The sequence below is a fragment of the Rhodococcus sp. JCM 9793 genome (genome assembly GCF_055380405.1).
The window spans coordinates 3,095,115-3,152,166 of sequence record NZ_AP043721.1 but is presented as its reverse complement, the minus strand read 5'-3'; the positions used below and the strand labels follow the sequence as shown (position 1 = coordinate 3,152,166).

53 protein-coding genes, 1 tRNA gene and 1 other RNA gene (2 of these 55 only partly in view) are annotated in these 57,052 nt (G+C 66.1%); 29 read left to right on the top strand and 26 right to left on the bottom strand.

What is annotated here, in order from left to right; translation table 11 throughout:
• A protein-coding gene (gcvT, locus tag ACZ46K_RS16655) for a glycine cleavage system aminomethyltransferase GcvT (RefSeq protein WP_464743677.1) crosses the window boundary here: on the bottom strand, window positions 1–1,087 show its 5' portion. The gene continues 14 nt to the left of window position 1, outside the view; the window shows 1,087 of its 1,101 coding nt (coding positions 1–1,087); its start codon is at window positions 1,085–1,087; the stop codon falls past the left edge of the window.
• Window positions 1,088–1,217: 130 nt separating this feature from the next.
• On the opposite strand from gcvT, the gene ACZ46K_RS16650 reads away from it, so the two are divergent.
• The 5 genes from ACZ46K_RS16650 to ACZ46K_RS16630 all read left to right on the top strand — a co-directional run bounded on the left by ACZ46K_RS16650 (window position 1,218) and on the right by ACZ46K_RS16630 (window position 7,847).
• Window positions 1,218–2,729 carry a leucyl aminopeptidase gene (locus ACZ46K_RS16650; protein ID WP_464743675.1) on the top strand — a complete coding sequence of 504 codons (1,512 nt, stop codon included), beginning with the start codon at window positions 1,218–1,220 and terminating at the stop codon, window positions 2,727–2,729.
• A gap of 310 nt (window positions 2,730–3,039) precedes the next feature.
• On the top strand, window positions 3,040–5,091 hold the full coding sequence (sucB, locus tag ACZ46K_RS16645; RefSeq protein ID WP_464743673.1) for a 2-oxoglutarate dehydrogenase, E2 component, dihydrolipoamide succinyltransferase: 2,052 nt from the start codon (window positions 3,040–3,042) through the stop codon (window positions 5,089–5,091).
• A 110-nt stretch (window positions 5,092–5,201) separates the two neighbouring features.
• The gene (gene lipB, locus ACZ46K_RS16640; RefSeq protein WP_464743671.1) at window positions 5,202–5,981 is read left to right on the top strand and encodes a lipoyl(octanoyl) transferase LipB; all 780 of its coding nucleotides are present in this window, start codon (window positions 5,202–5,204) and stop codon (window positions 5,979–5,981) included.
• A gap of 54 nt (window positions 5,982–6,035) precedes the next feature.
• Window positions 6,036–7,046: a lipoyl synthase gene (gene lipA / locus ACZ46K_RS16635; protein WP_054807648.1), complete on the top strand. Its 1,011-nt coding sequence runs from the start codon at window positions 6,036–6,038 to the stop codon at window positions 7,044–7,046.
• Window positions 7,047–7,106: 60 nt separating this feature from the next.
• Window positions 7,107–7,847: a DUF4191 domain-containing protein gene (locus tag ACZ46K_RS16630; protein ID WP_054810804.1), complete on the top strand. Its 741-nt coding sequence runs from the start codon at window positions 7,107–7,109 to the stop codon at window positions 7,845–7,847.
• Window positions 7,848–7,935: 88 nt separating this feature from the next.
• Here ACZ46K_RS16630 and ACZ46K_RS16625 read toward each other — a convergent pair whose 3' ends face one another.
• Window positions 7,936–8,412 (bottom strand): RDD family protein, encoded by a 477-nt coding sequence (locus ACZ46K_RS16625; RefSeq protein WP_054807418.1) that lies wholly within the window; start codon window positions 8,410–8,412, stop codon window positions 7,936–7,938.
• Between the two features lie 213 nt (window positions 8,413–8,625).
• Between ACZ46K_RS16625 and glnA the strand changes: the two genes are divergently transcribed.
• Window positions 8,626–10,062, top strand: a complete 1,437-nt coding sequence (gene glnA / locus ACZ46K_RS16620) for a type I glutamate--ammonia ligase (protein ID WP_054807417.1) — start codon at window positions 8,626–8,628, stop codon at window positions 10,060–10,062.
• A gap of 371 nt (window positions 10,063–10,433) precedes the next feature.
• Here glnA and ACZ46K_RS16615 read toward each other — a convergent pair whose 3' ends face one another.
• Entirely contained in the window at window positions 10,434–10,574 is a 141-nt protein-coding gene (locus ACZ46K_RS16615) for a hypothetical protein (RefSeq protein ID WP_464743668.1), read from the bottom strand.
• A 249-nt stretch (window positions 10,575–10,823) separates the two neighbouring features.
• Between ACZ46K_RS16615 and ACZ46K_RS16610 the strand changes: the two genes are divergently transcribed.
• From ACZ46K_RS16610 to ACZ46K_RS16600, 3 genes are all read left to right on the top strand, one after another.
• Window positions 10,824–11,252 carry an FUSC family protein gene (locus ACZ46K_RS16610; RefSeq protein WP_054807416.1) on the top strand — a complete coding sequence of 143 codons (429 nt, stop codon included), beginning with the start codon at window positions 10,824–10,826 and terminating at the stop codon, window positions 11,250–11,252.
• 193 nt (window positions 11,253–11,445) lie between these two features.
• The gene (locus tag ACZ46K_RS16605; protein ID WP_464743666.1) at window positions 11,446–12,762 is read left to right on the top strand and encodes a ClC family H(+)/Cl(-) exchange transporter; all 1,317 of its coding nucleotides are present in this window, start codon (window positions 11,446–11,448) and stop codon (window positions 12,760–12,762) included.
• Window positions 12,763–13,435: 673 nt separating this feature from the next.
• Window positions 13,436–14,281 carry a DUF222 domain-containing protein gene (locus tag ACZ46K_RS16600; protein WP_464743664.1) on the top strand — a complete coding sequence of 282 codons (846 nt, stop codon included), beginning with the start codon at window positions 13,436–13,438 and terminating at the stop codon, window positions 14,279–14,281.
• A gap of 370 nt (window positions 14,282–14,651) precedes the next feature.
• Here ACZ46K_RS16600 and ACZ46K_RS16595 read toward each other — a convergent pair whose 3' ends face one another.
• Window positions 14,652–15,593, bottom strand: a complete 942-nt coding sequence (locus ACZ46K_RS16595; protein ID WP_464743662.1) for a GlxA family transcriptional regulator — start codon at window positions 15,591–15,593, stop codon at window positions 14,652–14,654.
• A gap of 107 nt (window positions 15,594–15,700) precedes the next feature.
• Here ACZ46K_RS16595 and ACZ46K_RS16590 point away from each other — a divergent pair, with 107 nt between their 5' ends.
• Window positions 15,701–16,012, top strand: coding sequence for a putative quinol monooxygenase (locus tag ACZ46K_RS16590; protein ID WP_003941073.1), 312 nt, complete (start codon window positions 15,701–15,703; stop codon window positions 16,010–16,012).
• Between the two features lie 291 nt (window positions 16,013–16,303).
• Here ACZ46K_RS16590 and ACZ46K_RS16585 read toward each other — a convergent pair whose 3' ends face one another.
• Entirely contained in the window at window positions 16,304–16,468 is a 165-nt protein-coding gene (locus tag ACZ46K_RS16585) for a hypothetical protein (RefSeq protein ID WP_156888995.1), read from the bottom strand.
• A gap of 176 nt (window positions 16,469–16,644) precedes the next feature.
• Between ACZ46K_RS16585 and ACZ46K_RS16580 the strand changes: the two genes are divergently transcribed.
• The 3 genes from ACZ46K_RS16580 to ACZ46K_RS16570 all read left to right on the top strand — a co-directional run bounded on the left by ACZ46K_RS16580 (window position 16,645) and on the right by ACZ46K_RS16570 (window position 19,368).
• Window positions 16,645–17,970, top strand: coding sequence for an ISL3-like element ISPfr2 family transposase (locus tag ACZ46K_RS16580; RefSeq protein ID WP_464743660.1), 1,326 nt, complete (start codon window positions 16,645–16,647; stop codon window positions 17,968–17,970).
• Between the two features lie 128 nt (window positions 17,971–18,098).
• A complete protein-coding gene (locus tag ACZ46K_RS16575) occupies window positions 18,099–18,524 on the top strand; it encodes an HNH endonuclease signature motif containing protein (RefSeq protein ID WP_464743658.1) in 426 nt (141 codons plus the stop codon).
• Window positions 18,525–18,861: 337 nt separating this feature from the next.
• Window positions 18,862–19,368: an Lrp/AsnC family transcriptional regulator gene (locus ACZ46K_RS16570; protein ID WP_054807189.1), complete on the top strand. Its 507-nt coding sequence runs from the start codon at window positions 18,862–18,864 to the stop codon at window positions 19,366–19,368.
• Window positions 19,369–19,479: 111 nt separating this feature from the next.
• Here the strand turns inward: ACZ46K_RS16570 and ACZ46K_RS16565 are convergent, their stop codons facing one another.
• The gene (locus ACZ46K_RS16565) at window positions 19,480–19,623 is read right to left on the bottom strand and encodes a hypothetical protein (protein WP_464743656.1); all 144 of its coding nucleotides are present in this window, start codon (window positions 19,621–19,623) and stop codon (window positions 19,480–19,482) included.
• A gap of 50 nt (window positions 19,624–19,673) precedes the next feature.
• Window positions 19,674–23,135: an indolepyruvate ferredoxin oxidoreductase family protein gene (locus ACZ46K_RS16560; RefSeq protein WP_464743654.1), complete on the bottom strand. Its 3,462-nt coding sequence runs from the start codon at window positions 23,133–23,135 to the stop codon at window positions 19,674–19,676.
• 480 nt (window positions 23,136–23,615) lie between these two features.
• On the opposite strand from ACZ46K_RS16560, the gene ACZ46K_RS16555 reads away from it, so the two are divergent.
• The gene (locus ACZ46K_RS16555) at window positions 23,616–23,945 is read left to right on the top strand and encodes a hypothetical protein (protein WP_464743652.1); all 330 of its coding nucleotides are present in this window, start codon (window positions 23,616–23,618) and stop codon (window positions 23,943–23,945) included.
• A 42-nt stretch (window positions 23,946–23,987) separates the two neighbouring features.
• Here ACZ46K_RS16555 and ACZ46K_RS16550 read toward each other — a convergent pair whose 3' ends face one another.
• The 3 genes from ACZ46K_RS16550 to ACZ46K_RS16540 all read right to left on the bottom strand — a co-directional run bounded on the left by ACZ46K_RS16550 (window position 23,988) and on the right by ACZ46K_RS16540 (window position 26,936).
• Entirely contained in the window at window positions 23,988–25,097 is a 1,110-nt protein-coding gene (locus tag ACZ46K_RS16550) for an LLM class flavin-dependent oxidoreductase (protein ID WP_464743650.1), read from the bottom strand.
• Entirely contained in the window at window positions 25,097–25,951 is an 855-nt protein-coding gene (gene thiM / locus ACZ46K_RS16545; RefSeq protein ID WP_464743648.1) for a hydroxyethylthiazole kinase, read from the bottom strand. The genes ACZ46K_RS16550 and thiM overlap by 1 nt, the downstream gene beginning before the upstream one ends.
• Window positions 25,952–26,024: 73 nt before the next feature.
• Window positions 26,025–26,936, bottom strand: a complete 912-nt coding sequence (locus ACZ46K_RS16540) for a sulfurtransferase (RefSeq protein ID WP_054806711.1) — start codon at window positions 26,934–26,936, stop codon at window positions 26,025–26,027.
• A gap of 97 nt (window positions 26,937–27,033) precedes the next feature.
• On the opposite strand from ACZ46K_RS16540, the gene ACZ46K_RS16535 reads away from it, so the two are divergent.
• The gene (locus ACZ46K_RS16535; protein ID WP_054806712.1) at window positions 27,034–27,723 is read left to right on the top strand and encodes a GntR family transcriptional regulator; all 690 of its coding nucleotides are present in this window, start codon (window positions 27,034–27,036) and stop codon (window positions 27,721–27,723) included.
• 17 nt (window positions 27,724–27,740) lie between these two features.
• Here the strand turns inward: ACZ46K_RS16535 and ACZ46K_RS16530 are convergent, their stop codons facing one another.
• From ACZ46K_RS16530 to ACZ46K_RS16520, 3 genes are all read right to left on the bottom strand, one after another.
• A complete protein-coding gene (locus ACZ46K_RS16530; RefSeq protein ID WP_464743646.1) occupies window positions 27,741–30,770 on the bottom strand; it encodes a bifunctional [glutamine synthetase] adenylyltransferase/[glutamine synthetase]-adenylyl-L-tyrosine phosphorylase in 3,030 nt (1,009 codons plus the stop codon).
• 5 nt (window positions 30,771–30,775) lie between these two features.
• Window positions 30,776–32,113, bottom strand: a complete 1,338-nt coding sequence (locus ACZ46K_RS16525) for a glutamine synthetase family protein (RefSeq protein ID WP_464743644.1) — start codon at window positions 32,111–32,113, stop codon at window positions 30,776–30,778.
• An 84-nt stretch (window positions 32,114–32,197) separates the two neighbouring features.
• Window positions 32,198–33,748 (bottom strand): alpha/beta hydrolase, encoded by a 1,551-nt coding sequence (locus ACZ46K_RS16520; RefSeq protein WP_464743642.1) that lies wholly within the window; start codon window positions 33,746–33,748, stop codon window positions 32,198–32,200.
• 175 nt (window positions 33,749–33,923) lie between these two features.
• Here ACZ46K_RS16520 and panB point away from each other — a divergent pair, with 175 nt between their 5' ends.
• Complete coding sequence (gene panB, locus ACZ46K_RS16515; protein ID WP_054810282.1) at window positions 33,924–34,775, top strand: 3-methyl-2-oxobutanoate hydroxymethyltransferase; 852 nt, start codon at window positions 33,924–33,926, stop codon at window positions 34,773–34,775.
• A 136-nt stretch (window positions 34,776–34,911) separates the two neighbouring features.
• Here panB and ACZ46K_RS16510 read toward each other — a convergent pair whose 3' ends face one another.
• A complete protein-coding gene (locus tag ACZ46K_RS16510; RefSeq protein ID WP_464743640.1) occupies window positions 34,912–36,186 on the bottom strand; it encodes a hemolysin family protein in 1,275 nt (424 codons plus the stop codon).
• A 170-nt stretch (window positions 36,187–36,356) separates the two neighbouring features.
• Between ACZ46K_RS16510 and ACZ46K_RS16505 the strand changes: the two genes are divergently transcribed.
• Both ACZ46K_RS16505 and pip read left to right on the top strand, forming a co-directional pair.
• Window positions 36,357–36,776, top strand: a complete 420-nt coding sequence (locus tag ACZ46K_RS16505; RefSeq protein WP_464743638.1) for a hypothetical protein — start codon at window positions 36,357–36,359, stop codon at window positions 36,774–36,776.
• Between the two features lie 3 nt (window positions 36,777–36,779).
• A complete protein-coding gene (gene pip, locus ACZ46K_RS16500) occupies window positions 36,780–37,742 on the top strand; it encodes a prolyl aminopeptidase (RefSeq protein WP_054807831.1) in 963 nt (320 codons plus the stop codon).
• Between the two features lie 25 nt (window positions 37,743–37,767).
• Here the strand turns inward: pip and ACZ46K_RS16495 are convergent, their stop codons facing one another.
• The 4 genes from ACZ46K_RS16495 to rnpB form a co-directional block, all read right to left on the bottom strand.
• Entirely contained in the window at window positions 37,768–38,325 is a 558-nt protein-coding gene (locus ACZ46K_RS16495; protein ID WP_054807832.1) for a CHAP domain-containing protein, read from the bottom strand.
• A 44-nt stretch (window positions 38,326–38,369) separates the two neighbouring features.
• On the bottom strand, window positions 38,370–39,788 hold the full coding sequence (locus tag ACZ46K_RS16490) for an RNB domain-containing ribonuclease (RefSeq protein WP_464743636.1): 1,419 nt from the start codon (window positions 39,786–39,788) through the stop codon (window positions 38,370–38,372).
• Window positions 39,789–39,816: 28 nt separating this feature from the next.
• Window positions 39,817–39,996: a hypothetical protein gene (locus ACZ46K_RS16485; RefSeq protein WP_054807486.1), complete on the bottom strand. Its 180-nt coding sequence runs from the start codon at window positions 39,994–39,996 to the stop codon at window positions 39,817–39,819.
• Window positions 39,997–40,239: 243 nt separating this feature from the next.
• Window positions 40,240–40,661: RNase P RNA component class A (gene rnpB, locus ACZ46K_RS16480), an RNA gene on the bottom strand.
• Window positions 40,662–40,718: 57 nt separating this feature from the next.
• On the opposite strand from rnpB, the gene ACZ46K_RS16475 reads away from it, so the two are divergent.
• Window positions 40,719–41,240, top strand: coding sequence for a DUF1697 domain-containing protein (locus ACZ46K_RS16475; protein ID WP_054810842.1), 522 nt, complete (start codon window positions 40,719–40,721; stop codon window positions 41,238–41,240).
• Window positions 41,241–41,250: 10 nt separating this feature from the next.
• On the opposite strand, the gene ACZ46K_RS16470 is transcribed toward ACZ46K_RS16475, so the two are convergent.
• From ACZ46K_RS16470 to ACZ46K_RS16455, 4 genes are all read right to left on the bottom strand, one after another.
• The gene (locus ACZ46K_RS16470; protein WP_464743634.1) at window positions 41,251–41,727 is read right to left on the bottom strand and encodes a hypothetical protein; all 477 of its coding nucleotides are present in this window, start codon (window positions 41,725–41,727) and stop codon (window positions 41,251–41,253) included.
• 218 nt (window positions 41,728–41,945) lie between these two features.
• Entirely contained in the window at window positions 41,946–43,064 is a 1,119-nt protein-coding gene (locus tag ACZ46K_RS16465; protein ID WP_464743632.1) for a bifunctional RNase H/acid phosphatase, read from the bottom strand.
• A complete protein-coding gene (locus ACZ46K_RS16460) occupies window positions 43,022–43,759 on the bottom strand; it encodes a zinc ribbon domain-containing protein (RefSeq protein ID WP_054807483.1) in 738 nt (245 codons plus the stop codon). Before ACZ46K_RS16460 ends, ACZ46K_RS16465 begins: the two co-directional genes overlap by 43 nt.
• A 93-nt stretch (window positions 43,760–43,852) precedes the next feature.
• Window positions 43,853–44,992 carry a Nif3-like dinuclear metal center hexameric protein gene (locus tag ACZ46K_RS16455; RefSeq protein WP_464743630.1) on the bottom strand — a complete coding sequence of 380 codons (1,140 nt, stop codon included), beginning with the start codon at window positions 44,990–44,992 and terminating at the stop codon, window positions 43,853–43,855.
• 93 nt (window positions 44,993–45,085) lie between these two features.
• On the opposite strand from ACZ46K_RS16455, the gene ACZ46K_RS16450 reads away from it, so the two are divergent.
• Genes ACZ46K_RS16450 through ACZ46K_RS16435 form a run of 4 tightly spaced genes read left to right on the top strand, consistent with a single transcriptional unit; the run spans window position 45,086 to window position 47,646 of the window.
• The gene (locus tag ACZ46K_RS16450; RefSeq protein WP_054806942.1) at window positions 45,086–45,805 is read left to right on the top strand and encodes an HAD hydrolase-like protein; all 720 of its coding nucleotides are present in this window, start codon (window positions 45,086–45,088) and stop codon (window positions 45,803–45,805) included.
• Window positions 45,802–46,302 (top strand): low molecular weight protein-tyrosine-phosphatase, encoded by a 501-nt coding sequence (locus ACZ46K_RS16445; protein WP_464743628.1) that lies wholly within the window; start codon window positions 45,802–45,804, stop codon window positions 46,300–46,302. Before ACZ46K_RS16450 ends, ACZ46K_RS16445 begins: the two co-directional genes overlap by 4 nt.
• A gap of 28 nt (window positions 46,303–46,330) precedes the next feature.
• Window positions 46,331–47,215 carry an SURF1 family cytochrome oxidase biogenesis protein gene (locus tag ACZ46K_RS16440; protein ID WP_464743626.1) on the top strand — a complete coding sequence of 295 codons (885 nt, stop codon included), beginning with the start codon at window positions 46,331–46,333 and terminating at the stop codon, window positions 47,213–47,215.
• 53 nt (window positions 47,216–47,268) lie between these two features.
• Window positions 47,269–47,646, top strand: coding sequence for a DUF5655 domain-containing protein (locus tag ACZ46K_RS16435; RefSeq protein ID WP_464743624.1), 378 nt, complete (start codon window positions 47,269–47,271; stop codon window positions 47,644–47,646).
• A gap of 31 nt (window positions 47,647–47,677) precedes the next feature.
• Here ACZ46K_RS16435 and ACZ46K_RS16430 read toward each other — a convergent pair whose 3' ends face one another.
• From ACZ46K_RS16430 to ACZ46K_RS16415, 4 genes are all read right to left on the bottom strand, one after another.
• Window positions 47,678–47,812, bottom strand: a complete 135-nt coding sequence (locus ACZ46K_RS16430; protein ID WP_464743622.1) for a hypothetical protein — start codon at window positions 47,810–47,812, stop codon at window positions 47,678–47,680.
• 160 nt (window positions 47,813–47,972) lie between these two features.
• Window positions 47,973–48,047, bottom strand: a tRNA-Val gene (locus ACZ46K_RS16425).
• Window positions 48,048–48,082: 35 nt separating this feature from the next.
• On the bottom strand, window positions 48,083–48,547 hold the full coding sequence (locus ACZ46K_RS16420) for a peroxiredoxin (RefSeq protein ID WP_054810365.1): 465 nt from the start codon (window positions 48,545–48,547) through the stop codon (window positions 48,083–48,085).
• Between the two features lie 38 nt (window positions 48,548–48,585).
• A complete protein-coding gene (locus ACZ46K_RS16415) occupies window positions 48,586–49,008 on the bottom strand; it encodes a DUF3052 domain-containing protein (RefSeq protein WP_054806940.1) in 423 nt (140 codons plus the stop codon).
• Window positions 49,009–49,343: 335 nt separating this feature from the next.
• Here ACZ46K_RS16415 and aceE point away from each other — a divergent pair, with 335 nt between their 5' ends.
• From aceE to ACZ46K_RS16385, 6 genes are all read left to right on the top strand, one after another.
• Complete coding sequence (gene aceE / locus ACZ46K_RS16410; protein WP_464743620.1) at window positions 49,344–52,214, top strand: pyruvate dehydrogenase (acetyl-transferring), homodimeric type; 2,871 nt, start codon at window positions 49,344–49,346, stop codon at window positions 52,212–52,214.
• 97 nt (window positions 52,215–52,311) lie between these two features.
• On the top strand, window positions 52,312–53,598 hold the full coding sequence (locus tag ACZ46K_RS16405; RefSeq protein ID WP_464749352.1) for a PucR family transcriptional regulator: 1,287 nt from the start codon (window positions 52,312–52,314) through the stop codon (window positions 53,596–53,598).
• 128 nt (window positions 53,599–53,726) lie between these two features.
• The gene (locus tag ACZ46K_RS16400) at window positions 53,727–54,644 is read left to right on the top strand and encodes an ACP S-malonyltransferase (protein WP_464743618.1); all 918 of its coding nucleotides are present in this window, start codon (window positions 53,727–53,729) and stop codon (window positions 54,642–54,644) included.
• Between the two features lie 130 nt (window positions 54,645–54,774).
• Complete coding sequence (acpM, locus tag ACZ46K_RS16395; RefSeq protein ID WP_054806788.1) at window positions 54,775–55,053, top strand: meromycolate extension acyl carrier protein AcpM; 279 nt, start codon at window positions 54,775–54,777, stop codon at window positions 55,051–55,053.
• Window positions 55,050–56,303, top strand: a complete 1,254-nt coding sequence (locus tag ACZ46K_RS16390; RefSeq protein WP_464743616.1) for a KasA/KasB family beta-ketoacyl-ACP synthase — start codon at window positions 55,050–55,052, stop codon at window positions 56,301–56,303. Before acpM ends, ACZ46K_RS16390 begins: the two co-directional genes overlap by 4 nt.
• Before the next feature lie 90 nt (window positions 56,304–56,393).
• Window positions 56,394–57,052, top strand: partial view of an acyl-CoA carboxylase subunit beta gene (locus ACZ46K_RS16385; protein WP_054809884.1) — the start only. 775 nt of this gene lie beyond the right edge of the window; only the first 659 of its 1,434 coding nucleotides appear in the window; the start codon lies at window positions 56,394–56,396; the stop codon falls past the right edge of the window.

Below are 57,052 nucleotides of genomic sequence, written 5' to 3'. Positions count from 1 at the left end.
CCTCGACGAACGGCGGAGCGACCACCTCGGCACGAAGCGAGCGGCCACGCACGTCGACGCTCACCTCGTCGCCGGCTGCCAGCCCGGCGTCCGTGTCCAGCAGGGCGAGTGCGATTCCGATCCTGAGCGTCGGTGAGAAGGTACCCGAGGTAGTCTCCCCCACTGCCGCACCGCCCTTCAGGACCGTCTGTCCCTGCCGCAGGACTCCGCGATCCAGCGCCTTGATACCCCACAGGCGACGCTTCGGACCCGCTTCCTTCTCTTCGAGCAGGGCGTCCCTACCCCAGAATTCCGGCTTCTTCCAACCGACGGCCCAGCCGGTGCGGGCCTGCAGCGGCGAGATCGCGAGCGACAGTTCGTGCCCGTGCAAGGGGTACCCCATCTCCGTGCGCAGGGTGTCGCGGGCGCCGAGACCGGCGACCTGCCCCCCAGCGGCACGCACCGCGGTCTCCAGCGCACGGAACAACGCCTCGGCGCCGCCCCAGGTCGGCAGGACCTCGAATCCGCGTTCGCCGGTGTACCCGCTCCGGCACACGCGCACGGGTGTGCCGTTCCAGTCCGCGTCCACGAACCCCATGTACGAGATGTCCGTCGGCAAGCCCAACTCCGTCAGGATGTCGGCGGACTTCGGGCCCTGCACCGCCAGGACTGCGTAGTCGCGATGCTGATCGGTGACGGTGATGCCGTCGGGTGCCTTCGCGACGAGTTCCGCGACCACCGCTGCGGTATTCGCGGCGTTCGGCACGAGGAACAGGTCCTCGTCCGAGACGTAGTAGACGATGAGGTCGTCGATTACACCGCCGGATTCGCTACAGCACAGCGTGTACTGCGCCTTGCCGGGCCCGATCTTCGTCAGGTCGTTGGTGAGGGCCGAGTTCACGAACTCTGCCGCACCCGGCCCCACGACCGAAGCCTTACCCAGGTGGCTCACGTCGAACAGACCCACGCTCTCGCGGACCGCGGCGTGCTCGGCGACCGTGCCCGCATAGGACACGGGCATCTCCCAGCCACCGAACGGCGCGAATGTAGCGCCGAGTTCGACGTGAACGGCATGGATCGGTCCCCGCTGCAATTCCTGGTCACTCATGTGACATGAGGTTAGTCGACCCGCTTCGCGACGAGGCCCAGTCCGGCCACGCCCACGACATCTCCGCGCGATCACTAACATCGGTCGGGACCACCGTGTCAGTCACCTTCACCTGCCTAGGAGTTGCCCAGTGAGCGCACCGACCCCGGAGTTGCCCGACCTCGTTCTCGCCGGCTCGGTATCCAAGCGAGCCGACGTACTCGTCGTCGGACTCACATCGTCCGACGGAAACCCCGAGGTCCTGCTCGCTGACGGCGTGATCGACGAAGACGTGCTCGCGAGCATTCTCGATGCGGTGCAGGCCGTCGGAGCCACCGGTCGTGCCGAGGAGATCACCCGAGTGCCCGCGCCCGCCGAGCTCCCCGTCGCGAGTGTCGTGGCCGTCGGACTCGGCGCCGCCGACAGCATCGACGCCGAGCAGGTACGTCGCGCGGCCGGCGCTGCCTCCCGCGCGTTGGCCGGTGTGACCACCGTGGCGACCACCCTGTCGGCCGTCGACCTCGGTGCTGCCGCGGAGGGCTTCGCACTCGGCGCGTACACCTACACCGAGTTCCGCTCGGAGAAGTCAGCGCCGGGCGCCGACAAGAAGCCGCCGTCCCGGATCGAGCTGCTCGTCTCCTCGCCCCGTGACCGCACCGCCAAGGCCGCGTTGGTCCGATCGACCGCGATCGCGGAAGCGGTCGCGACTGCCCGCGAGTTCGTCAACACTCCGCCCAGCCACCTGTACCCGGCGTCGTTCGCAGAGCGCGCGAAGACTCTGGGCGAGGCAGCGGGACTGAAGGTCGAGGTACTCGACGAGAAGGCCCTCGAGAAGCAGGGCTTCGGCGGCATCGTGGGTGTCGGCAAGGGTTCGTCGCGCCCCCCGCGGCTCGTGCGCCTGTCGTACGCCTCGAAGAAGCGCAAGGCCCCGAAGGTCGCGCTCGTCGGCAAGGGTGTCACGTTCGACACAGGCGGCATCTCGATCAAGCCGGCCGCCGGCATGGAGGCGATGACCTCCGACATGGCAGGCGCCGCAGCCGTCGTCGCGACCGTCGTACTCGCCGCGAAGCTGGGGGTTGCCGCCGACGTCACGGCCACGGTGCCGATGGCCGAGAACATGCCCTCGTCGACGGCGCAGCGTCCCGGCGATGTCCTGACCCAGTACGGCGGCACCACCGTCGAGGTGATCAACACCGACGCCGAGGGCCGGCTGATTCTCGCCGATGCAATCGTGCGCGCGTGCGAGGACAAGCCCGACTACCTGATCGACACCGCGACGCTGACCGGTGCGCAGATGGTGGCGCTCGGTACTCGCACGCCCGGTGTGATGGGCACCGAGGAGTTCCGCGACCGGGTCGCGGCGCTGTCGCAGGAGGTCGGGGAGAACGGCTGGCCGATGCCGCTACCGCGGTACATGCGCGCGGATCTCGAGTCGCGCGTCGCTGATCTCGCGAACGTCAGCCCGAACCGGTGGGGCGGCATGCTCACCGCAGGTCTGTTCCTCGAGGAGTTCGTCGCCGAGGGCGTGCAGTGGGTCCACATCGACGTCGCCGGCCCGGCCTTCAACACGGGCGGCCCGTTCGGCTACGTGGGTAAGGGCGGCACCGGTGTACCGGTGCGCACGATGCTCGCCGTGATCGAGGACGTCGCAGAACACGGATGACGACAGTCGCCCATCGATGCCGCGAGTTCGGCACGGCCGTCCTCCTCGAGACTGGTGGGACGGCCGCGTGGGGCCGGACACACCGCGAAAGCGGTGTGAGCAGATCCGCCCCTCGTCGAACATGAGCCGGGGACGAGTGCAAGGATGGTTCCGGGCGTGCCTCCTCCGGTATCGGCCCAAGAGAACACCTGAACCAACCGCACGAGTCCCCGGCCTCGAGCACAATGGGAGCGCGACCACACAATGGTCGACACCCACGAGTCGGTACAACTCAACACACCCGAACACAACCGTCGAGGAGTCAACAGACATGGCCTTCTCCGTCCAGATGCCAGCGCTTGGTGAGAGCGTCACCGAGGGAACTGTCACGCGATGGCTCAAGCAGGAAGGGGACACGGTCGAAGTCGATGAGCCGCTGCTCGAAGTCTCCACGGACAAGGTCGACACCGAGATCCCGTCCCCCGCTGCCGGCGTGCTGATCAAGATCGTCGCTCAGGAAGACGACACCGTCGAGATCGGCGGCGAGCTCGCGCAGATCGGCGAGGCAGGCGAGTCCGCAGGTAGCGCACCCGCTCCGGCAGCTGAGACACCTGCCCCCGCTGCAGCACCCTCCGCAGAGACCGCACCGGCCCCCGCTGCTGCAGCACCCGCCCCGGCAAGCAACGGTGCGGGCACCCCCGTCACCATGCCCGCGCTCGGCGAGTCCGTCACCGAAGGCACAGTCACCCGATGGCTCAAGGCCGTCGGCGACGAAGTCGCAGTCGACGAACCCCTCCTCGAAGTCTCCACCGACAAGGTCGACACCGAGATCCCGTCCCCCGTCGCCGGAATCCTCACCGAGATCTCCGCACAGGAAGACGACACCGTCGAAGTCGGCGGCCAGCTCGCCGTCATCGGCTCCGAGGCGCCCGCAGCGCAGCCCGCGGCAGCACCCGAACCGACTCCGGCACCTGCCGCCGCTACCCCCGCTGCAGCACCGGCGGCGGAAGCCGCTCCTGCCCCCGCCGCTGCAGCACCCGCCCCGGCAAGCAACGGTGCGGGCACCCCCGTCACCATGCCCGCGCTCGGCGAGTCCGTCACCGAAGGCACAGTCACCCGATGGCTCAAGGCCGTCGGCGACGAAGTCGCAGTCGACGAACCCCTCCTCGAAGTCTCCACCGACAAGGTCGACACCGAGATCCCGTCCCCCGTCGCCGGAATCCTCACCGAGATCTCCGCACAGGAAGACGACACCGTCGAAGTCGGCGGCCAGCTCGCCGTCATCGGCTCCGAGACGCCCGCAGCGCAGCCCGCGGCAGCACCCGAACCGACTCCGGCACCGGCCGCACCGGCACCGGCTGCTCCGGCCGCACCGGCACCGGCACCGGCACCGGCACCGGCACCGGCACCGAAGGCTCCGTCGGCACCGTCCGGCGACGCAACGCCGTACGTCACTCCGCTCGTGCGCAAGCTCGCTTCTCAGCACGACGTCGACCTGTCGACGGTCAACGGCACCGGCGTCGGTGGGCGTATCCGTAAGCAGGACGTCCTCGCAGCTGCCGAGGCGAAGAAGGCTCCGGCAGCCGCTCCCTCCGCTGCCGCGGCACCTGCGGCGACGTCGTCCGGAGTTGCTCCGGGTGTGCGCCCCGAGCTCGCCGGCCTGCGTGGAACCACGCAGAAGGCCAACCGCATCCGCCAGATCACCGCGACGAAGACTCGTGAGTCGCTGCAGAACACTGCGCAGCTCACGCAGACCTTCGAGGTGGACGTCACCAAGATCGCACAATTGCGCACCCAGGCGAAGAAGTCGTTCGCCGAGCGTGAGGGCGTCAACCTGACGTACCTGCCGTTCTTCGCGAAGGCCGTTGTCGAGGCACTCAAGGTGCACCCGAACATCAACGCGTCGTACGACGAGGCCAAGAAGCAGATCACCTACCACGCGGCCGAGCACCTCGGAATCGCCGTGGACACCGAGCAGGGCCTGCTCTCCCCTGTGATCCACAACGCCGGCGACCTGTCGCTGGGGGGGCTCGCACGCGCGATCGCAGATATCGCCGAGCGCTCGCGCAATGGTGGTCTCAAGCCCGACGAGCTCTCCGGTGGCACCTTCACCATCACGAACATCGGTAGCCAGGGCGCCCTGTTCGACACCCCGATCCTGGTTCCGCCGCAGGCCGGCATGCTCGGGACGGGTGCGATCGTCAAGCGCCCGGTTGTCGTCCAGGACGAGACCGGCAACGAGTCGATCGGTGTGCGGTCGATGTGCTATCTGCCGCTCACCTACGATCACCGACTCGTCGACGGTGCCGACGCCGGACGATTCCTCAAGACGATCAAGCATCGTCTCGAGGAGGGCGCGTTCGAGGCCGATCTCGGTCTGTGAACCATGTAGCGCAGCTGTAGCTACCGAACCCGTGTGACCGGAGGCGGGGGTGTCGTCGACCCGACAACACCCCCGCCTCTGCTCTGCGTCGAGGCGTACTGTCGACACCTATGAGCGATGCCACGTCCTCCGCACGTCTCGATTCTGCGCCGGTCGTTGTGGCGCAGCTGGGCCTGATCGGTTATCTCGAGGCCTGGGAGCGTCAGCGTGAACTCGCCGCCGAGCGCGCCGACGGCATCGGTGCCGACACCCTGCTGCTTCTCGAGCATCCACCCGTGTACACGGCGGGCAGGCGAACCGAAGACTCGGACCGCCCGTCCGACGGCACCCCCGTCATCGACGTCGACCGCGGCGGGAAGATCACATGGCACGGTCCCGGTCAGCTCGTCGGCTACCCGATCGTCCGGCTCGCCGAGCCGATCGACGTCGTGGATTACGTCCGGCGGATCGAGCAGGCACTGATCACGGTATGCACCAGCATGGGTCTGGTGTGCGGGCGCGTCGAGGGCCGCTCCGGGGTGTGGCTGCCCGCGGAATTGCGTGACGGGCGGTGGCTGGCCGAACGGAAGATCGCAGCGATCGGCATCCGAGTGCAACGCGGTGTCGCGATGCACGGGTTCGCCCTCAACTGCGACTCCGCACTCGACGCCTTCGATTCGATCGTCCCGTGCGGCATCCGCGATGCCGGAGTCACGTCGCTCACCGGCGAACTGGGCCGCGACGTGACGGTGCACGAGGTCATTCCGACAGTGGCCGATGCGGTCATCGCCGCGCTCGACGGCCGACTTCCGGTCACCGAGTGCAACATCGAACGGGTCACCTTCGAGCAGTCCGTATCGGTTGCTGCACCGAACCCGACCGCGCCGGAGTTCACTACTCACCGGTTCTGACATGTCCACACCCGGAAGAAGTTTCACCGGATGCTCGGGCGTACCATCGATGGCGTGACTGTCGCCCCAGAAGGACGCAAGCTGCTGCGGATCGAGACCCGGAACGCGCAGACGCCAATCGAACGTAAGCCCAATTGGATCAAGACTCGCGCCAAGATGGGTCCGGAGTACACCGACCTGAAAGGCCTGGTGCGGCGCGAAGGCCTGCACACGGTCTGCGAAGAGGCCGGGTGCCCCAACATCTACGAATGCTGGGAAGACCGAGAGGCCACCTTCCTGATCGGTGGTGAGCAGTGCACCCGTCGCTGCGACTTCTGCCAGATCGACACGGGCAAGCCCACCGCACTCGACCGCGACGAGCCACGCCGCGTCGCCGAATCGGTGCAGTCGATGGGACTGCGCTATTCGACGATCACCGGTGTCGCCCGCGACGATCTCCCCGACGGCGGCGCCTGGTTGTACGCCGAGACCGTCCGTAAGATTCACGAACTCAACCCCGAAACCGGCGTCGAGAACCTGATCCCGGATTTCAACGGCAAGCCCGAGTTGCTCCAGGAAGTCTTCGAGTCGCGGCCGGAGGTACTCGCGCACAACGTCGAGACCGTCCCGCGAATCTTCAAGCGGATCCGTCCTGCGTTCCGTTACCAGCGGTCCCTCGACGTGATCACCGCTGCCCGCGAGTTCGGGCTCGTCACCAAGTCCAACCTGATTCTCGGTATGGGCGAGTCTCCGGAAGAGGTCACCGAAGCTCTGCACGACCTGCACGACGCAGGCTGCGACATCATCACGATCACGCAGTACCTGCGTCCGTCACCGCGGCATCATCCAGTCGAGCGGTGGGTCAAGCCCGAGGAGTTCGTCGCCCACTCCGAGATGGCCGAGAAGATCGGCTTCGCCGGTGTGATGGCAGGACCGCTCGTGCGTTCGTCGTATCGCGCCGGTCGCTTGTACGCGCAGGCGATGGCTCACCACGGCCGCGAACTGCCTGCCGGTCAGGCGCATCTCGCACAGGTGGGCTCCGCGAGCCAGGAAGCCAGCTCGGTTCTCGCCCGCTTCGGCAGCTAGAAATCGGATGGGTACCCGTGGTGGCAGGCAGTCCACCGCGGGGAAAGTATCCTGGTAGTCATGGCGAAGGGCAGCAAGACCGATAAGGAAGCGAAGGCGGCGGCGAAAGCCGCTCGCAAGCAGGCATCGAAGGAGCGCCGCACACAGCTGTGGCAGGCCTTCCAGATTCAACGCAAGGAAGACAAGGCGCTTCTGCCGTGGATGATCGGTGCGCTCGTCGCCTCGATCGTCGTGTTCTTCGTGATCGGTCTGATCTTCGACATCCACTGGTTCCTGCTGCCGATCGGCATCCTCGTCGGTGTCCTCGCAGCGTTCATCATCTTCGGCCGTCGCGTTCAGAAGTCCGTCTACAAGAAGGCCGACGGTCAGGCAGGCGCGGCAGCGTGGGCCCTCGACAACCTTCAGGGTGCGTGGCGTGTCTCGCAGGCCGTCGCGGGCACCACCCACCTCGACGCGCTGCATCGAGTGATCGGCCGGCCGGGTGTCATCCTCGTCGGTGAAGGCAACCCCGGTCGGATCAAGCCCCTGATGGCGCAGGAGAAGAAGCGCGTTGCGCGCCTCATCGGCGACACTCCGATCTACGAATTCACTGTCGGCAACGAGGAAGGCCAGATTCCGCTGGCACAGCTGCAGAAGCAGTTGAACAAGCTTCCGCGCAACATCGACAACAAGCGGATGGACGCGATCGAAGGCCGACTTTCGGCGCTGAGCACCAAGAAGAGCGGCCCTGCGATGCCGAAGGGCCCGATGCCGGCGGGCGCGAAGATGCGGAGTGTGCAGCGCACAATGCGCCGCCGCTGAACCAACGTCCCCCAACGGCTGAGGGCCGTCGTCCCGATCGGGACGACGGCCCTCAGCCGTTGGAGGAATCAGCCGTCGGAGGAAGACGTCAGCGCGAACGTACGAGTGCGGTACCGGTCGCGCGATCTTGCAACCCCCTGCCGTCGATGTCGGTGACCAGAGCCGGAGCGATGAAGACGAGCAGGAGCTGACGTGAAAGGGCACGGATCAGTCCGACGCGGGCGGGTGTGTCCACACGTAGCACCTGAATCCCGGCGATGAACTGCCCCGGTGTGAACGAGAACAACGTCACTGTGACGATGCCTACACCACACCAGATGAGAAGCGTGTACGCCGACAGCGATGGGCTCTCGAGGGGATTGTCACCTACCAACACCATCGCGATCGCCATCGAGGAGAACCAGTCGATGGCCAGCGCGAGGACCCGTTTCGCCGAGGAGACGATGGCACCCGGTCCGTGTTCGGGAAGTCCGAGCCACTCCCCGGGAAACTTCTGTTCCCCGTCCCGCCCCTGAGGAAGAGCCGCCGAGGGGCCCGATAGCCAACTACCCGTCATCCGCGCCATGGGTCCAGGATAGTCTGGTACGTGCGGACCAGGGCAGACCCGTGCACCCGTCGGTGACCTCTACCACGTTCTTCGGGCCTCACACCAGGACAACCTGATGTGTAACACCGGCGAAACATAGGTTTGACGACCGGGCAACACCGGGTCAATACGGTCTGATCCGACGCAGGCGCCCAGCACCAAATGGCGCGCACCGACTGAAGGAGCACAAGCGTGGCGTTCACCACGGCCGAAGAGGTCTTCAAGTTCATCGCGGACGAGAATGTCGAGTACGTCGACATCCGTTTCACGGACCTGCCCGGCATCGAACAGCACTTCTCCATCCCCGCGAAGGCATTCAACCAGGATGTCTTCGAAGACGGACTGGCATTCGACGGGTCATCCGTCCGCGGATTCCAGTCGATCCACGAGTCCGACATGCTGCTCCTGCCCGACGTGACGACAGCACGCCTGGACCCCTTCCGCGCAGCCAAGACCCTGAACGTCAGCTTCTTCGTCCACGACCCGTTCACCCGTGAGTCCTACAGCCGCGACCCCCGCAACGTCGCCCGCAAGGCCGAGGAGTACCTCGCCAGCACCGGTATCGCCGACACCGCGTTCTTCGGTGCCGAGGCCGAGTTCTACATCTTCGATTCGGTTCGCTACGACTCCGCCATGAACGGCGCGTTCTACGAAGTCGACTCCATCTCGGGTAGCTGGAACACCGGCGCCTCGCACAACGCCGACGGCTCCCCCAACCTCGGCTACAAGGTCCGGGCGAAGGGCGGCTACTTCCCCGTCGCACCGTACGACCACTACGTCGATCTCCGCGACGCGATCTCCACCAACCTGTCGAACGCGGGCTTCGAACTCGAGCGCGGCCATCACGAGGTCGGCACCGGCGGCCAGGCCGAGATCAACTACAAGTTCAACACGCTTCTCGCGGCAGCCGACGATCTGCAGCTCTTCAAGTACATCGTCAAGAACACCGCCTGGCAGCACGGCAAGACCGCCACCTTCATGCCGAAGCCGCTCTTCGGCGACAACGGCTCGGGTATGCACGTGCACCAGTCGCTGTGGAAGGACGGCAAGCCGCTGTTCCACGATGAGGCCGGCTATGCAGGGCTGTCGGATCTCGCTCGCTGGTACATCGGCGGCATCCTGCATCACGCGCCGTCTCTGCTCGCGTTCACCAACCCGACGATCAACTCGTACCACCGCCTCGTGCCAGGCTACGAGGCTCCGATCAACCTGGTGTACAGCCAGCGCAACCGTTCGGCTGCGGTCCGTATCCCGATCACGGGCAACAACCCGAAGGCCAAGCGCCTCGAGTTCCGGGCACCGGACTCCTCGGGCAACCCCTATCTGAACTTCGCGGCTCAGATGATGGCCGGCCTCGACGGAATCAAGAACAAGATCGAGCCTCTCGCTCCGGTCGACAAGGACCTCTACGAGCTTCCGCCGGAGGAGGCCAAGAACATCCCGCAGGCTCCCACGTCGCTCCCCGCGGTCATCGACCGTCTCGAGGCCGACCACGAGTACCTCACCGAGGGTGGCGTGTTCACCACCGACCTGATCGAGACCTGGATCTCGCTCAAGCGTGAGCAGGAGATCGCTCCGGTCAACCTGCGCCCGCACCCCTACGAATTCCAGCTGTACTTCGACTGCTGAGTTGTTCACAGTCGAACGCAGACCGGCTAGATCTGCACGCTGAAATGAGAGTCACCCACGCAACGTCGTGGGTGACTCTCATTTCATGTAGATGCAGGTCCTGCCCTTCTCTGATTCGCCGCATCACCGACACCGCAATGTGTCACGTCGCGACAGGGCGTCCGGTGCGGACGGGTTCGGCACCGGATGCGAGACGCACGATGATCCTCTTGGATGTAGGCGTATTGCATACCTCAGCAACGAAATCCCGGTGTATCAGCTCGTTACCCTCCGGGAAGTACAGCTCTGCGCACTCACGCGCAGTGGGATACGACACGGCCCGGTAACCGCGGAGCACCCGATCCGGCAGGCTTCGCCACCCGCTGAAGATGTCACGATCTGGCCATCGTGCAGAGATCCAATTCGGTCAGGTAGTCCGGGCTCACGAAGATGACGAATCGACCGTGCTCGATACCCCGATACCGGTCGTTCAGGCTGTAGACGGTGGTGCTGTGCTGGTCGTGCGCACCCATGGTCTGAACGATCAGTCGCCCACCTTCACTTCACCCCGTTCGACCGCGATCATACTGTCGACGCTGTCGAGGCCATGCTCTCGTGGCGGTTCGAATCGGAACTCGGCTGCAAGTGGATCGAGGAACTCATCCGGCATCTGCTCCCAGATGCCCCTGGTGTCGGCATGTTGAGGGCGCTAGGGGGCCTCGCCCGCGCACAGGCAACTAGATCGACCGATCTCGCTGCCCCGCAACGCATTACTCGGCTCGGTGGGCAGACTGAGCCTGTGCACTGCGCTGGCATATTCCGCGCTCTATCTCCGGCCGATTCCGCAGGGCTATTGGATCCCGCCGACCGTCGCCCTCGTGATGAAGCCCGACCTGGGGTCCGTATTCGCCCGCGCAATGCTCCGAAGTATCGGCACGGTCGGTGCAGTCGTGGCGGTGGTGATCAGTGCGGCAGCACGAGTGGCCGACGCGAGCACGAGCGCATCTGCATCGAGGACTCCCCCGGCATACGGTCCGGGGGCCGACGAACTCGCGAACCTCCGCCCGATGCTGTCACATTCAGGCGTGACAGCCCATGAACATCCTCGACTATCCGGAGAACTCCACGCTGTGTGCGATGCGACAGCGACGACATCCTGCGGATCGGCACTGACAGGCTCTTCGCGAAACCGGCGGACCCACGACCGTTGATGTGTTCGGCCCGGCGCTCGGGCACGTCGAAAGTGGGGCACCACAATGCCGATTTCAGCGCCGGACTCGCCGTGGATCGGCATACTGTGACTTACGGCCGACGGCCCGTGGCCCATGTTTGTACATCTCGGCGGCATCGGGATCTTCTGCCCCTCCGCGGCAGCGGTCGCCGCCATCTCTCCCGGAGAGGTCGATGGCGGAACCACAAGCCGTACCGGCGGACTCACCTGTTCCCGCCCGCGAGCTCACCGTGATCTGTGTGCTGGCGATCATCGCCGGCGCGGTCATCGGATTCATCGGAGGCGCATTTCGCTGGTGTCTGACAGTCGCCGATGAGTGGCGCGTCCACATGCTCCACTGGGCACACGGTCTACCCGGTCCGAGTTGGCTGATTCCGGTAGGGATCACTGCGCTGTGCGCCGCGTTGGCTGCGCTGATCGTGCGACCCATCCCACTCGCCGCCGGGAGCGGGGTGCAACATGTGGAGGCCGTCGCCCGAGGCCAGGCCGAGCCCCCGCCTCTTCTCGTTCTGCCCGCCAAATTCTTCGGTGGCCTTCTCGCAATAGGATCGGGCCTCGTACTCGGCAGGGAAGGCCCGATAGTACATATGGGGGCGGTGGTCGGCGCTGAATCGGCGCGCAGAGCCCACATGAGCGACGAGCATGTGCGCCTACTGCAAACGTCGGTGGCCGGCGCCGGCCTGGCGGTGGCGTTCAATGCACCGATCGGAGGCGCGCTGTTCGCCTTCGAGGAGGTAACCCGCGGATTCCGGTTCCGCATAGTGGTACCGGTCCTACTGTCCGTGGCAGTCGGCGTCGCCTGCTCCCGACTGATCTTGGGCGATCGACCGGATTTCGACGTCGGCCCCCTCGATCCTCCGTCGATCACACTCCTCCCGGTGTTCGTGGTGTTCGGACTGCTGACAGGACTTTCCGGCGCCCTGTACAACCTGCTTGTGATGCGGTTGCTGGCTACCTCCGACACCCTACGTTCGGTGTCGCCGAGTGTGAGGGCAGCCGTGATCGGCGGAACGATCGGTCTCGTGTCTGTGGTCTCGCCACTCGCCGCGGGTGGCGGCGACACCGTGTCCCAGCACCTGGTCAGTGGCGGGACCATCGCACTACCCATGATGGCCTGGCTGGTCGTGGTCCGATTCGTCGCGGGTCCGCTGTCCTACGCCGCGGGCACTCCCGGCGGCTTGTTCGCTCCGCTGCTCGCGCTCGGGGCCCTCTGGGGCGTGCTGTACGCACGGCTCGCTGAGATCCTGATCCCCGGTATCGATTCCACGCTGGCCGTACCGATGGCGATCGTGGGCATGGCGGCCCTCTTCAGCGCATCCGTGCGGGCTCCGCTCACCGGAATCGCGCTGGTCGTGGAGATGACGGGGACGACAAGCGTCACGGTACCCATGCTCCTCGCATCGGCAGGAGCAGTGATCGTCGCTCACCTTGTCGGGGTCGCACCGATCTACGACAGCCTCCGCGAGCGGATGCTCGCCTCCCACAAGTGACCTGCATCTTAACGTGCCCTTCAACGGTGCCTGCTCTTTCCCGCGACGACGCCGCGACCACACCACCGGAATAGTCACCCCTTGGGCAACACCAACTGCCCGTCGCGGATCCGGAAACCGCGTCGGGTGTATTCGAGCGACGGCAACGTCTTTTTCCGGGATTTGTAGCGGGGACGACCATGGCCTTGACGGTGACGAGGCCTCCAACGCCTGCGCGTAGGTGCGGAGCATCTGCTGCTGCGCGACCTGAGGGCCCTCCCGCAACCAGGGCGAGCGGGCTCGGGTCTCGTTCGACAGCGCGCCCAGTCTCTTGAAGTTCGGTTTCCGGCCGGTGTTGGGTTGGTGGACGGCTTCGTTCCACAGGAATCGGCAGCGATGCCATTCCTGGATCAGGGCGCGTTCGGCGAGCGCGCCCGGCCTCAGCCGGTAGTGGTAGCGCACGACCTCGGTCCCCATGCCCGGCACCGTAACCGGACCCACTCACAAGGTTCACTCGGCCCGATTCGGTTGCCCTACGCAGCCCCACCCCTTGGAAGGAGGACGGCGCATCCCTCCTCGTGAACGAATGTCCGCGCTGAACACCAGATGACGCAATGAGCTACACCTCTCGATAAATCGAACACATGAACTAATTGGTCTTGATTCTCGCATGTGTGTTCTATACAATTCGATCATGGGTGGGGAACTCTGGAAACTCGACAACAAGCAACTGAGGGCCGAGACACTCGCCGTCTCCGCCGAAATCCACACCGCGCAGGTGCACCGCGTGGATCTGATGATCGCGATGTACGAACGCGACACCGTCAAAGACCACGGCTACCGCAGCCCCGCCCACTGGCTCGCCGCAGCAACCAACCTCGAACTCGGTGAATGCCACCGCATCGAATCACTGGCTCGTCTACTACGACTCGAACCGGAAGTGCGTGAGGCATACAGCTCGGGGCTGCTCGACGCAGACAAAGCCCGCCAGATCGCGTACTTCTGCCAGCACTATCCACGGAATATGAGCCCGTGCGACTTCGAGAAAGCCCGCACCATCCTCATCGACCACGCCAGCGAGAAAGTCGCCACCAAAGCGACCGTGCGAGCGCTGATCCGCCGCCTCGAACACCTCTACGGCACCGGCGACGGACCACCACCCCGTGAAGATTCCACACGCAACGAACTGTTCGTCTCCACCACCCTGCACGGGCGTGTGGTGATCACAGGCGACTTCGATGCCGTCACCGGCGCCCGCCTCCGGCACCTGCTTTCACCACTGTCGGCACCGAGGCCCGAAACGAACGGCATCACCGACGACCGGCCGGCATCCAAACGCACCGCGGATGCGTTCGAGCAACTCTTGCAGTGCGTCGAAGCCGCCGGACTCGTCCCCGTCGAAGGTGGTGTGAAACCGCACGTGACGGTCACGGCGTCGATCACGGATCTGACCAAGAACACCGCCGTCAAAGAACTCTTCGCGAACTCCCCGGAACAGGGATACGCGACCGAACCGGGCTCTTCCCAGATGAGGGTGTAGGTCGGTCGGGCGCGTCGGTCCGCAGATAGACGTCGAGGTCTCCCGACGATGGAGGTTCCTACGCCATCCATCCGAAAGACCTCGACGTGACCGACACAACCCCGCCGGCCGGCTTCGGCCGCCCTGACCTCACCGCCTTCGCGGCTCATCCCAATCGACCCTGATCGGGTCTGCTGACCCCCTCGACGAGAACGCAGCGACATCACAGCCACCCAACCCCGACCGTCCGGGAAGCTGGGGCACGTCACACGGCCTGTGCTGCGGGCGTGTCGAGTGGGTCGTCCAGGGGCGACGCAGGAGCGTCGACGCGACGTGCTGAGAGGTGGTTCCAACCGAGCGCTAGGACACTGGCTACAGGCATGGCGATAGGTCAGGAACGGCGTCGCTCCCTGCGCAGGAGGGAGCGCAGAGTCTCGGCGTTCGCGTAGCCGACCCGTAGCGCGATCTCGGCGGAGGTGAGGTCCGTGGTTGCTGAGAGGTGCCGAGCTCGTTCGATGCGAAGCCGTTGGACGAAGCCGAGCGGAGTGAGGTTGAGCGCCGCACGGACTCGTCGTTCGAGGGTGCGCCGGCTGGTGCCGAGCGACTGCGCGACGAAGGCGACGTTGAACGGTTCGTCCAGGCGGGCGCGCACGAAGCGTTCGAACTCGACGACGATCGGGTCCTCGTGCCGGAGATGTTCGTAGGCGACGAAGGCCGCCTGCGACGGACGCTCGTCGATGATGAGGAGCTTGGCGACATGTTGGGCCAGGTCGGGGCTGATCGATCGCACGAGTGAGAGCGCGAGGTCGATGTGGGCGAACGCGGCGCCGGCGGTGACGAGGTTCCCGTCGACCACGACCATGGTGTCGAGATCGAGGGCGACGGTCGGATAGCGCTTCAGGAACTCCGGCCCCAGGAACCAGCTGGTCGTCGCCCGCCGATGATGCATCCGTCCGGTCTCGGCGACGGCGAACACGCCGGTGCACGCCGCGGCGATCCGGGTGGTCGCCTCGTCGAGGCGCCCGAGCGAGGCGATGACCGAACGAGCATCTCGGCTCTGGAGGGCGTCGTTGGTAGCGGCGGCCGTGAGGGTTCCAAGCGCAGGGACGACGACCACGTCGAACTCTCCGGACTCCGACAGCGGGTGGTCAACCGACAGGGTCATCGATGCCGTCGTGGTCACTCGCCGTTTCGGTCCGAGGATGGCGAGTTCGATCGGGTCGATCCGCGGGTCGATATCGCTGCGGGCTCCGTCGGCCACCCGCACGATGTCGATGATCGACGCGATAGCCGAACCGAAGCAGCCGTCGATCGCGATCAGTCCGATACGCATGACGTAAACAATAGCAATACTGCCGTATACGCCACTCCCCACCGGCCCTCGCTCGTCATACGCTGAACTCGTCCCACGAAGAACCCCGATTTCAAGGAGAGTCCCTCATGTCCACACCCGCATCACTTCCGTATGCCTTCGTCGCCAAGATCGTCGCGGCCGATGGACAGCACGACGCGCTCGCCGATCTGCTCGCCGGCGCTGTCGCGCTCGCCAACGAAGAAGTAGGAACGATTGTCTGGTTCGCGGTCAGGACCCACGCCGACACCTTCTGGATCTTCGATGCATTCCCCGACGAGGCCGCTCGCGACGCCCACGCCAACGGCGCCATCGTCGCAGCCCTGATGGCCAACCAGCACCTCCTCGGCGCAGCACCCGAGATCCTGGCGGCCGACGTCCTCGCGTCCAAGCTCCCGTAGTCCGCCAACGCACGAGACGATCGCGCCCCGCCGAGCCGTCGCCAGGTCGCGACGCAACGCCACGCTGCGTTGCCGAGCGGTGCGAGGCCTATCGGCACACGGACAGGATGCCGGCCGCGAGCGCTCAGCCGGCGAGGGGTCCGTCGCAGAGGAGAGCGACGTCGGTGTCGGGCAGAGCCGTGAGGCCAGCGCATCGCGCGACCACCAGAACCGAACCGCCCCTGCCCTGCGTTTCCGCAGGTCAGGGGCTGTTCGCCGGAGCCGCCTGTCGGAATCGAACCGACGACCTAATCACGTCGGCTTTGCGTCTATCGCCTGATGCGCCCACTGGGCGAACGAGCCGCTGACCTGCGCAAACGCCGAGCGTGGGGGACGCCGCCATCCGGTGGTGACCGACGACGACCGACCAGTACCGACCGTTTCACCGGAGCTTGCGGCGGCGTCGAAGCCGAGCAAGCTCCATTCCTTTAGCTCACCGCGCCCTCCTCCTCGCCGGTCCCGTCTTCGTCGAAGACGTTTCAGGGGTCTTCTCAGATGCCGGTGTAGGTCGGCCGGGCGCGTCGGTCCGCAGATAGACGTCGAGGTCTCCCGACGACGGAGGTTCCTACGCCATCCATCCGAAAGACCTCGACGTGACCGACACAACCCCGCCGGCCGGCTTCGGCCGCCCTGACCTGACCGCCTTCGCTCGACTCGACGGCCTCGGTCTGAGCGTGACCGGGCAACGACTTGAACCGGATCGTGCGGTCCTAGCGTGCCGCGTGGTGGAACCAGATCAGTGGTGCCGACGGTGCGGCAGCGAAGGCGCTGCTCGTGACACCGTGATCCGGCGGTTGGCCCACGAGCCGCTGGGCTGGCGACCGACCGTGCTGGAAGTTGTAGTGCGCCGCTACCGCTGTGCCGACTGCGGACACGTGTGGCGCCAAGACACCAGCGCCGCTGCGGAGCCACGCGCGAAGCTCTCGCGCACCGGGTTGCGGTGGGCGCTGGAAGGGATCGTGGTCGCACACCTCACCGTCGCCCGTGTCGCCGAGGGACTCGGGGTCGCGTGGGACACCGCCAACAACGCGGTCCTGGCCGAAGGCAATCGGCTGCTGATCAACGACCCCACGCGGTTCGAGGGCGTGAAGGTCATTGGCGTCGATGAGCACGTCTGGCGCCACACCAGGCGTGGCGACAAGTACGTCACCGTGATCATCGACCTCACCCCGGTCCGCGATGGCGCCGGCCCAGCAAGGCTGCTGGACATGGTCGAGGGCCGGTCGAAGGCGGCGTTCAAGACCTGGCTCGCCGACCGCGACGACGCCTTCCGTGACGCGGTCGAGGTGGTCGCGATGGACGGCTTCACCGGGTTCAAGACCGCCGCTGCGGAGGAGATCCCGGACGCGGTCACGGTGATGGATCCCTTCCACGTCGTGCGCCTGGCCGGTGACGCCCTCGACAGGTGTCGGCGCCGGGTCCAACTCGCGATCCACGGGCACCGTGGGTTCAGGGACGACCCGCTCTACAAGTCGCGGCGCACGCTGCACACCGGCGCGGACCTGCTCACCGACAAGCAGAGCGACAGGCTACGCGCGCTGTTCGTTGATGACGCTCACGTCGAGGTCGAGGCGACCTGGGGTGTCTACCAGCGCATGATCGCCGCCTATCGCCACGAGGACCGGCAACGTGGCCGCGAGCTCATGAAGAAGCTGATCACCGACCTCAGCGCCGGCGTCCCCAAGGTGCTCACCGAGCTCACCACCCTGAGCCGGACCCTGAAGAAGCGAGCCGCTGACGTGCTCGCCTACTTCGAACGACCCGGCACCAGCAACGGGCCGACCGAGGCGCTCAACGGACGGCTCGAACACCTGCGCGGCTCCGCACTCGGGTTCCGCAACCTGACCAACTACATCGCCCGAAGCCTGCTCGAGACCGGCGGCTTCAGACCCCAACTCCTACACCCCCGATTGGGATGAGCCCTCAACGGACGGCTCGAACACCTGCGCGGCTCCGCACTCGGGTTCCGCAACCTGACCAACTACATCGCCCGAAGCCTGCTCGAGACCGGCGGCTTCAGACCCCAACTCCTACACCCCCGATTGGGATGAGCCCCGAACCGTGGGCCGGACCGTTGTCGATCGACACCGCCCGGATGCTCGCCTGCGACTGCCAGGTCACTCGGATCCTGCTCGACGAACACGGCGTGCCGTTGGCGCACGGCCGGACGCACCGTTCCGCGACGAGGGCGCAACGCCGAGCGTTGACTGTGAGAGACGGCGGACGTGCTTTCCCGGGGTGCACCACCCCACCGGCGTGGGCGGATGCCCACCACATTGACCACTGGGTCGACGGCGGCGACACCGACCTCGACAATCTGGTGCTGCCCTGCGGACATCATCACCGGTTGATGCATCACACCGAGTGGGAAGTCGAGATGACCGAAGAGCTTCGGCCGCAGTTCATTCCACCCGGGAGTGTGGATCTGTTCCGGAAGCCGATAACCGGGAACAGGCCGGATCTGGTCGTCTGACCCACACGCAAAAGAACCAAGAGAACACAGCCACCGTCACCAGGGCACTCGTGTGCCCTGACGACGGTGGCCGCGTTGCCTCCTTGCCCTGCCACACCGGCTCGGGCTCCCTGACCTCTCCCTGTGCCGCGGCCAGCTCAGCAGCATCCGCCGCGAGCCCACACGACCGGCGGGCGAAACAGCCCACGGGGATACGCGCACGATACCGTCGGCTGTATTTGCATGAGCAATTCAATGCGGCAATCATGGCACTGCAGTGATTCGCGCCAAGGACTTTCGGTTCAGCTGATCAGTATGGTCAACTAGTGATGCGAATCATAAGGGAAAGGACATCACCGTGTTCAGTCTCGACCGGCTCGACACCGCTCTCCTCGCAGAGCTCACGCACAACCCGAGGGCGGGCATCGTCGATCTCTCGGCCAAGCTCGGCGTCGCGCGCAACACTGTCCAATCGCGAATCAAGAGACTCGAGGAGTCGGGCGCGGTCACCGGATACCGACCGGTCGTCGACCTCCCCAAGCTGGGCCTCCCCCTCCAAGCATTCATCGGCGCCGAACTCGTCCAGGCGCGGATGGGCCACGCGATCGCCGAACTCGAGCGATTCCCCGAGATCCTCGAAGTGCACGCGACGACAGGGAGGGAAGATCTCCTGATCAGAATGGCCGCCCAGTCACAGGAAGACCTGCTGCAGGTCCTCGAACGCATCCACGGTATCGAAGGGGTCGCGCACACCACCACAACGCTGGCGCTCACCACCCCCGTGGCGTATCGCACGCAGCCACTTCTCGAACATCTCACCCGAGATGCGGGACACGGACGCTCGACTCCGTCCACCCGGCCCTGACGGCCCATCCGCACGAGACAGCCATCCGCACGACGCACTGCACACGGACATGGACATGGACATGGACATGGACATGGACACGGAGGGAGTCGCCCACGGCGGCTCCCTCCATCATTTCTGTGACACAGGATCGAGGCGCTGCTCCGCAATCCGGTTCACGGCAGCGCCGGGTGTGATGTCCAGTGCCCGCGACAGATCGAAGACTCCGTGAGTGGGGTCGGTGGAACTCGCTCGGGCAGCGGTGGACGTGGCCACGTGCGGCCTCCCTTCGGGGGGATGTGAATCAGATTGTAGGAGAGAACAACTCAGAAATCGGTATCGACGCCGAGCTCGACGAGCCGCGTGCGGTACTGCTCGATGGAGCGCAGTTTGATGTCCTCGTAGCCGCGAACCATCTCGGGCAGCTCCGCGATCTGTACGGCTCGGTCGTACGACTCGGTGCTCAGATCGGCCACGATCCGCGCGATCGTGGCGGTGTAGTGCGCGAGCAACACACGTTCCGTCCGCCGGACGTGGGCGTAGCCGAACGGGTCGAACCGGGTACCGCGCAAGCGCTTCGCTTTGGCCAGCATCCGCAGGGTCGCATGCGACTTCGGTCCGAACCCCACCTTCTTGCTGCGGCCGAGGGCCCGCAGGACAGGCGGATGCAGGCGGTAGGTGAGCTGGTAGCCACCGGGCACCTGGGCCTGTACGTCGTCGACGAACGCGGGGTCGACGAGTAGACGTGCGACCTCGTATTCGTCCTTGTAGGCCGTGAACTTGAACAGGCCTCGGGCCACGGCCTCACTGAGGTCGGTGCGGTCCGTGAGGCGACGTTCGGCCGCCCACACGGACTGCACCCGATCGATGTACCGGGCGGCGAGAGCCTCGTCCTGGAAATCGATCAGTGCGGCAGCACGGATCGTCAGCAGTCGCTGCACTTCACCGTAGAAAGTGGTGCCGTCGAACAACCGGTCCGGTGCGATCGTCACGGCACGGTCTCGGCGTGCCGGTTCGGTGGCCTCGCGGAACGCATCGGGGTCGGCGATCGCCGCGCGCCCCCACCGGAATGCTGCGGTGTTGGTCGCCACCGCGACACCGTTGATCTCGATCGCTTCCTCGATGGCGTCTGCCGGGATCTGCAGTCCTCCGAGCTGGTGCGCGGCGCCCACGATGAGGAAGTTCGCGGCGGCGGCCTCACCGAACAGCGCATGCGACGCCGCGAGCGCGTCGAACGAGGCCAGTTCGCGGGTCGTCGCGTCGAGCCGGGCGAGCAGACCGTCCTCGTCGGGGTGACGGATCGACCGGTCGTACACCATGTCTCCGGTGGGCGTGCGGCTCGTCGATGCGACCGCGACGGTCGCGGCGGTGCTCGCGTAGGCGAGATTCTTCGGATCGGTGGCGGTGAGCAGATCCAGCGCTAGGAGACAGGATGCCCCGCCAGTGCCGACGCGATTGCCCGGCTCGAGGTCGCCCACCGCGAAACGCAGATGGGAGACCACCGGGCCTGCCTTCTGGCTCATCCCGATCTGGTCGAGCGATTCGACCTCGAATCCGGCACGCAGCGCCGCAGTGGCGAGCACCTGGTTGACGGTGACGATGCCGGTACCCCCGATTCCGGCGAGGAAGACGTTGCTGGTCGCGGCCGGGACGTCACCGGCGATGTCCGGTACGGCGGGCGGTGCCGGGATGGTACGTCGCTCGAGCGTGCGTTCCGGTGCCGCCTCGACCGTGACGAACGACGGGCAGTCCCCGTCGAGGCACGAGTAGTCGGTGTTGCACGACGATTGGTCGATCCGGGTCTTGGATCCGAATTCGGTGTCGACAGGCTGGACCGACAGGCAGTTGCTCTTGACGCCGCAGTCTCCGCAACCCTCACAGACCGCCTCGTTGACGACCACTCGGGTGGTGCGGGCGGGCAGGGTGCCACGCTTCCGCTGCCTACGTGCATCGGCCGCACAGTGCTGGTCGTAGATGAGCACGGTGACGCCCGGGACTTCGCGTAGCAGTTTCTGTGCTTCGTCGAGCCGGTCGCGGTGCCAGACCACAGTGCCGCGAGCGAGGGTGCGCTTGCGGTGTCGCTTGGGTTCGTCAGAACAGATGATGATCTTGCGAACGCCCTCGGTGGTGAGTTTGTGAGTCAGGGCGGGGATCTTCAGGGCGCCTTCTGCATCCTGCGCGCCGGTCATCGCAACAACGTCGTTGTAGAGCAGCTTGTAAGTGATGTTCACGCCGGCCGCGACACATGCCTGGACGGCGAGCTGGCCCGAGTGGAAGAAGGTTCCGTCGCCGACGTTCTGGAACATGTGCTCGATGTCGGTGAAGGGTGCCTGCCCTATCCATTGGGCGCCCTCCCCACCCATCTGGGTCAGACCCGTGACGGCGCTGTCGGTGCGTCCGGACAGGGTGACGAGGGTGTGGCAGCCGATTCCGCCGCCTCCGATCGACCCCTCGGGCAGGGCAGTGGAGCGGTTGTGGGGGCAGCCGCTGCAGAAGTACGGGGTGCGCGAGGTCGAGAGGACTTCGAGTGGCAGTTGCGGGAGGGGCCCCGGCCCGAGTTCAAGGTACTTGCGCAACACCCGACGCAGCGGTCCGCGGATCCGGCCGGCGGTCAGTTCACCGTCGAAAGGCACGAGCGGACGCCCTTCCGCATCCTTCTTGCCGAGGATGCGCGGCGCGGAATCCGTCCCGTAGAGGATCTCTCGGATCTGGGTTTCGACGAATGCCGTCTTGTCCTCGACGACGATCAGCTCGTCGAGTCCGCGCGCGAAATCATGGACGAGGTCCGGGCCGATGGGATAGGGCATTCCGATACGCAGCAACCGAATTCCCGCGCGGTGCAGGTCCGCATCGGCGACACCGAGGTCGAGCAGGGCCTGCCGCAGCGCGTCGAAGGTGGTTCCGGTGGCCGCCAAGCCGATCCGAGCGTGCGGTGGGTCGATCTCGATGACGTCGAGTGCGTTGGCCTTGCCGTAGGCCAGGACGGTCTTCCATCGCGGCCCGTACAGGTCCGCCTCGGCGATCACGCTTTCGCCGGGCGCCGCCATCGGCCGCTGACGGTACATGAACGGCCGCCCTTCCCATTCGACTTCGGGGACGGTGATGGACAGATCCGTCACCGATCCGTCGATCGACCAGGCCCCGTCGGCGACGTCGGCGACGATCTTGAGCGCGACCACACATCCGGACGCGCGAGACAAGGCGACACCGTGGAGTCCCATCGTGACGATCTCAGCGGCGTTGCGCGGGTACAGCACGGGGATTCCCAGTGCCGCGAGAGACCGTTCACTCACGGCGGGCACGGTGGAGGATTTCGACGCCGGGTCGTCTCCGACCATCAGCAGCATTCCGCCGTGCGGGTCGACGCCGTACATGTTGGCGTGACGCAGCGCGTCGGTGGCGCGGTCGAGTCCGGGCCCCTTCCCGTACCAGACGCCGACCACTCCGTCGTGGGTGCGCGTACCGGCTCCGAGCTGCCCCTGACTTCCCCACACCGAGGTCGCTGCGAGTTCCTCGTTCAATCCGGGGGTGAAGGTGATGTCATGTTCGGCGAGCACGTTCGGCATGCCGTGCAGCATCTTGTCGAGACCGCCGAGTGGGCTGCCTTGGTACCCGGAGACAAATGTGGCGACGCGGCGCCCGTCGCGGATGTCGCGCACGTGCTGTTCCACAAGTTGCCGCGCAATCGCCTGCACGCCGGTGAGCAGCACCGTGCCGGAGCCGGACCGGTATCGGTCGTCGAGATCGTAGGGATGTCGTTCACTTCCGCGGATCACGGTCTCCGTCATCGCGCACCACCATTCCTTCGTGCGGCACCCGCGCTCATCGTGCCGATTCGATCAGCTCATTTGGTGCAGCAATAGTGGGTTTAACTACCAGAACAAGTCAATAGAATCCACAACAACGAATCAGAATGACATCATGTGACCCACGGCACATCCACCAGGTGCGCATCGTGATCAGTTACCACGCCCAGCGCTCGCCGACGGCGAACCCACTGCACTCACGAAAGCCACTTGCACACGCGCGTACAGTTGATGAGGTACGACACATTTTGCCGAAAGCCCCGGCAGAATTGTCCAGGGTGCGTTATGTCCCTTACTTCTTGCCGCCGAGGTGTCTTCGCTCGTGTGGGGGCGGGAAATCAGCGCATCCGGTCGACAGAAGCGCGCGTCGTCGCTCTGCCGGCCCAGATCACCGGGCGCACCGGGTACCGGCACGCCTGGGCAGAGCACTGAATACCGACCTGTCTCCGAAAGGAGGCCGTCATGCGTACGACTCTTTCGGCCGCGGCATGTGCAGCCGCCGGCGCCCTGCTTCTGAGCCCTCTGGCGGCGGGAATTGCAACAGCACAGAATGCACCGAACACCGTGGGAATGACCCAGGAACAGGCCACCACGACGTTGACCGACTCGAATGTGCCCTGGCGCATCATCAGTCGCGCCGGCAGCACCCTCCAGGAGTGCACGGTGACCGAACAACGAGACCTCGGCTACTACACCGAGACCGAACAGGAGTGGGATTCGGACAAGCAGGAGTGGAAATCGGTCGAGGTCGACGTGTGGCGGGGTGTCGGGCTGATCATCCTCTGCAACTGAAGACGACGTGCAAGGCCGAGCTGCTCGGTTGCTCGCACAACCTCACAGCTCGCGGAATCTCGGAATCAAGTGCTCGGCAACATGATTCGCCTCGTCGATGAGCGGCCAGCCCGCAAGGATCAGGCTGGTCAGCCCGGTCTTGTCGCGTAGCGCACGGACGTGTCCGGCGATCTCGTCGGGTGCACCCGCGTAGTACACCGCCGACGAACCGGTAGCGAAGATGTCCAGTGGCGACCATGCCGTGATTCCCGCGTAGAGCCCGTCTCCGAGGTACAGATCCCTCGGCTCGGGCAACTTGCCCGCATTGATCGCGTCGACCCAGCCCTGACGTTGCCCGTCGCGGGCGACGAAGGTGGTCAGGTCCTGTTGTCCGTGAGTGCGACGGCGGACCGCATTGTCGAGCACTTCACGGATCCGATCGATACCGGCGTCCTCGAACAACGACCGGAACCGGTCGAGCGCCTCGGTCTGCGTCGGCCGCACGATAACGCCCGACAACGCACCGAAATCGGTGTATTCGCGCCCTTGGGCTGCCGCGGACTCACGGGCCGCAGTGAACTTGGCATCGACGAAGGTCGTCTCGCGCAACATGATCAGGTAGGCGTCGAGCACCTTGCCGGCGTTCTCCAGCCCGGCCGGTGAATCGCCGGTGCCCCACAGCGGTACCGTATGACCACCGGCGGGCGGGTCGATGCGCAGCGGCGTGTTCGGGAAATTCGATTCCGTGCCCTCAGCGTAGATCCGATGGAAATCGGCCCAGTACTGCTCGCCGAGTTCGTAGCGCCGATCGTGCTCGACGTTCATGTCGTACTTGGTGAGGATGTTCTCGCGTCCGTTGACGGAGTTGATCATCAGTCGGCCACCAGTGAAGGCGTCGAAGGTGAGCGCCTTCTCGGCGAGCAACCGGGCCGGTGTCATATTGGCGTACACCGCGACGAGGAACTTCATCCGGCTGGTGTGCGCGGCAGCCCAGGTCGCGGAGATGAACGGATCGTTCGGCCAGGTCGCGACGAGCGCGCCGTCGAAACCGCCCTCGTCGATCGTCTTGGCGAGCTCGATCTGCCGCGTCCCGTCGACGGGAAACAGCCCGTCGGGGCTCCACGGATAGTCGCCGTCGGCCTGGGTGAGGTACCAGAAAGTCTTGATGCCCATCAGTTCTCGTCCTTCTTCGGCAGTTCGAATGCCTCGACACGGGCGTGACGCCGCACAGTGTCGGCGTCGACCGCGTACAGCGCGTCGAGGTAGGCCACAGCGAACGACCCCGGGCCGGTCGAGTTCTGCTCGGCGATCTCGGCCGCGACAGCAACGTGCGTGTGTGCGGCGGCCAGACCGATCAGCGCGGTCGGCGCGACTGCGAGATAGGCGGCGACGAGGCCACCGAGTGAGCATCCCGTGGAGGTCACGCGGGGCAGCATGGCGCTGCCGCCTGCGATGCGCAGACCGATGACCGCACCGTCGCGACCACGGCCCACCAGGTAGTCGACCGATCCCGACGCGGACACCGCATCGGAAGCCTCGAGCAGCGCGAGCGCGGCGGGGATCGCTGCCGCCGCTTCGTCGGCGCTGTCGACGCCGCGGGTGTCGCCGCCCCGACCCGCGAGCGCGATGATCTCGGAGGCGTTTCCACGGATCGCGGTGGGCCGGTATGCGAGCAGGTCTGCGGCGAGTCCGGTGCGCCACGGCAGCCCACCGACACCGACCGGGTCGAGCACCCATGGGGTCCCCGCGTCGTGCGCGGCCGCTGCCGCTGCCGTGAAGGCAGCAGCGGTTCCGTCGTCGGGCGTCCCGAGGTTGACCAGCACTCCCCCAGCGATGCGCGCGAAGCCGCCTGCTTCGTGGACATTGTCGATATGGGCGTTGCTGGCACCCGCCGCGAGCAGAACATTGGTCAGGAAGTTCGCGGACACGATGTTGGTCAGCGACTGTACGAGCGGGGTGCGTGCACGTAGCGTGTCGAGAGCATCGGCGAGGTCATCGATCGTCGGCGCGTTCGTCGTGGAGGTCATGAGGTTCCTGTCACAAGGATGTCGGGTGTGGCTGGATCGAGGGTCGGCACGCACGGTGCCCCACTACATCGCGTCATACCCTTCCCCTGTCGTCCGAGATCATCGGCAGCGTCGGGTCCGCGGCCCACTCCGCGAGCGAGCCATCGTAGATCGCGATGTCGTCGTGACCGGTCCGCACCAGAGCGAGCGCGACCAGGCATGCCGACACCCCGCCGCCGCAGTAGACGATGAGGAGTTGCTCTGCCCCGGACACCACGGACTCCGCCAGCGCGACCAGTTCGGTGTGCGGACGCAGAACTCCGGCGCCGAGAAGACTCTTGGCAGGCAAGTTCCGGCTGCCGGGAATACGGCCACGCCTCGCATACCGTGTCGTTGCGGTGCCCGCGAAGTGCTCGGGATCGAGCGCGCAGAGCAGCGTTCCCGATTCCGAACCCGCGCTGACCCCGAGGACGTCGTCGCGGTCGCGCCACAGGCCGTGGTCGGTGACATCCGCCGGCTCGATTGCCGCCGGCGGTGCGGGCTCCTCCGAGGAGAGCGGAAGACCGAGTTCGGTCCAGCGTGCGAGCCCGCCGTCGAGGACCCGCGCGGGAATACCGATGTTGCGCAGCATCCACCACACCCGCGACGCCCAGGTCATCTCGCCGGCGTCGTACACCACGATGTCGGTGCCGGGTCCGACACCGATGCGGGCGAGCTCGGCGGAGAGACGTTCGGGTTCCGGTCGCGTGAAGTGCAGCGGACCGTCCGGCGCACTGAACTCGCCGAGCAGATCGATGTGGACGGCGCCCGGTATGTGCGCTTCCGCCCAGGTGGAGCGCCCGGATTCGGGGCGATAGTCGCCGTCGAACCGCGGTTTCGGAAACGACACGGTGGCATCGAGCACCACGACAGCCGCGAGGTCGCGCGCAAGGTCCTCGGCGGCGACGACTACGTCGTCGCCGCGAGAATCGCGGCCCCGTATCGCCCCCGGCTTCTCCTCGATCATGTCAGCGACGCTAAACGACGAATAACGTATACGCAAGTATCCGGTTGTCGGCGATGGCATAATCTCCGCGTACACCGAACCTGTCGACGGGAGCGAAATGACCGACCGGGGCACCACGGCCGACCTGACCGGCTCATTGCTCGGAGAACTCCCCACCGGACGTGACGATCAGACGTCGAAGCAGTACCTGCGGCTGCGCGCCGACATCCTCGCGGGCAAGTTCCCGAGCGGCGCCGCACTGCACGAGACTCAACTCAGCGAGACCTACGGAGCTTCGCGCACCCCGATCCGGGAAGCCCTGAACTGGCTCGCCCACGACGGACTGCTCGAACGCGCCACCCGGGGATTCAGAGTCCGGTCGGGAACACCCGAGGACGTCATCGAAATCTACGCCGCGCGCGTGGCCCTCGAATCCGAAGCCGCCGGAGCAGCCGCGATCCGCCACACCGAACTCGACCTGGCCCGGCTCGAACAGCTCCATGCCTTCTGCTGCTCGGCCTCCGACGACACAGACGTCCGGTCAGGCAACTTCAGATTCCACGAAGCACTGTGGCAGGCCGCGCACAATGCCACCATCACTGCGCTCCTCATCCGGCTGACCACCCAGCTACGGATCTACGATTCGGGCCCGCCGTCGACCTACGGCGAACCCGATGTACTCAACGACGAACACGACCTCATCCTGACCGCTCTGCGTGCGCGCGACGAGTCGGCCGCCCGCGAGCACATGAGGGCGCATCTCGAACGCAGCCGCGAACTGCGCATCAGAATGTTCGCCGGGGGTTGAGGGTCAGCGCGAATGATTCAGTGCCCGTTCGTTTCCCCACCGAATACCCGCTCGACAACACCCCGCGCACGGCGCGTCACCCGCAAGTAGTTGTCGAGAAATTCCGACGCGTCGTCACTGTTCTCACCCGCTGCACTCGCCACGGCCGCGAGTTGACGTCCCGGCCCCGGAAGCTGATCGCTCGGCTTTCCCCGCACCAGCACGAGCGCGTTGCGCGCGCGGGTCGCGGTGATCCACGCATCCCGAAGCAACTCGACGTCGGCGGCGCTGATGAGCTCGGCCGCACCGATCGCATCGAGTGTCTCCAGAGTCGACGTGTTGCGCAGCGACTCGATCGCATGCGCGTGCTGGAGCTGCAGCAATTGCACGGTCCATTCGACGTCCGAGAGTCCGCCGCGGCCCAGTTTCGTGTGGGTAGCAGGATCTGCACCGCGCGGGAGCCGTTCGGAGTCCATCCGCGCCTTGATGCGGCGGATTTCTCGCACCGCGTCCTGCGTGACCCCGCCTTCCGGGTAGCGCACGCGGTCGACCATGTGGAGGAAACGTAGCCCCAGTTCGGGGTCGCCCGCGACAGAGTGGGCACGCAGTAACGCCTGGACCTCCCACACCTCCGCCCACTGCGCGTAGTACGCCTGGTAGGACTTGAGGGTGCGCACCAGAGCACCGCTGCGCCCCTCGGGGCGCAGGTCGAGATCGACTTCGAGCGGCGGGTCGGTGCTCGGCGCCCCCAGGAGCTTGCGAACCTGCTCGGCGACGGACACCGCCCACTTCACCGCGACAGTCTCGTCGGCGTCGGGAAGCGGTTCGCATACGAACAGCACGTCGGCGTCCGATCCGTAGCCGAGTTCGGCGCCGCCGAGACGGCCCATTCCGATCACGGCGATGCGTGCCGGGGCAGGCCCCTTCGTACTCTCGGATCCCCGGATCACCGCGGCCAATGCCGCTTCCAGGACCGCGGACCATACGGACGAGAGCGCTTCGCACACCTCGGGAACCGAGAGCATCCCGAGGAGATCGGCGCTCGCGATCCGCGCGAGTTCCGCTCGACGCAATGAACGTGCCGCCGCGATCGCCCGCAACGGATCGTCGTAGCGGGACGACGACGTGACGATCGCCTTCCCGACTTCGGCAGGTTTCGGTTCGAGAAGGCGCGGCCCCGTGGAAGCATCAGCGTAGAGCCGGATGACGTCCGGCGACTTGATGAGCAGGTCGGGCACGTACGCCGACGTTCCCAGGACCTTCATCAGGCGTTCCGCGACCGACGGCTCGTCGCGCAGTACCCGCAGGAACCACACCGTGTCGTACAACGCATCGGACAGTCGCCGGTAGGCGAGGAGGCCCCCATCCGGATCGACTGTCTCACCGAGAGATTCGAGCAACTGGGGAAGCAGCAGAGCCTGAATCCTCGCCTTACGGGACGCTCCCCCGGACAGCGCGGTGAGGTGCTCGAGGGCATGCTCGGGTGCTGTGTAGCCGAGCGCCGCGAGCTGCCGAACGGCGGCGTCCGGCGACAAACGCACGGCGTCCTTGTCGAGCCGGGTCACCGATTCGAGCAGTGGACGATAGAACAACCGCGCATGAAGTCGGCGGATGCGCGCCGAGTTGCGTTTGATCTCGGATTGGAGGACGCCGAGCGAATCGTTCCGTCCGTCCGGCCGCATGTGCGCCGCGCGCGCGAGCCAACGCAGGCTCTCGCGGTCGTCCGGAGGGGGGAGGGTGTGTGTGCGCTTGAGTCGCTGCAGTTGCAGGCGGTGTTCGAGCAAGCGGAGGAACTCGTACGACGCGCGAAGGTTCGCGGCATCGTCGCGCCCGACGTATCCGCCGTCGGCGAGCGCGGACAGGGCCTCCACCGTATTGGGCACGCGCAACGATTCGTCGGTACGCCCATGCACCATCTGCAGCAACTGCACCGCAAATTCAACGTCGCGCAGGCTGCCTTTTCCGAGTTTGAGTTCGCGTTCCCGCAGATCCTCGGGGACGAGTTCTTCGACCCGCCGACGCATCGCCTGCACCTCCGGCACAAAGGCTTCGCGCTCCGAGGCCGTCCACACCAACGGACTCAAGGCTTCGATGTAGCGACGACCCAGGTCGAGGTCGCCGGTCATCGGCCTTGCCTTGAGGAGTGCCTGGAACTCCCACGTCTTGGCCCACCGGTTGTAGTAGGCCACATGGGATTCGAGCGTACGCACCAATTCGCCACGTTTCCCCTCGGGACGCAGCGCGGCGTCGACTTCGAAGAACGCCGACGTTCCGATCCGCATCATCTCGCCCGCGATACGGCTGGCCTGCGCATCGGCCGGCTCGGCCACGAAGATCACATCGACATCGCTGACGTAATTGAGTTCGCGCGCACCACATTTACCCATCGCGATGACTGCGATGTCATTGGGGCACGGTCCGTTCGGGACGACGGCGGCGAATGCCACCGCGAGCGCCGCGGTCAACGCGGCGTCGGCGAGGTCGGCGAGCCTCTCCCCCACCTCGAGGTACGGCACGACGGGTTCGTTCTCTACGGTCGCGGCGAGGTCGGCTGCGGCGATGAGCATCAGCTGATCGCGGTACGTCGTCCGCAGCGCCGCGACGGCCTCGGGGCCTGTGATGCCGGCCCGATGGATCAGCCGGTTGGTGCGCCCTCCCGTCTCGGGAACCGACTCGACGCTGTCGAGCATCCGGACCGTGAAGGTGTGTCGGTCGGGTAGTTCGAGAGGTCCGGTGAGCATCCGCCACCGGTCGGGGTGCGCGACGACGTGGTCGCCGAGCGCCGCGGAGGAACCGAACAGTGCGAGCAGTCGCCCCCGCAGGCTCTTGTCACTGCGCAGCGCCGCGTCGAGTTCGGCCCACCCGTCCTCCCCGAGCACGTCGGCGAGGCGGCTCATGGTCCGCAACGCGAGATCGGCGTTGGGAGCCCGGGACAACGCCCACATCAGTTCGATGCTCGCGACGTCCGTCCACCCCAATTGCGCCAGCTCGTCGGCCGCAGTGCGTTCGACGAGCCCTAGTCGGCCGGGACCGGGTACGGCGGAGCGCGCAGACGGCGGCTTCACCATGGCGCCTACAACCCCAGGTACTGCTCGAGCTCGAACGGGGTGACCTGACTCCGGTAGTTCTCCCATTCTCTCCACTTGTTGCGCAGGAAGTAGTCGAACACGTGCTCACCGAGGGTTTCGGCGACCAGTTCCGAATTCTCCATTTCACGCAGCGCGATGTCGAGGTCGGTGGGCAACTCCTTGTACCCCATCGCCCGGCGTTCGGCGGCCGTCAGTGACCACACGTCATCCTCGGCCTCGGGCGCGAGGGTGTAGCCCTTCTCGATGCCGCGTAGACCTGCCGCGACGAGCACCGCAAACGCAAGGTACGGATTGCAGGCAGAGTCCGGGGTCCGGATCTCGACTCGGCGCGACGACGCCTTGTTCGGGGTGTACATCGGAACGCGGACGAGCGCCGACCGATTGGATGGCCCCCAGCACGCAGCGGTGGGGGCTTCACCGCCGTGCACGATGCGCTTGTAGGAGTTGACCCACTGGTTGGTCACCGCGCTGATCTCGGGCGCATGCTCGAGAATGCCGGCGATGAAGGCCTTACCCGTCTCCGAGAGCTGCAACGGATCGTCCGGATCGTGGAATGCATTGGTGTCGCCCTCGAACAGCGACATGTGGGTATGCATCGCCGATCCCGCATACTCCTGGAAGGGCTTGGGCATGAATGTCGCCCGCACGCCCTCCGCCATTGCGATCTCCTTGACCACGTAGCGGAAGGTCATGACATTGTCGGCCATCGACAGCGCGTCGGCGTACCTCAGGTCGATCTCCTGCTGACCGGGCGCAGTCTCGTGATGGCTGAACTCGACGGAGATTCCCATCGATTCGAGTGCGTCGATGGCGTGGCGACGGAAGTGCGGCGCCGAACGGTGGACCGACTGGTCGAAGTAGCCCCCGTCGTCGGCCGGAACCGGCAATGCGCCGGGTTCGCCGTTCTCGACGAGGAAGAACTCGATCTCGGGGTGCACGTAACAGCTGAAGCCCAGATCGCTCGCCTTGTTGAGCTGGCGACGCAGCACGTGCCGCGGGTCGGCCCAGCTCGGGGTGCCGCCCGGCATGGTGATGTCGCAGAACATCCGCGCCGAGTACTGGTGGCCGCGGTCGTCCATCCAGGGCAGGACCTGGAAGGTCGTGGCATCGGGGCGCGCGACCATGTCTGCCTCGGAGATCCGGGAGAAGCCCTCGATGGCCGAACCGTCGAAGCCGATGCCTTCTTCGAAGGCACCCTCGAGTTCGGCCGGGGCGATCGCCACGGATTTCAGGGTCCCGACAACGTCGGTGAACCACAGGCGCACGAACCGAATGTCGCGCTCTTCGAGGGTGCGGAGCACGAACTCCTTCTGGCGATCCATATCGGCGAGCGTAGGCATGATCCGTTAATTCCGTGTTACATCGGCTGTTCCCGTTCGTGGCGTGTCGGTCACACCGGCGCCGGGTCAGCAGTGCGGGTCGGTCTCGGGCATCTCGAGATCGATGAAGTACCTGGTCACAACGTCGTCGACACAGGGGTTTCCATCCAGCACCACGGTGTGCTGGTTTCCGTCGAAGCTCACCAGCGCGCCCCCGAGCTGACGAGCCAGATCCACCCCGGCCTGGTACGGGGTGGCGGGATCACCGGTCGTCGAGACCACGAGTATCGGAGCGAGCCCCGGCACGTCGGGGGTGTGCGGTTCCCCGGTTGCCGGAACGGGCCAGAATGCGCACACGTCGAGGGGAGCCTCCCCGGTTCCGCGTCCGTCGTCGAGGAACGGGGCCGCCTGCCGGAAACGCATGTCGAGTTCACCGGCGACGGCGCGGTCGGTGACCGGCTGATCGTCGACGCATCGGACGGCGTTGAACGCATCGTTGATGTTGCTGTAGGAGCCGTCGTCCTCCCGCCCCTCGTACAGGTCCGCGAGTCGGAGCAGGGTGTCGCCGTTGCCGTCGGCGAGAGAGGTCAGGCCACCACGCAGCGACCCCCAGAGTGCCGACGAGTAGAGGCCCTGTTGCACTCCGGTGATCGCGTCGCGGTAGCTCAGGCCGCGCGGATCGCTGGTGCGGGCGGGCGCCGCGATCAGCGGTTCGAGGAGCTGATGGAACCGGGCCGACGCCTGCGTAGGGTTGTTGCCCAGCGGGCAGTCGCTGCGGCCGGCACAGTCCGCAGCGAACTCGTCGAAAGCCTTCTGGAATCCTTCGGCCTGCAGCACGATCTCGTCGACCGGGTCCTGCTCGGGGTCGATGGCGCCGTCGAGGACCATCGCGCGCACCCGGTCCGGGAAGGTTTCCGCGTAGACGGTGCCGAGCCTGGTTCCGTACGAGTATCCGAGAAAGTTCAGGGAATCGTCGCCGAGCACACCTCGGATGACATCCATGTCACGCACCACATCTGCTGTGCCGACGTGCGCAAGCAGCTCCTCGCCGGTGCGTTCGGCGCACAGCTGGGCGTATTCGCGGTTGCGCTTCTCGGAAGCTTCGATCCCTTCCGGACTGCGGTCTCCGTCGTCGACGGCGCGATCGGCATCGGTCTCCGCGGCGGTGAGGCAACGAACCTGAGGTTCGGACGAACCGATACCGCGCGGATCGAATCCGACGATGTCGAATTGCCCGGTCAGATCGGTACCCGCCGCGGCGAGCACGGTGGACAGTCCCGATGCCCCCGGCCCGCCTGGGTTGACCAGGACCGATCCGATCCGATCGCCGTCCGCCTCGATCCGGGACACCGCGAGTGTCACCGTCGGCCCATCCGGGTCGTCGTAGTCGAGAGGCACCGAGATCCGGCCGCACTGTGCGCCGCTCCGTGCGAGAACCGGGCCGTCGACACCGTAACCGCCGCAGTCCTCCCATTCGACGCCCTGGTTGTAGAACTCCGTCAGCTCCTCGGGCACTGCAACTGTGGACGGCGATTGCTCCTCGGTCGCGGTGCCGGCGCATCCCGCCAGTACCAGAGCGCCCACAGCGACGAGGACAGCGAACAGTCGACGAGAGCGCACTCGCGCAGAAACCAGCACCTGTGGATGGTGCCATGTCCACCACTCGGTACTGGTTGTGTGACCGCCGGGCAGTCGTATGTGACCAACCACACCGCCTCGAGGCCTTAGCGGCGGACGAGCCCGGTGGCACACTGAGACTGTCATCACCCGCCCGGGGACCCGTACAAGGGCCTCGAGGAAGAAAGAGACAATGATGTCGGAAAATGTGACGTCCGTGTACGGTGGCGGCTCCGCCCCGGCAGACACCCCCAAGCGCAAGACGCGAATCCACCATCTGCAGGCAATGAAGGCCGAAGGCGCCCGCTGGGCAGAGCTGACCGCGTACGACTACTCCACCGCCCGCATCTTCGAAGAGGCCGGGATCCCGGTGCTCCTCGTCGGCGACTCGGCCGCCAACGTGGTCTACGGCTACGACACCACGGTTCCGGTGACCGTCGACGAGCTGCTCCCACTGGTCCGCGGTGTCGTCCGCGGCGCTCCGCATGCCCTCGTGATCGCCGACCTGCCGTTCGGCACCTACGAGGCGTCCGCCGAGCAGGCCCTCGCCACCGCGATCCGGTTCATGAAGGAAGGTGGCGCGCACGCCGTCAAGCTCGAGGGCGGCGAACGCATCGCACCCCAGATCGCTGCTCTCACCGCTGCCGGCATCCCTGTGCAGGCACACATCGGCTTCACCCCGCAATCCGTCAACACTCTCGGCGGGTTCCGGGTGCAGGGCCGAGGCGACGGCGCCGAGCAGCTCATCGCCGACGCCATCGCAGTCCAGGAGGCCGGTGCCTTCTCCGTCGTGATGGAGATGGTTCCCGCCGAGATCGCCGGCCAGGTCACGCGCAAGCTGACCATTCCCACCGTCGGCATCGGCGCCGGCAACGAATGCGACGCGCAGGTCCTCGTCTGGCAGGACATGGCCGGATACACGAGCGGCAAGACCGCGAAGTTCGTCAAGAAGTTCGGAACCGTCGGCGACGAGTTGCGCAATGCCGCAGCGCAGTACGCGTCGGAGGTGGCCGGGGGAAGCTTCCCCGGCCCCGAGCATTCCTTCTGAGGTCCCTCGCCTGGCACAGGTGCTGAAGAGACCCCACACGGATAAGTGCAGGCACGTGAATATGCCCTGGCACGCGCTCGGGTCGAGTGAGACCCTCACTCGACCCGAGGCGTCGCCCACACCGTCATGATCGGTGTCACACTTCGTCGTTCTTCTCGTCGTCGACCATGACCAGCCGAACACTCGCGACCCGGCGGCCGTCCAGCGCATCGACGATCAGCCGATGGCGGCCGACGACGACGCTGTCCCCCACGACCGGAAGATGCTGCAAGCGTTCCTGCACGAACCCCGCGACCGTCTCGTAGTCTCCGTCCGGTAGTACGACCCCGGTCTCCGCTGAGAAGTCCTCGACGATCATCAAACCGTCGACACACCCCACATCCGAGTTCGACTCCCTCCCCGCGTTCCGATCACCGATCTCACCGATGATCTCCTCGACGATGTCTTCGAGGGTGACGATCCCGGCCGTACCGCCGTACTCGTCGACGACGACCGCGAACTGCTGGTCGCCGAGCCGCAGATCGTGCAGCACCGTCAACGCAGGGATGGTCATCGGCAGGTGCAACACTTCGTGGCACACGTCGCGGACCGTCGCGTCGGGATCGGCGAGAATCAGATCGCGGACGTGGACGACCCCGACGACGTCGTCGAGTGAGCGTCCCGTCACCGGGTACCGGATGTGCCCACCGTGCAGCGCGTCGTCACGCACGTCGGCAATCCGAGCCGACGCCTCGAGAAAGTGCACCTCGGTGCGCGGCAACATCACCTCGGCCAGCGACCGTTCCACAGCGTCGAACACCTCCGACAGCAGCATCCGTTCCTGCTCCGGAATCGCTGTCTGGTGGACCATGTCCCGAAGGTCGTCGTGGGTGACCTCCTCACCCCGGGCGGCAGGGTCTCCGCCGAGGGCCCGCACAACCAGATCCGTGGACACGGACAACAACCGGATCACCGGACGCATCACGAACGCGAACTTGTCGAGGACGGGCCCGGCCAGGAGTGCCACACTCGTGGCGCGCTGGAGGGCGATCCGCTTCGGCACGAGTTCACCGAGTACCAGCGACAGGTATGAGATCACGAGCGTGGTGACGATGAGCGCGATCGCCGAGGCCGCACCGTTCTGCAGTCCCCAACCGTCGAGGAGCGGCTCCAGTCCAGGTGCGATCGCCGACGCACCGTATGCCGCGGAGAAGAAACCTGCGACAGTGACACCGATCTGCACGGCCGACATGTATCGGTTCGGATCCCGCGCAAGCGCACCGACCCGGGCCGCCCGCCCCCCTCGCCGTTCGAGCGCCCGGATCCGGCCGGCGTTGAGTGACACCAACGCGATCTCGGTTGCCGCAAACACTCCACCCAGCAAGATGAACGTGAGGACGAGTGCGGAATTGCCGAAGACGGATGCAGTCATGATCCGATTCCGTCCAGTCGGCAAAGCAGTGCGAGATCGGCCATGTCACCAGACTCCTCGACGGTCGGACACGATGCCCCCAGCTTAGAAGGGCGCTCATCGGCGTTTCAGGATTCGATGGCACACTCGACGGCGACCAACGACCACCGAACCGCGAGGTGCGCTCCCCCATGACCCGATTCCGACGCGTCCCTGTCGCTGCTGCCGCAGCCGCAGCCATGATCGGCCTGCTCGGCGCGTGCGCCCCCGGAACCACCTCGGATCCGACGCCGCCGAACACCCCGGCGCCGCCGGCATCCGAACCCGCGCAAGCACCCGGCGGTGTCACCGAGGCCCAGGCCGCCGACCTGTGCACCCGCATCGAGGGCCAACTTCAGAGCTGGCGCACGTACACGCCGTCCGTCGGGAAGGGCGGCCTGAACATCCTCGTCGGCGAATGGGGTGCGGCAAACGGAATCGACCTGATCGCGCTGGCCGGGGATCGCGCGCGCGTGGACACCATCACCTCCGAGCAGTGCTCGCAGGTGCGCGACGAGACGTTATCCGCCCTGCAGATTCCCGATCTCGCGTCTGCTCTCGTCGGGTTCTAGACGATGCCCGAACGTCGCGAGCCCTATCCTCCGATCGAACCGTACGACCACGGTTTCCTCCCTGTCGGTGACGATCAGCAGGTGTATTGGGAGGTCAGCGGAAACCCGGACGGCAAGCCTGTCGTGTTCCTGCACGGCGGGCCGGGCGGCGGTACGTCTCCGCAGCAGCGCCGGTTCTTCGATCCTGAGGCCTACCGCATCGTGATGTTCGACCAGCGGGGGTGCGGTCGGTCGCGACCGCATGTCGCCGACGGAGCCGACTTGTCGGTCAACACGACCGACCATCTGCTCGCCGACATCGAACAGTTGCGCGTATTCCTGAACATCGAGCGGTGGATGGTGTTCGGCGGATCGTGGGGGTCGACACTCGCCCTGGCCTACGCGCAACGTCACCGCGACCGTGTCAGCGAATTGGTGCTGCGTGGCATCTTCCTGTTGCGCCGCAGCGAGATCGATTGGTACTACAACGGTGGTGCCGGGGCAGTGTTCCCGGATCTGTGGGAAGGGTTCCTCGCACCGCTGGCCGGCGCCGACCCCGGGGAACATCCCGTCGACACCTATCACCGGTTGCTGCACTCTCCCGACCCGGACGTCGCGTTGCGTGCAGCGGTCGCGTGGTCGACGTGGGAGGGCGGAACTAGTTCGCTGCTACCGCAGCCCGACCACATCGCCGACACCGCGGAGCCCCGGTTCGCACTCGCCTTCGCGCGGATCGAGAACCACTATTTCTACCATCGCGGTTTCCTCGACGAAGGGCAGTTGCTGCGGGATGCATATCTCCTGCATGGCATTCCGGGCGTGATCGTGCAAGGTCGCTACGATGTGGTGTGCCCCGCTACCAGCGCGTGGGATCTCCACCGCGCCTGGCCCGACTCGGAGTTGCACATCGTCGACGACGCCGGACACTCCGCGCACGAACCCGGCATCACTCATCATCTGGTGGAAGCGACCGACCGGTTCCGGTGACACCGCGTCGATTGATGACACCGCGTCAGTGTGGGAGCCGGCCGAATCCCACCACCGCCGAGTCGTCCGACCACTCGAGCGTGTGGACGCGGATTCGGCCGAATTCGTTGCCACCCACGGTGATCGCCTCGTCACCGTCGACCGCGACGACGATGTTGGTGTGCTGCCCGAATCCGGCGGTGTTCTCGTACAGGACGACGTCGCCCACCTCGGGCCGGTAGCCGGACTCCACCGATTCGAAGCGATCGTGCTGGTCGTAGTACTCCTGCAGCGTGTACACACCCGGGATCCGCCAATACCCGGAGTGTGGATTCGACAGTGGCATACCGGCTTCCCGCATGATCCAGCTGACGAAGTCGGCGCACCACTGCTCTTCCACACCCTCCGAGTAGAAGGTGCCGGGCCGCTGAGTACGGTGTTCGTCCTCGAGTAGGTGCACGACCGTCGCCTGCTCCGCCGACAGCGCGGCAGTGTCGACGGCGGGGAACGACGCGGTGTCCCAGGGCAGGTATCTACTCGGCGCCCACCACCACACGACGGCGACGAGCATCAGCACTACCGCGGTCAGCGCACCGGCGACCATGGTCGCCACTCGCCGGCCGCGACCCGCACTCCGGGTCTCGGTACTCATGCCGGTGCCGGCTCGTAGGCGAATTCAACCTTCCGAGCAGCAATGTCCGCTCCGATGAGCCGGACGGTGACGCGCGCCCCTTCCTGCGGCTGACCAGCGCACGGAGCAATGACGGTCTCGGAGGCCACGAACACCTCCGCCTCGCGCCTGCCGGTGGCGTCCCTGAGCACGGTTGCCTCGAATTGCTGTCCGACCCGAGGCGAGAGCACGACGGCCTCGGTCAGGTCGATGCACGCGCGCCCGATCTTGCCCGACACCGAGTCGGACGAGGACATGATCTTCGGCAGGTCCGGCAGGATGTCGCGGACGTGCGACGGAATCGCGGTGCCGGCCGACACCGCGAGGCACACCTCGGTCGTGTACCTGTCCGACAGGCGACGCAGCGGCGCGGTCACGTGCGCGTAGGGCGCACCGATCGCACCGTGCAGGCTCAGTTCGGGAAGCTCACCGTCGAACGCCGCATACGAGGCACCGCGCAGCAAGGTCGGCGCTTCGCTCATGAGCACGAGCGTCGACGGCTCGTTCGCGTCGAGTCCTGCAAGGAACGCGCCTACCTGCAAGCCCTCGGGCCACGGCACACCCAGGGCAGTCGCCGTGCGCCGCAATGCCGCGACGGCCTCCTCGTCCGCAGGCGGCAATGTCCGCAGCAGGCCCACCTTCGCGCCGAGCATGAGTTCGGCCGCACACATTCCGGTGAGTAGCGAAACCTGTGAGTTCCAGTCGTCGGCGCCCGTGCGGGGCTGCACGGCCAGGGCCCACCCGTCGCCGTGGGGGGTCACGTCCTGCTCGGGCAGACGCAACTCGATGGCCCCTCGTTCGAGTGCTGCCTCCGCGCGCAGCCGCCCGAACTCGGGTAGCGCGGCGATCGACGGGTGCAGAGTGCCGGTATCAGCGCCGCGCTGCACGCCCGCGTAGTCGAGTCGTGCGACAGACCGGACCAGCGCACGTCGCACCGTCACTGCGATGGGTTCGGCGCGGTCGTCCGTCTCGATCCGCCACAGCACCGCGGGTCGGACGACGTCGGGGAGCAGGCTCGCCGCGTCCTCCGACAGGTCCCGCGGGTGTAGTGGAACGGACCCGTCGGGAAAGTAGAACGTCTGCCCCCGGCGATGGGTTTCCCTTTCGAGTGCCCCGCGGGGTTCGACGACGGCGTACACGTCGGCGATCGCGTAGTGCAGGACGAAGCCGTCCGCCGTGCGATCGAGGTGGAGGGCCTGGTCCAGGTCCATGGAGCCCGGAGGATCGATGGTCACCAGGGGCAGGACGGTGTGGTCCTCGCGGTCGCTACCGAACCGGTCCGTGAACGCATGGGCTTCTGCGAGTGCATCCGCCGGGTATCCGCCGTCGAGCCCGAATTCGGAGCGTACGGATGCAAAGTCGATCGCCGGAGCGACGACGAAAGGTGCTGTCACCACTGGTTCGGTTCTCCGCCGTGCGGACGCGTCAGTTGTTCCACTCGTCGTCGGCCTTGTCTGCGGCCTTGGTTCGCTCGGCAGCAATCTGCAGGGCTCGCTCGGCGGTGTCCTTGTCGGGGTACGGCCCCATTCGATTGAGGGCACCGGGATCCTTGCCCTGGCTGACCTTGCCTGTGCTCACGTCGTAGTACCAACCCTCGTCGCTCATGGTTCAAGTGTGCCCGAACAAGGTCGACTTTTTGCCGCTACGCGAGGTCCGGCGTGGCTGGTACCGTCGGCCCGGCACCACAGACCGTCATCAATGAGGAGCCGAACACATGTCGTACATTCTCTTCGACGCCCTTCTTCCGTACATCGGGCCGGAGGCCGCCTCGCACTGGGCACATCTGCTGGTCGTCGGACCACTGTGATCGACAGATAGACCTACCGGGTGGACGGCAGTAGGACAGAGCGGACGAGCCGGCCTGTAAGCCGGATCCTGTCCCCCGTCGAGACGGGGTGACGACCATCCATCTGGACACACCGTTGCCGGGTGCCTCGAGCGGTCCACCCGCAGGCTCGGGCGAGCAGCCCTCGAACACCTGCGCAGCCGCACCGGTTCCCGGAAGGGAATCGGTGCGGCCTTCGACCTTGCTCCGGGCGGGGTTTACCAAGCCACCCCGGTCACCCGGGGTGCTGGTGCGCTCTTACCGCACCGTTTCACCCTCACCTGCCCCGAAGGGCAGGCAGTCTGTTCTCTGTGGCACTGTCCCGCGAGTCACCTCGGGTTGCCGTTAGCAACCGCCCTGCTCTGTGGAGTCCGGACTTTCCTCGATTCAGGGCCTGGCACCGTTCGGTGCCGGTTCCCTGCTCCGCGGTCGCCCGGCCGACTCATCCGCTCGAACAGAGTAGCGCTCCGGATGTCACCGGCGCGAACTACCGTCTTCGAGCATGACTCGATACGTGGCGCTGCTGCGCGGAATCAATGTCGGCGGCGTCAGGATCAAGATGGCCGATCTCGCCGCACTGTTCACCGACCTCGGACTTCGCAATGTCCGGACGGTCCTTGCCTCGGGGAATGTGTTGTTCGACGCAGACGCCAACGCTACCGAGCTGAAAGCGCGGCTCGAGCACGCACTGTCCGACGCTTTCGGGTACGACGCATATGTGTTCGTCCATCCGCAGTCGTATCTGTCGGCAGTGGCCGATGCCTACCCGTTCGACGAGGACGTCGACGGCCGGCACTCGTATGCCGTGTTCGTCGCAGACGACTCGGTGATCGGCGAGCTTGCAGACGTCGCCGACACACTCGATCCGGCGGTCGAGCAGATCGCCGTCGGCGACGGCGTCGTCTACTGGCAAGTCGAGAAGGGCGAGACGATCGGCAGCATCTTCAGCAAGAAGATCGGCGCGTCTCGATTCAAGGCGGTGACCACCAACCGCAATCTGCGGACGTTGCGCAAACTGGTGTGACCTACTGCCCCTAGCGGTAGTACCGCCGGTGTGCATGCCATTGGTGCATGTGGTGTGCGTACGGCTGCTGAGCGGGCGGCGCGACCCAGGGCTGCTGTGCGGCGGGACGATAGTACGGAATCGGCTGCGGGAGCGGTGTCGACTCGGTCGGGAATCCGTAGATTCCCCGAGGGTCACCGTTGAGGTACGCCTGATGCTGCGCATCGGCGCGGGCCACGATGGCCGCTTCCTCGCGCCGACGCTCGTCGCGGGAACGACGACGAGTACCCACCCCGACCACAGCGAGGACGAGCACGAGCAACACCGCAGCGACCGCCGGTTCCTCCTGAGCGAACCCGACCAGCCACAGCACACCGAGAGTGGTGAGAATCGGATGGCGCCTCCACCAGGGCCGCCGATCCACGACGAAATCCGGGGCGGGTGGAACTCCGAGCGGCGAGAGGCCGGAAGGAGGGGTCGCATACGCGTGAACCCGGTAGCCGCCCATCGCTGTACCTCCTGCTCGCGTGATGAACCCATTTTGGCAGAACGCGTGGGCTGCCCGCCACAACGACGTCGTCACGCGCGGGACCGAGAACTCCCCGAAGAAGTATTTTCGGAATCTGTGTAACGAGCGGAGCGCGGACCCGATAGACCTGATGAGTGGCCGCGCAGGCACACCCCCGACATGTCTGCGCGGCCACTTTTCGTGTGTGGGTCGGCTGCCTACAGGTACGACGTGTCGTTGACCAGGCGCACAGACGACCCACCGTCCGGGTAGAACTCGGCGATGCTCAACGACGCCAGATCCAGATGCAGGCGGTAGAGCAACGACGGGCCGGAATCCAGTGCGAACTGCAGCAGCGTCTTGATCGGTGTCACGTGCGAGACCACGAGCACGTTCGAGCCCGGATATTCAGCGGTCAGGTCGTCCCGGACACCCGCGATACGCGTACGCACGTCGTCGAAGCTCTCACCGCCGGGCGGCCGCACCGACGTGTCGCCGAGCCATCGTTTGTGCAGGTCGACATCGCGCCCGGCCGCTTCCTGGAAGGTGAGACCCTCCCAGTCGCCGAAGTCGGTCTCGATCAGACCGTCGTGGACTGTGACCGGAAGATTCAATGCGCCGGCAGCCGCGGCCGCGGTGTCCCGTGCCCGGTCGAGCGGCGACGACACCACCGCGGCAAGCCCACCGCGCTTCGCCAACATCTGTGCAGCTGCGGCAGCCTGGCCGCGACCCAGCTCTGTGAGTTCGGGATTTCCGCGCCCCGAATAGCGACGCTCGACCGACAGCGGGGTCTGGCCATGACGCAGGAGCAGCATCCGTGTCGGAGTGCCGGTCGCAGCGTTCCAACCGGGCGCCTTCGGTGCCTCGGTCGCGGGTGTCTCCATCTTCGGTGTCGCGGCCGCGTCCATCGCTTCGTTCGCAAGCCTGTCGGCGTAGCCGTTCTCCGCGCGCGGCACCCACGTGTAGTTCACCCGCGAAAACTTCGACGCCAACGCCCTCGCCTGCGTCGCGAGCGGAATCATGTCGGGGTGCTTGACCTTCCAGCGTCCCGACATCTGCTCGACGACAAGCTTCGAATCCATCCGGACATCGACCTCGTCGGCACCGATCTCGGCCGCTGCTGCCAGCCCCGCGATCAATCCCCGGTACTCGGCCACGTTGTTGGTGGCACGGCCGATGCTCGCATTACGTTCGGCAAGCACCGCTCGGTGATCTGAGTCGAATACGACCGCACCGTACCCGGCAGGCCCCGGATTCCCGCGAGAACCGCCGTCGGCCTCGACGACGACCCGACTCACAGACCCGATTCCTTGGTACGAACCATGATCGCGTTGCATTCCGGGCAGTGGACCACCACGTCGGCCGGCGCGGCCGCGATGCGGGCGATCTCGCCGCGGTCCAGCTCGATGCGGCACGCGCCGCACCGACGAGCCTGCAACAGTGCCGCGCCGATACCCGACCGCTCACGCTGCTTCTCGTAGACCGCCACCAGCTCGACGGGCAACGCCGCAATCAAGGTTTCGCGGTCACTTCGACAGCGGCCTTCGGCAACCTCGATGTCGGCGACAGCCTCGTCCCGGGCGCGGGTCGCGTCGCCGAGCTGGTCGTCGATCTGTGACACCTGTGCGCCGGCGTGATCATGATCGGCCTTCGACGCCTCGCGCCGCTCCATGACGTCGAGCTGGTCGTCCTCGAGGGCCGACTGTCGCCGCTCGAGGCTTCCGAGTTCATGCTGCAGCTCGGTGAGCTGCTTCGAGCCGATGGTGCCTCCCTCGAGCAACGCGCGGTCGCGCTGTGCACGCTGGCGCACAGCGTCGATCTCACCCTCGATCTTGCGGATGTCACGGTCGAGATCATCGAGCACGATCTCGACGGCAACTGCCGCGTCCTTCCGGGACGCCCGCTCGGCCTGGAGCCGGTCCACCTCCTGCTGTTCCGGCAGGGTGCGGCGACGGTGCGCGAGACGGTTGAGCTCGTTGTCCACTGAGGCGATGGAAAGGAGCTTTGCCTGCACTGCGGGTTCGACGTTCACTCGGGTGGTTCCTGCTTTCGGGTTCTCGACTCGGGAGAGGCCGCGACGACGGCCCTGGTCGCGACCGGACCGCGACGACGGTCTCGTAGCTGATTACCGTACCGCGCGGGCCGCCGTCGTCCAGGGATCGGTCCGCAGGTCGGTGACGCGGGACTCCCAACCATCGTGATCGCCGAATGCTTCGTCGAGGATCGCGCTCGCCTGCGCGCACCACGGTTGTTCGCTCGCCCAATGTGCGACGTCGACGAGCGCCGGACCACCGGCCCGCAGATGTTCGTCTGCGGGGTGATGCCTCAGGTCGGCCGTCACATACGCATCGACTCCCAGAGCCGAGACCTTTCCGAGGAACGAGTCGCCCGATCCGCCGCACACCGCCACCGTCCGGATCGGGCGGTCGGGGTCGCCCGCGCCACGCACACCCCACTCCGTGGGCGGCAGCGCCGCCGCGACCGTCTCGGTGAATTCGCGCAGAGTCTGTGGGTGAGGCAACTCCCCCACGCGGCCGAGTCCGCGGTTGCTCGGCAGCTCGGCGAGCTCGAATACGTCGAATGCCGGTTCCTCGTAGGGGTGAGCGCTGCGCAGCGCCGCCAGCACCGTGGCGCGGGCGCGGCGAGGAGCGATCACCTCGATGCGGTCCTCGGCGACCTGCTCGAGTTCCCCGACCGCACCGATCGCCGGGTCGGCGCCGTCGACGGGACGGAACTGTCCTGTCCCCGACGCCGTCCAGCAGCACTCGCGATAGTTGCCCAGTGCACCTGCTCCGGCGTCGAACAGCGCGGCACGCACAGTGCTGGATGCCTCGCTCGGCACCATCACCACCCACTTGTCGGCGGCCTGTTCAGGCTTCGGATCGATCGGCCGCAACCCGGTCAGGCCCAGAGCCTGCGCCAACGCGTCGGATACGCCAGGATCGGCGCGATCGGCGTTGGTGTGCGCGGTGAACAGTGCGCAGCCACCCCGGATCAGCCGGTGGATGAGAGCACCCTTGGGGGTATGCGCGCCGACGGTATCGACACCGCGGAGCAACAGTGGGTGGTGTACGAGCAGCAGGTCGGCGCCCCACTCGAGGGCCTGATCGACGACAGCGGCGGTAGCGTCGACAGCGAGCAGCACCTTGCGGACCGGGTCGCCGGGATCACCCGTGACCAGGCCCACCGAATCCCACGACTCCGCCAATGACGGCGGATACGCCGTGTCGAGTACCTCGATCACCTCACGAAGGGTGGCCGTCACGAATCCTCCTGACCTCGGTCCTGCTGCACAGTGTCCTGCTGTCCGCCGACGACCCTACGCTGCGGGTCTTCGAGAACCGGGGACAATGGCCGGGTGACTCTCCTCGCCGATCCGCACCCACTGTTGCTGCCCTCCCCGGTCGTGTTGTTCGACCTCGACGGCACCCTGACCGATTCCGCGACGGGCGTGATCAACGGTTTCCTCCATGCCGCCCGGACCGTCGGTTTCACCGTTCCCGACGGGAACCTCGAGTGGCTGCTCGGACCCCCGATGCGCGACACATTGCGCTCGTTCGGCCTCGGCGAAGAGAAGATCGAGCAGGGATTGGCGGCGTATCGCGAGTACTACACAGACACAGGATGGTCCGAGAATGCCCTGTTCGATGGCGTCGGAGCCATGCTCGCGGCCGTCCACGGCTCCGGTAGCCGGCTTGCGGTGGCGACCTCGAAGAACGAATCCGCTGCCGTGCGGATCCTCGAACATTTCGGGGTCGCGCACCACTTCGAGTTCATCGGCGGGGCGAGCGAGGACGGCGTCCGGCGCGCGAAAGCCGACGTGGTCGCCCACAGTCTCGCTGCGCTCGGTATCGAAGCCGTCGACGCCGCGCAGGGCGGAACCTCCGATGTCGTGATGGTCGGCGACCGCGAACACGACATCCACGGAGCCGGCCGGTTCGGGATCCCCACGATGTTCGTCGAGTGGGGCTACGGCACCGACTCCGAAGGCGCCGCTGCAGCGAAGACCGTCGCCGCCGTCGCCGACCTGCAGCACCTCCTGACCGGCGGACTTCGACATGGGCGGACTGCGACATGACCGACACAGGCGTGGACATGCCTGAAACAGAGGTGACCCGCACGGTGCACGTGACATTCGTGTGCACCGGCAACATCTGCCGCTCGCCGATGGCAGAGAAGATCTTTGTCGAGCATCTGCGACGAGAAGGTCTCGACGACCGCGTTCGGGTGAGCAGCGCGGGCACCCACGGCTGGCACATCGGCTGCGACGCCGACCCTCGCACCGACGCGGTCCTGCAGAAGTACGGATACCCGACGGGGCACCGCGCCGCGAAGCTCGGAGACGACCATCTGTCCGCCGACCTGGTGGTCGCGCTCGCGACCGGCCACGACCGCGCACTCGCAGTGCTCGGTGTCCCGAACGAGCGTCGAGTGTTACTGCGCAGCTTCGATCCGGACGCCGACGACGACTCGGTTCCCGACCCGTATTACGGCGGATCGGCCGCATTCGAGCAGGTACGGGAGCAGATCGAAGCGTGCGTGCCCGGCCTGCTCGACTGGGTGCGACAACAGTGAGATACACATCACGGTCTACCGTGGACGTGTGCGCCGACTGTCATTTCTCCTTCGCCCGAGCTGGCTCGTTCTCGCTCTGGTAGTGGTTGGCTTCGCCTACGCGTGCTTCACCGTGCTCGCGCCGTGGCAGCTCGGAAAGAACACGAGCACCGGCGAGCGCAACGACCGCATCACCGAGTCCGTGTCGCAGGACCGTGTGCCTGTCGGCGAGCTGCTCGGGAACGGCGGCGCAACCGTCGAGAGCGAATGGCGGCGGGTGATCGCAGACGGCAGTTACGTCCCGGATTCGGATGTTCTGGTACGGCTGCGGAGCACCGAGTCCAAGCCTGCCTACGAGGTCCTCACCCCGTTCGTGCTCGACGACGGAAGCACCATCCTCGTCGACCGCGGTTACGCGCGTCCTGTCGAGGGCACTGCGGTGCCCGAGCTTCCCGCTGCACCGACGGGACGGGTGACCCTGGATGCTCGAATCCGCATGTCGGAAGGCACCGTCGAAGGCAAGGATCCGTTCACCGACGCCGGTTATCTGCAGGTCTACTTCATCGACTCCGGCCAGATCGCCGAGGCGTCGGGGCTCGATCTGGTCAACGGATACCTTCAGCTCGATGCGGGGCAGCCCGGTGTACTCGAGGCGAAGGCGCTGCCTCAGCTCGACGCCGGGCCGTATCTGTCCTACGGGTTGCAGTGGCTCGCGTTCGGCATCATGGCGCCCCTCGGGCTCGCATACTTCGTCTGGGCGGAGATTCGGGAACGTCGCAAGGCGAAGGCGCGGGACGCCGATGCGGTCGTCCCGACCGAGCCGGAATCTCCGTCGAAGGACACGGCGATCGTACGTTCGGGTTCCGTGCGTTCCACGTCGATGTCGCATACCACCAGCGACAAGCTGGCCGACCGTTACGGCGGGCACCGGTGACCGCGTACTGCGACACGTCACTGCCCGGTGTTTCACCACACGAGGAGTTCCCGATGTACTCGACCGTCGACGACTATCTGGCCGACAAGGACCCCGCGGCCGTCGACGCGTTCCGGCGATTCCGCACCCTGGTCTTCGCGCTGGGTGACGACGTCGAGGAGACTGTGCACACCTCGGAGGTCTCGTGGGCGCGGGCGTCCTCGTCGACGCCGCGGGTGTTCGCTGCCGCATTCCTGTACGCCACGCGCCTCGAGGTGGCTCTTGATCTCTCGAGGCGCGTCCATCACCCGACCTTGCGTGAGGCGTACCCCACGACGGGCAGGGTCACCACTCATCGCTTGAGCCTGTCGTCGGCAGACGATCTCGACGAGGCATTCTCTGCACTACTGGCCGAGGCCTACACCACCGCAGCAGACATCCCTGCCCCGTAGTCGGCCGGGAGCGCCGTGCGGTGGCCGGCGATCAGAGAATCGGTCCGCCGGTCGCGAGGTTCCAGAGGTTGACGGCGAAGAAGAGCGGGATGAACAGCGCGGTCGCGATCGGATCTCCATTGAGGTAGCCCTCGCTGATCCACTGAACGATGTCGGATGATCCCATGCCGTTTCCTCCACTCTTGTGCGAGGCGGTCGAAGTCGCCGCCTATTCAAGATCTCGTGAGACAGGTGACGATCGTTACAGGAGGCGGTTACAGGAGGCCGTTACAGGAAACGGGGGGGTCGACCGCGTACCGAGCGACCCGAACGGCATGGAATGGAACTGGTGGGCGTGGACGGTATCGAACCGCCGACCGCTGGTGTGTAAAACCAGAGCTCTACCACTGAGCTACACGCCCGAAAAATCGGCAACCGGAGGCTGCCGATTTTCACTTCAGGACTTTAGCGCGGCGAGCGCCCGGACCCAAGCCTGCTGGTCACGGGGCTCTCCGGGCCCGTTCTCCTCCGCGAACTGCACGACGCCGGCCTTGTCGATCACGAAAGTTCCGCGGTTCGCGAAGCCGAGTTTGTCGTTGAATACGCCGTAGGCCTGAGCGACCTCACCGTGCGGCCAGAAATCCGACAGCAGCGGGAAGGTGTAGCCCTGTTCTGCAGACCAGATCTTGTGGGTCGGAGACGCACCCACCGACACGGCGAGGATCGCAGTGTCGTCGTTCTCGAAGGTCGGCAGGTCGTCGCGCACGGCGCACAGCTCGCCCTGGCACACGCCCGTGAATGCGAGCGGGTAGAACACCAGCAGCACGTTCTTGGCACCCCGGAAGCTCGAGAGTGTCACTTCCTGGTTGTTCTGGTCCTTCAGGGTGAAATCGGGCGCTTCGGTGCCCACGGCGATCGCCATCGGAAATGGTGTCCTTCATTCGGAGGGGAAGAGATGACTCAGCGGCGCGGCTTGCCGGCCTTCGGCTGCACCAACCGGCTGCCGATCCAGTCGCCCAGATTCGTCGCCGATGTCTGAGTCAGACCGGCGGTGGTCGCCGATTCGGCGATCTCGCTGGGCTCGACGTGATCGGGGCGGCCCGTCTTGGGGGTCAGCACCCACACGACACCGTCCTCGGCGAGCGGGCTCACGACATCCATGAGGTTGTCCACGAGATCACCGTCGCTCTCCCGCCACCACAGCAGCACGACGTCGACGACCTCGTCGGAGTCCTCGTCGAGCAGCTCCGTACCGGTGACCTCCTCGATTGCTGCACGCAGATCCTCGTCGGTGTCCTCGTCCCAGCCGAGTTCTTGCACCACGTGGTCGTGCTTGATACCGAGCTTCGAAACGTAGTTCTTGGCATCCGCCGCGGCGACCACGGTGGTTCCTCCTCAAGATTGTGGCCGCGGAGGCTTCCGCGTACCGGTGTGACGTGCGATTGATCAAAGCGAACATGGTCGGGCGCCTGAGCGCAACCCGAAACGCTGCGATTTCCGAGAGAATCTTCTGGATCGACGCTACGCGCACCATTCGGAGGGGGTCCACCCGGCTGCGATCCGGGCCTGATTTGTCGGACCGCGTCGTACCCGATCCGGCGCGATGGGGGAAGATGAGGGGTGCATCATGTTCAGATGTCGATGAGTTGGCCCCCACAAGGGCCGGCCTACGGAGTGGGCGCTACACCTGCGCGCCCCACCACGATGAGGAGCTGACGTTGACAGACCTGATCCACGGACCCGACTCCCGAGCGAACGCCGCCACACCCGGCGTTTCGGGTACGGGCCCCTCGACCGACACCCCAGCCCCCGCGACGGGCAACCGGGTTCGGGTCATCCGCGAGGGCGTGGCTTCCTACCTGCCGGACATCGATCCGGCGGAAACCTCCGAGTGGCTCGAGTCCTTCGACGGAATGCTCGAAGCTGCCGGACCTTCCCGAGCCCGCTACCTGATGTTGCGCATGCTCGAGCGCGCCGGCGAGCGCCACGTGTCGATTCCGGCATTGACCTCGACCGACTACGTCAACACCATTCCCACCGAGAGCGAACCGTGGTTCCCCGGCGATGAAGAGGTCGAGCGCCGCTTCCGCGCCTACATCCGCTGGAACGCCGCGATCATGGTGACCCGTGCACAGCGCCCCGGTATCGGCGTCGGTGGCCACATCTCCACCTACGCGTCGTCCGCCGCCCTGTACGAGGTCGGTTTCAACCACTTCTTCCGCGGCAAGGACCACCCCGGTGGTGGCGACCAGGTCTTCATCCAGGGACACGCGTCGCCCGGCATCTACGCGCGCGCCTTCCTCGAAGGCCGAATCCCCGCCGAGCAGCTCGACGGTTTCCGTCAGGAGCACAGCCACCTGTCCCAGGGCGGAGCCCTGCCGTCGTATCCCCACCCGCGACTTCTTCCCGACTTCTGGGAGTTCCCGACGGTGTCGATGGGCCTCGGCCCGATGAACGCCATCTACCAGGCGCGTTTCAATCATTACCTGGAAGACCGGGGCATCAAGGACACCTCCGACCAGCATGTGTGGGCATTCCTCGGCGACGGTGAGATGGACGAACCCGAATCGCGTGGCCTCGCACACGTCGCCGCGACGGAGGGTCTCGACAACCTCACCTTCGTCGTCAACTGCAACCTGCAGCGTCTCGACGGCCCGGTCCGCGGCAACGGCAAGATCATCCAGGAACTGGAGTCGTTCTTCCGCGGCGCCGGCTGGAATGTCATCAAGGTCGTGTGGGGCCGCGAGTGGGATGCACTGCTGCACGCCGACAAGGACGGCGCGCTCGTCAATCTCATGAATGTCACCCCGGACGGCGACTACCAGACCTACAAGGCCAACGACGGCGCGTTCGTCCGCGAGCACTTCTTCGGGCGCGACCCACGCACCAAGGAACTGGTCAAGCACCTCAGCGACCAGCAGATCTGGAATCTCAAGCGCGGCGGGCACGATTACCGCAAGATCCACGCCGCGTACAAGGCCGCGATGGAGCACAAGGGCCAGCCGACCGTCATCCTCGCGCACACCATCAAGGGCTACACGCTCGGCAAGCACTTCGAGGGCCGCAACGCGACCCACCAGATGAAGAAGCTCACCCTCGAGGACCTCAAGTATTTCCGCGACGTCCAGCGGATCCCGATCTCCGACGCGGAACTCGAGAAGGACCCGAAGACACCGCCGTACTACCACCCCGGCTTCGACGCACCCGAGATCCAGTACATGCTCGAGCGTCGCCGGAATCTGGGCGGGTTCCTCCCCGAGCGCCGTACGAAGGCAGCGCCACTGAAGTTGCCGGAGGAGAAGACGTACGACGTCGTCCGCAAGGGCTCGGGAAAGCAGGAGGTCGCCACCACGATGGCGGTCGTGCGCGTGCTCAAGGAGTTGCTCCGAGACAAGGAGATCGGCAAGCGCATCGTGCCGATCATCCCGGATGAGGCCCGCACGTTCGGTATGGACTCGTGGTTCCCGTCGCTGAAGATCTACAACCGCAACGGTCAGCTGTACACCTCGGTCGACGCAGAACTCATGCTCGCCTACAAGGAGAGCGAGATCGGTCAGATCCTGCACGAGGGCATCAACGAGGCCGGTTCGACGGCATCGTTCACCGCGGTCGGTACGTCGTACGCGACCCATGGTGAGCCGATGATCCCGGTGTACATCTTCTACTCGATGTTCGGCTTCCAGCGCACCGGCGACGGCCTGTGGGCCGCGGCCGACCAGATGGCGCGCGGTTTCGTGCTCGGCGCCACCGCCGGACGCACCACCCTGACCGGTGAAGGTCTGCAGCACGCCGACGGGCACTCGCTGCTTCTCGCCTCCACCAATCCGGCGGCCGTGACGTACGACCCGGCGTTCTCGTACGAGATCGCCCACATCGTGCGCGATGGTCTGCGTCGGATGTACGGCGGCACGACGGCGGCAGACGGAACGCTCGAGCCTGGCTTCGGTGGCGAGAACATCTTCTACTACATCACCATCTACAACGAGCCGTACACACAGCCGGCGGAGCCGGAGAACCTCGACGTCGAGGGCCTGCTCAAGGGCATCTACCTGTACAACCGCGGTGCAGCGTCAGGTCCGAAAGCGCAGATCCTCACCTCGGGCGTGATCATGCCTGAGTCGCTGCGTGCCCAGCAGATGCTCGCCGACGAGTGGGGCGTCTCCGCCGACGTGTGGTCGGTGACCTCGTGGGGTGAGCTCCGGCGCGAAGGTATCGAGTGCGACCGTCAGGCTCTCCTCGACCCGGGGAAGGATCCCGCCGTTCCGTACGTGCAGCGGGTGCTCAACGACGCAGCCGGCCCGTTCGTGGCGGTGTCCGACTGGATGCGTGCAGTGCCAGACCAGATCCGCCAGTGGGTGCCGGGCGACTACACCGTGCTCGGGGCCGACGGGTTCGGATTCTCCGATACCCGCCCCGCAGCACGCCGCGTATTCAACATCGACGCGGAGTCGACGGTCGTCGCAGTGCTCGCAGCGCTCGGTCGCGAGGGGACGATCGACCCGGCTCGGGCGGTCGAGGCCGCAACGAAGTACCGGATCGACGATGTGACGGCTGCTGCCGCTCCGACCTCGGACCCGGGCGTGGCCTGACCTTCACGAGTTCGCGCTCATCTCGAGCATCGGTGAACCTACCCGGACCCTGTCCGGGTAGGTTCTTCGCATGATCGACGAGCCGGAGCCGCGCCGGATGACGCGTGCATCGGGCGCCTCCGCGGGACGTCCGATGCCGCCTCAGCGTCCGGAACGCGCGCCGTTGCCGGATGCACTGTTGCGGCGCGTCAAACAGTTCTCGGGGCGTATGTCCACCGAGGCCGTGCACGTCATGCAGGAGCAGTTGCCGTTCTTCGCAGACCTCGACGCGTCGCAGCGTTCGAATGTGCAGCTGATCATCCAGACGTCGGTGGTCGATTTCCTCGAATGGGTCCGCGACCCCGAGAGTGATATTTCATTCAGCCTCGACGCTTTCCAGGCGATTCCACAGGATCTGGCGCGCAGGCTCACCTTCCGTCAGACCGTCGACATGGTTCGCGCAGCCATGGAGTTCTTCGAACAGTGGCTGCCGGCCTTGGCCCGCAATGAGGAACAACTGGTTGCACTGACCGAGGCAATCCTCCGGTACGGTCGGGAGCTGGGTTTCGCGGCAGCGTCGGTGTATGCGAGCGCTGCGGAGTCGCGGGGCGCCTGGGACACCCGTCTCGAGGCGCTGGTGGTCGACGCGGTCGTCCGCGGCGACACCGGATCCGACATGCAGTCCCGTGCCGCCACCCTCAATTGGGATGCAACGGCCTCGGCCACCGTACTCATCGGCTCCCCCCCACCCGAGGAGGGCGTGTCCGCGGTGACAACTGTGCACACGATCGCCCGCGCGCACGGTCGCGCGGCGCTGGCGGTGGTGCAAGGGGAGCATCTCGTGATGGTGGTCAGTGGAGAGCTCCACGGTGGGCCCGACGCCGTCGCGTTCCGGGACGAGCTCATGTACAGCTTCTCGAGCGATCCCGTCGTCATCGGTCCGACCACTCCGACGCTCGCGTCGGCGCACGCGTCGGCGGTCGAGGCGATGGCTGGGATGGAGGCCGTGGTCGGCTGGCCGGGCGCTCCCCGTCCGGTCCACGCGACCGAGTTGCTGCCCGAACGTGCACTCCTGGGCGACCCGGGTGCGATCACAGCGCTCGAAGACGACGTCGTGGCTCCGCTCGCGGCCGCCGGTTCGGCCCTGTCCGACACCTTGGACGCATACCTCGACAGTGGCGGTGCTGTCGAGTCCTGCTCCCGAAAGCTGTTTGTTCATCCAAATACTGTCCGGTACAGGTTGAGGCGAATCACTGAGGTAACGGGTCGGGACCCGACAAATCCGCGTGATGCGTACGTGCTCCGAATCGCGGCAACCGTTGGTCGTCTGGCACAAAGTCATAACGAACTCCGATCCCCCACACCACCAGTCACTCGGTTCACAATTCGCGAACAGGACACGTAACGGTTACGGGCGGGCGTCCGATGGGGAACGCCGACGTGGGAATTTGTAGGAACCCTACAAATCCTGCTCCCACCTTTCATCCCCACCGACATCTCGGAGGAGTGCCTTCAGGGTGTTCTCTGATCATCGTGATTTCGCTGCTTTCCCCCGGTCAGGGGTCTCAGACACCAGGAATGCTGGCTCCGTGGTTGGAGCAGGCCGGCGCTCGCGATCGAATCGAGCTCTGGTCGAAGGCGTCGGGGCTCGACCTCGAACGTCTCGGCACCACCGCCACCGCCGAAGAGATCACCGATACCGCAGTAACCCAGCCGCTCGTCGTCGCGACGGCGCTTCTGGCGTTCGAGGCGTTGGAAGCACGCGGCCTGATCGGTGCAGACACGATCTCCGCCGGCCATTCCGTCGGTGAGCTCGCTGCCGCCGCCGTCGCCGGAGTGATCACCGCCGACGAGGCCGTCGGGCTCGCTGCGATCCGCGGCGTGGAAATGGCCAAGGCATGCGCTCTCGAACCGACGGGGATGTCCGCCGTCCTCGGCGGCGCCGAGGACGAGGTGCTCGCCCGGCTCGAAGAACTCGATCTGACACCCGCGAACGTGAATGCGGCAGGCCAGATCGTCGCTGCAGGACGCCTCGATGCGCTCGAGGAACTCGCAGCGAACCCGCCCGCGAAGGCACGCATCCGGTCACTCCCTGTGGCCGGCGCCTTCCACACCCGTTTCATGGCTCCTGCGCAGGATGCCGTCACAGCAGCAGCGGCGAAGATCACACCCAGTGATCCGACCCGTCCACTGCTGTCCAACTTCGACGGCGCACTCGCCACTTCCGGAACCGATGCACTCGACCGGATCGCGGCGCAGGTCACCCGACCTGTCCGCTGGGACCTGTGCACCGCGTACCTGAAGTCCGCTCAGGTTTCCGCCGTGGTGGAACTGCCGCCGGCAGGAACGCTGGTGGGCATCGCCAAGCGTGAGATGCGCGGCACCCCCAACACGGCACTCAAGACTCCGGCCGACATCGACACGTTGGCCGAAACACCGGTTCTCGGTTAGGTTGCTGCGCGCGCCGTGCGCGCAGTACGAGAACCTCAAGAACTCCGGGACATCCCGGGCACCGGGACGGACATCCGTACGGACCGGTTTCACACGACCCAGTCGACAAACCCAAGAAGGGAGCCACGCAGTGGCCCACACCCAGGAAGAAATCATTGCCGGCGTTGCGGAGATCATCGAAGAGGTCACCGGTATTGAGCCCTCCGAGGTGACCATCGAGAAGTCGTTCGTGGACGACCTCGACATCGACTCGCTGTCCATGGTCGAGATCGCCGTGCAGATGGAAGACGCATACGGCGTGAAGATCCCCGACGAGGACCTCGCGAGCCTGCGCACCGTCGGCGATGTCGTCGCCTACGTCCAGAAGCTCGAGGCCGAGGGCGTTCAGGCCACCAACGACGGCGAATGAGCACTCCCGTGACCTCCCCTTCTCCTCGAACGCTACGAAACGTCGTCGTCACGGCTCTCGCGACAACGACGTCGATCGCAGGTGATGTGGATGCCACATGGAAGGGCCTCCTCGCCGGCGAGAGCGGGATCGGCACTCTCAGCGGGTTCGTCGACGAATTCGACCTTCCCGTCCGCATCGGTGGCACGCTGAAGGTCGACCCCGACGAGGCGCTGTCGCGGGTCGAGATCCGGCGGATGAGTTTCGTCGAACGGCTCGCACTCACCCTCTCTCGTACGGTGTGGTCGAACGCCGGCAGCCCGGAAGTCGACCAGGACCGTCTCGGTGTCGTCATCGGCACCGGGCTCGGTGGCGGCGATGCCCTCATCGACGCCGTCGACAAGCTCCGTGACGGCGGGTACCGCAAGGTGTCGCCATTCGTGGTGCAGATGGTCATGCCCAACGGTCCGTCGGCCACGGTGGGTCTCGAACTCGGTGCACGCGCGGGCGTCCTGACTCCCGTCTCGGCATGCTCGTCGGGATCCGAGGCCATCGCGAACGCCCACCGGATGATCGCGATGGGCGACGCCGACATCGTCGTCACCGGCGGTGTCGAGGGACGACTCGATGCGGTTGCCACCGCCAGCTTCGCGATGATGCGCGCGCTGAGCACCCGCAACGACGACCCCCAGGCAGCTTCCCGACCATTCGACAAGGACCGCGACGGATTCGTCTTCGGCGAAGCCGGCGCACTGATGATCCTCGAGTCGGAGGAGCACGCCAAAGCGCGTGGCGCGACGATTCACGCTCGCGTCCTCGGCTCCGGCATCACGTCGGACGGGTTCCACATCGTGGCGCCCGATCCGGAAGGTACGGGCGCAGCCCGTGCGATGACCCGCGCAATCGAGACCGCCGGGTTGTCCAAGTCCGACATCGGGCACGTCAACGCTCATGCGACGTCCACCCCGATCGGAGACATCGCCGAGGCCAAGGCCATCGGCGCAGCGGTGGGAAAGCACGCCGCGATCTACGCACCGAAGTCCGCACTCGGTCATTCGATCGGCGCTGTCGGTGCACTCGAGGCAGTACTCACGGTTCTGGCCCTGCGTGACGGAGTCATTCCTCCCACGCTGAATCTCGAGAACCAGGATCCAGATATCGACTTGGATGTGGTGCACGGAGAACCGCGCTACGCACAGATCGATTTCGCGTTGAACAACTCGTTCGGTTTCGGTGGGCACAACGTCGCCATCGCGTTCGGTCGGGCCTGACCCGACCGGCATACGCCGCGCACGCGGTGGGGGTTCTGATCCGGGACCTCCACCGCACCCACCCACCGCGTTTCGCCCGAGGAGCACCCGATGACAATTCTGGATCCAGCCACCCAGCGCGACAGCGCAGTGGACCCCCGCGATCCGCTGGCCCGCCTCGAGAAGCTGTTCGATCCGGGATCGGTGGAACTGCTCCACCCACGCGACAACTCCGGTGTCCTCGCCGCGGTAGGTCGCATCGACGGTGTGCGCACCGTCGCCTACTGTTCGGACGCGACCGTCATGGGTGGTGCCATGGGCGTCGAAGGGTGCCGGCACATCGTCCACGCGATCGACACTGCGATCGACAACGAACATCCCATCGTCGGGCTGTTCCATTCCGGCGGTGCACGCCTCGCCGAAGGCGTCGAGGCACTCCACGCAGTCGGCCTCGTCTTCGAAGCAATGGTCCGCGCATCGGGACACATCCCCCAGATTTCCGTCGTCCTCGGCTTCGCCGCGGGCGGCGCCGCCTACGGGCCGGCCCTCACCGACATCGTCATCATGGCTCCGGAGGGCCGCGTGTTCGTCACCGGCCCCGATGTGGTGCGAAGCGTCACCGGTGAACAGGTCGACATGGAGTCGCTCGGCGGACCCGACACCCACACCAAGAAGTCCGGTGTCGCGCACATCGCGGCCTACGACCAGGAGGATGCGCTCCATCGCGCACGCCGCCTCGTGTCGATGCTCGCGGAGCAGGGCGAGTTCGA

Excerpts from the sequence above, each read along its gene's own strand:
- sucB (WP_464743673.1), top strand. The coding sequence starts at position 3,040 with ATGGCCTTCTCCGTCCAGATGCCAGCGCTTGGTGAGAGCGTCACCGAG.
- lipB (WP_464743671.1), top strand. The coding sequence starts at position 5,202 with ATGAGCGATGCCACGTCCTCCGCACGTCTCGATTCTGCGCCGGTCGTT.
- ACZ46K_RS16630 (WP_054810804.1), top strand. The coding sequence starts at position 7,107 with ATGGCGAAGGGCAGCAAGACCGATAAGGAAGCGAAGGCGGCGGCGAAA.
- ACZ46K_RS16625 (WP_054807418.1), bottom strand. The coding sequence starts at position 8,412 with ATGGCGCGGATGACGGGTAGTTGGCTATCGGGCCCCTCGGCGGCTCTT.
- ACZ46K_RS16615 (WP_464743668.1), bottom strand. The coding sequence starts at position 10,574 with ATGGGTGCGCACGACCAGCACAGCACCACCGTCTACAGCCTGAACGAC.
- ACZ46K_RS16605 (WP_464743666.1), top strand. The coding sequence starts at position 11,446 with ATGGCGGAACCACAAGCCGTACCGGCGGACTCACCTGTTCCCGCCCGC.
- ACZ46K_RS16600 (WP_464743664.1), top strand. The coding sequence starts at position 13,436 with ATGGGTGGGGAACTCTGGAAACTCGACAACAAGCAACTGAGGGCCGAG.
- ACZ46K_RS16595 (WP_464743662.1), bottom strand. The coding sequence starts at position 15,593 with ATGCGTATCGGACTGATCGCGATCGACGGCTGCTTCGGTTCGGCTATC.
- ACZ46K_RS16590 (WP_003941073.1), top strand. The coding sequence starts at position 15,701 with ATGTCCACACCCGCATCACTTCCGTATGCCTTCGTCGCCAAGATCGTC.
- ACZ46K_RS16575 (WP_464743658.1), top strand. The coding sequence starts at position 18,099 with ATGAGCCCCGAACCGTGGGCCGGACCGTTGTCGATCGACACCGCCCGG.
- ACZ46K_RS16560 (WP_464743654.1), bottom strand. The coding sequence starts at position 23,135 with ATGACGGAGACCGTGATCCGCGGAAGTGAACGACATCCCTACGATCTC.
- ACZ46K_RS16555 (WP_464743652.1), top strand. The coding sequence starts at position 23,616 with ATGCGTACGACTCTTTCGGCCGCGGCATGTGCAGCCGCCGGCGCCCTG.
- ACZ46K_RS16550 (WP_464743650.1), bottom strand. The coding sequence starts at position 25,097 with ATGGGCATCAAGACTTTCTGGTACCTCACCCAGGCCGACGGCGACTAT.
- thiM (WP_464743648.1), bottom strand. The coding sequence starts at position 25,951 with ATGACCTCCACGACGAACGCGCCGACGATCGATGACCTCGCCGATGCT.
- ACZ46K_RS16540 (WP_054806711.1), bottom strand. The coding sequence starts at position 26,936 with ATGATCGAGGAGAAGCCGGGGGCGATACGGGGCCGCGATTCTCGCGGC.
- ACZ46K_RS16535 (WP_054806712.1), top strand. The coding sequence starts at position 27,034 with ATGACCGACCGGGGCACCACGGCCGACCTGACCGGCTCATTGCTCGGA.
- ACZ46K_RS16530 (WP_464743646.1), bottom strand. The coding sequence starts at position 30,770 with ATGGTGAAGCCGCCGTCTGCGCGCTCCGCCGTACCCGGTCCCGGCCGA.
- ACZ46K_RS16525 (WP_464743644.1), bottom strand. The coding sequence starts at position 32,113 with ATGGATCGCCAGAAGGAGTTCGTGCTCCGCACCCTCGAAGAGCGCGAC.
- panB (WP_054810282.1), top strand. The coding sequence starts at position 33,924 with ATGTCGGAAAATGTGACGTCCGTGTACGGTGGCGGCTCCGCCCCGGCA.
- ACZ46K_RS16510 (WP_464743640.1), bottom strand. The coding sequence starts at position 36,186 with ATGACTGCATCCGTCTTCGGCAATTCCGCACTCGTCCTCACGTTCATC.
- ACZ46K_RS16505 (WP_464743638.1), top strand. The coding sequence starts at position 36,357 with ATGACCCGATTCCGACGCGTCCCTGTCGCTGCTGCCGCAGCCGCAGCC.
- pip (WP_054807831.1), top strand. The coding sequence starts at position 36,780 with ATGCCCGAACGTCGCGAGCCCTATCCTCCGATCGAACCGTACGACCAC.
- ACZ46K_RS16495 (WP_054807832.1), bottom strand. The coding sequence starts at position 38,325 with ATGGTCGCCGGTGCGCTGACCGCGGTAGTGCTGATGCTCGTCGCCGTC.
- ACZ46K_RS16485 (WP_054807486.1), bottom strand. The coding sequence starts at position 39,996 with ATGAGCGACGAGGGTTGGTACTACGACGTGAGCACAGGCAAGGTCAGC.
- ACZ46K_RS16475 (WP_054810842.1), top strand. The coding sequence starts at position 40,719 with ATGACTCGATACGTGGCGCTGCTGCGCGGAATCAATGTCGGCGGCGTC.
- ACZ46K_RS16470 (WP_464743634.1), bottom strand. The coding sequence starts at position 41,727 with ATGGGCGGCTACCGGGTTCACGCGTATGCGACCCCTCCTTCCGGCCTC.
- ACZ46K_RS16465 (WP_464743632.1), bottom strand. The coding sequence starts at position 43,064 with ATGCAACGCGATCATGGTTCGTACCAAGGAATCGGGTCTGTGAGTCGG.
- ACZ46K_RS16445 (WP_464743628.1), top strand. The coding sequence starts at position 45,802 with ATGACCGACACAGGCGTGGACATGCCTGAAACAGAGGTGACCCGCACG.
- ACZ46K_RS16435 (WP_464743624.1), top strand. The coding sequence starts at position 47,269 with ATGTACTCGACCGTCGACGACTATCTGGCCGACAAGGACCCCGCGGCC.
- ACZ46K_RS16430 (WP_464743622.1), bottom strand. The coding sequence starts at position 47,812 with ATGGGATCATCCGACATCGTTCAGTGGATCAGCGAGGGCTACCTCAAT.
- ACZ46K_RS16420 (WP_054810365.1), bottom strand. The coding sequence starts at position 48,547 with ATGGCGATCGCCGTGGGCACCGAAGCGCCCGATTTCACCCTGAAGGAC.
- ACZ46K_RS16405 (WP_464749352.1), top strand. The coding sequence starts at position 52,312 with ATGACGCGTGCATCGGGCGCCTCCGCGGGACGTCCGATGCCGCCTCAG.
- ACZ46K_RS16390 (WP_464743616.1), top strand. The coding sequence starts at position 55,050 with ATGAGCACTCCCGTGACCTCCCCTTCTCCTCGAACGCTACGAAACGTC.